The organism is Pseudofrankia coriaricola, assembly GCF_032027725.1.
Classification (GTDB): Bacteria; Actinomycetota; Actinomycetes; order Frankiales; family Frankiaceae; genus Pseudofrankia.
The window spans coordinates 115,343-170,682 of sequence record NZ_JASNFO010000018.1 but is presented as its reverse complement, the minus strand read 5'-3'; the positions used below and the strand labels follow the sequence as shown (position 1 = coordinate 170,682).

General features: G+C 70.1%; 55 protein-coding genes and 1 pseudogene (1 of these 56 cut by a window edge). 22 read left to right on the top strand and 34 right to left on the bottom strand.

The window, feature by feature from the left end; all coding sequences use genetic code 11:
* Positions 1–32: 32 nt before the first annotated feature.
* Positions 33–422, top strand: coding sequence for a winged helix-turn-helix transcriptional regulator (locus tag QOZ89_RS11090; protein WP_312623694.1), 390 nt, complete (start codon positions 33–35; stop codon positions 420–422).
* A gap of 610 nt (positions 423–1,032) precedes the next feature.
* Positions 1,033–2,295 carry an ABC transporter substrate-binding protein gene (locus QOZ89_RS11085; RefSeq protein WP_312623693.1) on the top strand — a complete coding sequence of 421 codons (1,263 nt, stop codon included), beginning with the start codon at positions 1,033–1,035 and terminating at the stop codon, positions 2,293–2,295.
* Positions 2,296–2,746: 451 nt separating this feature from the next.
* On the opposite strand, the gene QOZ89_RS11080 is transcribed toward QOZ89_RS11085, so the two are convergent.
* From QOZ89_RS11080 to QOZ89_RS11055, 6 genes are read right to left on the bottom strand one after another with little or no spacing between them, the layout of a single operon-like run.
* The gene (locus QOZ89_RS11080) at positions 2,747–3,907 is read right to left on the bottom strand and encodes an amidohydrolase family protein (RefSeq protein ID WP_312623691.1); all 1,161 of its coding nucleotides are present in this window, start codon (positions 3,905–3,907) and stop codon (positions 2,747–2,749) included.
* Positions 3,879–4,319: an HAD family hydrolase gene (locus tag QOZ89_RS11075; RefSeq protein WP_071048622.1), complete on the bottom strand. Its 441-nt coding sequence runs from the start codon at positions 4,317–4,319 to the stop codon at positions 3,879–3,881. The genes QOZ89_RS11080 and QOZ89_RS11075 overlap by 29 nt, the downstream gene beginning before the upstream one ends.
* Positions 4,320–4,327: 8 nt before the next feature.
* A complete protein-coding gene (locus QOZ89_RS11070) occupies positions 4,328–5,539 on the bottom strand; it encodes a thiolase C-terminal domain-containing protein (protein WP_312623690.1) in 1,212 nt (403 codons plus the stop codon).
* 5 nt (positions 5,540–5,544) lie between these two features.
* A complete protein-coding gene (locus QOZ89_RS11065) occupies positions 5,545–6,015 on the bottom strand; it encodes a Zn-ribbon domain-containing OB-fold protein (RefSeq protein WP_312623738.1) in 471 nt (156 codons plus the stop codon).
* Between the two features lie 5 nt (positions 6,016–6,020).
* A complete protein-coding gene (locus tag QOZ89_RS11060) occupies positions 6,021–7,688 on the bottom strand; it encodes a class I adenylate-forming enzyme family protein (protein WP_312623689.1) in 1,668 nt (555 codons plus the stop codon).
* Positions 7,685–7,834 carry a hypothetical protein gene (locus tag QOZ89_RS11055; RefSeq protein WP_312623688.1) on the bottom strand — a complete coding sequence of 50 codons (150 nt, stop codon included), beginning with the start codon at positions 7,832–7,834 and terminating at the stop codon, positions 7,685–7,687. The genes QOZ89_RS11060 and QOZ89_RS11055 overlap by 4 nt, the downstream gene beginning before the upstream one ends.
* 351 nt (positions 7,835–8,185) lie before the next feature.
* Between QOZ89_RS11055 and QOZ89_RS11050 the strand changes: the two genes are divergently transcribed.
* The gene (locus tag QOZ89_RS11050; RefSeq protein ID WP_312623687.1) at positions 8,186–8,407 is read left to right on the top strand and encodes a hypothetical protein; all 222 of its coding nucleotides are present in this window, start codon (positions 8,186–8,188) and stop codon (positions 8,405–8,407) included.
* 48 nt (positions 8,408–8,455) lie between these two features.
* Here the strand turns inward: QOZ89_RS11050 and QOZ89_RS11045 are convergent, their stop codons facing one another.
* Entirely contained in the window at positions 8,456–9,643 is a 1,188-nt protein-coding gene (locus QOZ89_RS11045; protein ID WP_071048627.1) for an amidohydrolase family protein, read from the bottom strand.
* A 272-nt stretch (positions 9,644–9,915) separates the two neighbouring features.
* On the opposite strand from QOZ89_RS11045, the gene QOZ89_RS11040 reads away from it, so the two are divergent.
* From QOZ89_RS11040 to QOZ89_RS11030, 3 genes are all read left to right on the top strand, one after another.
* Positions 9,916–10,308: a hypothetical protein gene (locus QOZ89_RS11040; protein ID WP_312623686.1), complete on the top strand. Its 393-nt coding sequence runs from the start codon at positions 9,916–9,918 to the stop codon at positions 10,306–10,308.
* A gap of 257 nt (positions 10,309–10,565) precedes the next feature.
* Positions 10,566–11,909: an ABC transporter substrate-binding protein gene (locus QOZ89_RS11035; RefSeq protein ID WP_071048643.1), complete on the top strand. Its 1,344-nt coding sequence runs from the start codon at positions 10,566–10,568 to the stop codon at positions 11,907–11,909.
* A gap of 46 nt (positions 11,910–11,955) precedes the next feature.
* Positions 11,956–12,351, top strand: coding sequence for an isochorismatase family protein (locus tag QOZ89_RS11030; protein WP_083418561.1), 396 nt, complete (start codon positions 11,956–11,958; stop codon positions 12,349–12,351).
* 87 nt (positions 12,352–12,438) lie between these two features.
* Here QOZ89_RS11030 and QOZ89_RS11025 read toward each other — a convergent pair whose 3' ends face one another.
* Both QOZ89_RS11025 and QOZ89_RS11020 read right to left on the bottom strand, forming a co-directional pair.
* Positions 12,439–13,104 (bottom strand): PP2C family protein-serine/threonine phosphatase, encoded by a 666-nt coding sequence (locus tag QOZ89_RS11025; RefSeq protein ID WP_397428718.1) that lies wholly within the window; start codon positions 13,102–13,104, stop codon positions 12,439–12,441.
* A 79-nt stretch (positions 13,105–13,183) separates the two neighbouring features.
* Positions 13,184–13,420, bottom strand: coding sequence for a hypothetical protein (locus QOZ89_RS11020; RefSeq protein ID WP_312623683.1), 237 nt, complete (start codon positions 13,418–13,420; stop codon positions 13,184–13,186).
* 512 nt (positions 13,421–13,932) lie between these two features.
* Here QOZ89_RS11020 and QOZ89_RS11015 point away from each other — a divergent pair.
* From QOZ89_RS11015 to QOZ89_RS11005, 3 genes are all read left to right on the top strand, one after another.
* Entirely contained in the window at positions 13,933–14,460 is a 528-nt protein-coding gene (locus QOZ89_RS11015; protein ID WP_241841691.1) for an alcohol dehydrogenase catalytic domain-containing protein, read from the top strand.
* Positions 14,461–14,559: 99 nt separating this feature from the next.
* The gene (locus tag QOZ89_RS11010; protein ID WP_312623682.1) at positions 14,560–15,048 is read left to right on the top strand and encodes a hypothetical protein; all 489 of its coding nucleotides are present in this window, start codon (positions 14,560–14,562) and stop codon (positions 15,046–15,048) included.
* Between the two features lie 197 nt (positions 15,049–15,245).
* Positions 15,246–15,767: a hypothetical protein gene (locus QOZ89_RS11005; RefSeq protein ID WP_071048633.1), complete on the top strand. Its 522-nt coding sequence runs from the start codon at positions 15,246–15,248 to the stop codon at positions 15,765–15,767.
* A 75-nt stretch (positions 15,768–15,842) separates the two neighbouring features.
* Here the strand turns inward: QOZ89_RS11005 and QOZ89_RS11000 are convergent, their stop codons facing one another.
* The 6 genes from QOZ89_RS11000 to QOZ89_RS10975 all read right to left on the bottom strand — a co-directional run bounded on the left by QOZ89_RS11000 (position 15,843) and on the right by QOZ89_RS10975 (position 23,393).
* The gene (locus QOZ89_RS11000; RefSeq protein WP_157910488.1) at positions 15,843–15,995 is read right to left on the bottom strand and encodes a hypothetical protein; all 153 of its coding nucleotides are present in this window, start codon (positions 15,993–15,995) and stop codon (positions 15,843–15,845) included.
* A 405-nt stretch (positions 15,996–16,400) separates the two neighbouring features.
* Positions 16,401–17,078 carry a response regulator gene (locus tag QOZ89_RS10995; RefSeq protein ID WP_312623681.1) on the bottom strand — a complete coding sequence of 226 codons (678 nt, stop codon included), beginning with the start codon at positions 17,076–17,078 and terminating at the stop codon, positions 16,401–16,403.
* On the bottom strand, positions 17,075–18,337 hold the full coding sequence (locus QOZ89_RS10990; RefSeq protein WP_312623680.1) for a sensor histidine kinase: 1,263 nt from the start codon (positions 18,335–18,337) through the stop codon (positions 17,075–17,077). Before QOZ89_RS10990 ends, QOZ89_RS10995 begins: the two co-directional genes overlap by 4 nt.
* A gap of 73 nt (positions 18,338–18,410) precedes the next feature.
* Positions 18,411–20,558 (bottom strand): MMPL family transporter, encoded by a 2,148-nt coding sequence (locus tag QOZ89_RS10985; RefSeq protein WP_312623679.1) that lies wholly within the window; start codon positions 20,556–20,558, stop codon positions 18,411–18,413.
* A 192-nt stretch (positions 20,559–20,750) separates the two neighbouring features.
* A complete protein-coding gene (locus QOZ89_RS10980; protein WP_312623678.1) occupies positions 20,751–22,187 on the bottom strand; it encodes a HupE/UreJ family protein in 1,437 nt (478 codons plus the stop codon).
* Between the two features lie 24 nt (positions 22,188–22,211).
* Entirely contained in the window at positions 22,212–23,393 is a 1,182-nt protein-coding gene (locus QOZ89_RS10975) for a DUF3500 domain-containing protein (RefSeq protein WP_241841689.1), read from the bottom strand.
* Positions 23,394–23,911: 518 nt separating this feature from the next.
* On the opposite strand from QOZ89_RS10975, the gene QOZ89_RS10970 reads away from it, so the two are divergent.
* On the top strand, positions 23,912–24,043 hold the full coding sequence (locus QOZ89_RS10970) for a hypothetical protein (RefSeq protein WP_274536521.1): 132 nt from the start codon (positions 23,912–23,914) through the stop codon (positions 24,041–24,043).
* A gap of 247 nt (positions 24,044–24,290) precedes the next feature.
* Here QOZ89_RS10970 and QOZ89_RS10965 read toward each other — a convergent pair whose 3' ends face one another.
* The 3 genes from QOZ89_RS10965 to QOZ89_RS10955 all read right to left on the bottom strand — a co-directional run bounded on the left by QOZ89_RS10965 (position 24,291) and on the right by QOZ89_RS10955 (position 26,913).
* Entirely contained in the window at positions 24,291–25,385 is a 1,095-nt protein-coding gene (locus QOZ89_RS10965) for an enoyl-CoA hydratase/isomerase family protein (protein WP_071048637.1), read from the bottom strand.
* A gap of 428 nt (positions 25,386–25,813) precedes the next feature.
* Positions 25,814–26,176 carry a VOC family protein gene (locus tag QOZ89_RS10960; protein ID WP_241841690.1) on the bottom strand — a complete coding sequence of 121 codons (363 nt, stop codon included), beginning with the start codon at positions 26,174–26,176 and terminating at the stop codon, positions 25,814–25,816.
* A 188-nt stretch (positions 26,177–26,364) separates the two neighbouring features.
* Positions 26,365–26,913: a pyridoxamine 5'-phosphate oxidase family protein gene (locus QOZ89_RS10955; RefSeq protein ID WP_071048638.1), complete on the bottom strand. Its 549-nt coding sequence runs from the start codon at positions 26,911–26,913 to the stop codon at positions 26,365–26,367.
* 88 nt (positions 26,914–27,001) lie between these two features.
* Between QOZ89_RS10955 and QOZ89_RS10950 the strand changes: the two genes are divergently transcribed.
* The gene (locus tag QOZ89_RS10950) at positions 27,002–27,475 is read left to right on the top strand and encodes a winged helix-turn-helix transcriptional regulator (RefSeq protein WP_071048639.1); all 474 of its coding nucleotides are present in this window, start codon (positions 27,002–27,004) and stop codon (positions 27,473–27,475) included.
* A 168-nt stretch (positions 27,476–27,643) separates the two neighbouring features.
* On the opposite strand, the gene QOZ89_RS10945 is transcribed toward QOZ89_RS10950, so the two are convergent.
* From QOZ89_RS10945 to QOZ89_RS10935, 3 genes are all read right to left on the bottom strand, one after another.
* Positions 27,644–28,471 (bottom strand): TIGR02452 family protein, encoded by an 828-nt coding sequence (locus tag QOZ89_RS10945; RefSeq protein ID WP_071048640.1) that lies wholly within the window; start codon positions 28,469–28,471, stop codon positions 27,644–27,646.
* Positions 28,472–28,854: 383 nt separating this feature from the next.
* Positions 28,855–29,805, bottom strand: coding sequence for an FkbM family methyltransferase (locus QOZ89_RS10940; protein ID WP_312623671.1), 951 nt, complete (start codon positions 29,803–29,805; stop codon positions 28,855–28,857).
* Between the two features lie 724 nt (positions 29,806–30,529).
* Complete coding sequence (locus QOZ89_RS10935; RefSeq protein ID WP_131804182.1) at positions 30,530–30,748, bottom strand: hypothetical protein; 219 nt, start codon at positions 30,746–30,748, stop codon at positions 30,530–30,532.
* A gap of 208 nt (positions 30,749–30,956) precedes the next feature.
* On the opposite strand from QOZ89_RS10935, the gene QOZ89_RS10930 reads away from it, so the two are divergent.
* On the top strand, positions 30,957–31,763 hold the full coding sequence (locus tag QOZ89_RS10930; RefSeq protein ID WP_131804181.1) for a polysaccharide pyruvyl transferase family protein: 807 nt from the start codon (positions 30,957–30,959) through the stop codon (positions 31,761–31,763).
* Positions 31,764–32,034: 271 nt separating this feature from the next.
* Positions 32,035–32,526 carry a hypothetical protein gene (locus tag QOZ89_RS10925; RefSeq protein WP_071053142.1) on the top strand — a complete coding sequence of 164 codons (492 nt, stop codon included), beginning with the start codon at positions 32,035–32,037 and terminating at the stop codon, positions 32,524–32,526.
* A 142-nt stretch (positions 32,527–32,668) separates the two neighbouring features.
* Here QOZ89_RS10925 and QOZ89_RS10920 read toward each other — a convergent pair whose 3' ends face one another.
* The gene (locus tag QOZ89_RS10920; RefSeq protein WP_071053141.1) at positions 32,669–33,685 is read right to left on the bottom strand and encodes a 1-acyl-sn-glycerol-3-phosphate acyltransferase; all 1,017 of its coding nucleotides are present in this window, start codon (positions 33,683–33,685) and stop codon (positions 32,669–32,671) included.
* A gap of 244 nt (positions 33,686–33,929) precedes the next feature.
* A pseudogene (locus QOZ89_RS10915) lies at positions 33,930–34,761 on the bottom strand (patatin-like phospholipase family protein); the annotation flags it as partial.
* 308 nt (positions 34,762–35,069) lie between these two features.
* Between QOZ89_RS10915 and QOZ89_RS10910 the strand changes: the two are divergent.
* Positions 35,070–35,675 (top strand): FMN-binding negative transcriptional regulator, encoded by a 606-nt coding sequence (locus QOZ89_RS10910; protein ID WP_071053140.1) that lies wholly within the window; start codon positions 35,070–35,072, stop codon positions 35,673–35,675.
* Between the two features lie 41 nt (positions 35,676–35,716).
* Entirely contained in the window at positions 35,717–36,019 is a 303-nt protein-coding gene (locus QOZ89_RS48245; RefSeq protein ID WP_071053139.1) for a hypothetical protein, read from the top strand.
* Positions 36,020–36,038: 19 nt separating this feature from the next.
* Here the strand turns inward: QOZ89_RS48245 and QOZ89_RS10900 are convergent, their stop codons facing one another.
* Complete coding sequence (locus QOZ89_RS10900) at positions 36,039–36,407, bottom strand: FKBP-type peptidyl-prolyl cis-trans isomerase (RefSeq protein WP_071053138.1); 369 nt, start codon at positions 36,405–36,407, stop codon at positions 36,039–36,041.
* A 115-nt stretch (positions 36,408–36,522) separates the two neighbouring features.
* The gene (locus QOZ89_RS10895; RefSeq protein ID WP_071053137.1) at positions 36,523–37,182 is read right to left on the bottom strand and encodes an HAD family hydrolase; all 660 of its coding nucleotides are present in this window, start codon (positions 37,180–37,182) and stop codon (positions 36,523–36,525) included.
* A gap of 464 nt (positions 37,183–37,646) precedes the next feature.
* On the opposite strand from QOZ89_RS10895, the gene QOZ89_RS10890 reads away from it, so the two are divergent.
* Positions 37,647–38,288, top strand: coding sequence for a MerR family transcriptional regulator (locus QOZ89_RS10890; RefSeq protein WP_071053136.1), 642 nt, complete (start codon positions 37,647–37,649; stop codon positions 38,286–38,288).
* 279 nt (positions 38,289–38,567) lie between these two features.
* On the opposite strand, the gene QOZ89_RS10885 is transcribed toward QOZ89_RS10890, so the two are convergent.
* A complete protein-coding gene (locus QOZ89_RS10885; RefSeq protein WP_071053135.1) occupies positions 38,568–39,413 on the bottom strand; it encodes a hypothetical protein in 846 nt (281 codons plus the stop codon).
* 356 nt (positions 39,414–39,769) lie between these two features.
* On the opposite strand from QOZ89_RS10885, the gene QOZ89_RS10880 reads away from it, so the two are divergent.
* The 4 genes from QOZ89_RS10880 (at position 39,770) to QOZ89_RS10865 (ending at position 44,561) form a co-directional block, all read left to right on the top strand.
* Positions 39,770–40,690 carry an enoyl-CoA hydratase family protein gene (locus tag QOZ89_RS10880; RefSeq protein WP_241842306.1) on the top strand — a complete coding sequence of 307 codons (921 nt, stop codon included), beginning with the start codon at positions 39,770–39,772 and terminating at the stop codon, positions 40,688–40,690.
* Between the two features lie 148 nt (positions 40,691–40,838).
* Entirely contained in the window at positions 40,839–42,002 is a 1,164-nt protein-coding gene (locus tag QOZ89_RS10875; RefSeq protein WP_071053134.1) for an acyl-CoA dehydrogenase family protein, read from the top strand.
* 108 nt (positions 42,003–42,110) lie between these two features.
* Positions 42,111–43,274: an acyl-CoA dehydrogenase family protein gene (locus QOZ89_RS10870; RefSeq protein WP_071053133.1), complete on the top strand. Its 1,164-nt coding sequence runs from the start codon at positions 42,111–42,113 to the stop codon at positions 43,272–43,274.
* A gap of 171 nt (positions 43,275–43,445) precedes the next feature.
* On the top strand, positions 43,446–44,561 hold the full coding sequence (locus QOZ89_RS10865; RefSeq protein ID WP_241842305.1) for an enoyl-CoA hydratase: 1,116 nt from the start codon (positions 43,446–43,448) through the stop codon (positions 44,559–44,561).
* Between the two features lie 32 nt (positions 44,562–44,593).
* Here QOZ89_RS10865 and QOZ89_RS10860 read toward each other — a convergent pair whose 3' ends face one another.
* Together QOZ89_RS10860 and QOZ89_RS10855 are read right to left on the bottom strand one after the other, a co-directional pair.
* Complete coding sequence (locus QOZ89_RS10860; protein WP_116271799.1) at positions 44,594–44,932, bottom strand: hypothetical protein; 339 nt, start codon at positions 44,930–44,932, stop codon at positions 44,594–44,596.
* An 8-nt stretch (positions 44,933–44,940) separates the two neighbouring features.
* Positions 44,941–45,813 carry a hypothetical protein gene (locus QOZ89_RS10855; RefSeq protein ID WP_071053132.1) on the bottom strand — a complete coding sequence of 291 codons (873 nt, stop codon included), beginning with the start codon at positions 45,811–45,813 and terminating at the stop codon, positions 44,941–44,943.
* A gap of 286 nt (positions 45,814–46,099) precedes the next feature.
* On the opposite strand from QOZ89_RS10855, the gene QOZ89_RS10850 reads away from it, so the two are divergent.
* Positions 46,100–47,536 (top strand): FAD-binding oxidoreductase, encoded by a 1,437-nt coding sequence (locus tag QOZ89_RS10850; protein ID WP_071053131.1) that lies wholly within the window; start codon positions 46,100–46,102, stop codon positions 47,534–47,536.
* A gap of 153 nt (positions 47,537–47,689) precedes the next feature.
* Here the strand turns inward: QOZ89_RS10850 and QOZ89_RS10845 are convergent, their stop codons facing one another.
* Positions 47,690–48,139, bottom strand: coding sequence for a hypothetical protein (locus tag QOZ89_RS10845; RefSeq protein WP_071053130.1), 450 nt, complete (start codon positions 48,137–48,139; stop codon positions 47,690–47,692).
* Positions 48,136–48,375: a hypothetical protein gene (locus QOZ89_RS10840; RefSeq protein ID WP_131804180.1), complete on the bottom strand. Its 240-nt coding sequence runs from the start codon at positions 48,373–48,375 to the stop codon at positions 48,136–48,138. The genes QOZ89_RS10845 and QOZ89_RS10840 overlap by 4 nt, the downstream gene beginning before the upstream one ends.
* A 115-nt stretch (positions 48,376–48,490) precedes the next feature.
* Between QOZ89_RS10840 and QOZ89_RS10835 the strand changes: the two genes are divergently transcribed.
* Positions 48,491–50,773, top strand: coding sequence for a helix-turn-helix transcriptional regulator (locus QOZ89_RS10835; protein ID WP_312623656.1), 2,283 nt, complete (start codon positions 48,491–48,493; stop codon positions 50,771–50,773).
* A gap of 33 nt (positions 50,774–50,806) precedes the next feature.
* Here QOZ89_RS10835 and QOZ89_RS10830 read toward each other — a convergent pair whose 3' ends face one another.
* From QOZ89_RS10830 to QOZ89_RS10815, 4 genes are all read right to left on the bottom strand, one after another.
* Positions 50,807–51,718, bottom strand: a complete 912-nt coding sequence (locus tag QOZ89_RS10830) for an ABC transporter permease (RefSeq protein WP_071053127.1) — start codon at positions 51,716–51,718, stop codon at positions 50,807–50,809.
* 94 nt (positions 51,719–51,812) lie between these two features.
* Positions 51,813–53,042 (bottom strand): ABC transporter permease, encoded by a 1,230-nt coding sequence (locus QOZ89_RS10825; protein ID WP_071053126.1) that lies wholly within the window; start codon positions 53,040–53,042, stop codon positions 51,813–51,815.
* On the bottom strand, positions 53,039–55,099 hold the full coding sequence (locus QOZ89_RS10820; RefSeq protein WP_071053125.1) for an ABC transporter ATP-binding protein: 2,061 nt from the start codon (positions 55,097–55,099) through the stop codon (positions 53,039–53,041). The genes QOZ89_RS10825 and QOZ89_RS10820 overlap by 4 nt, the downstream gene beginning before the upstream one ends.
* Before the next feature lie 140 nt (positions 55,100–55,239).
* Positions 55,240–55,340, bottom strand: the end of a protein-coding gene (locus tag QOZ89_RS10815; protein ID WP_071053124.1) for a BMP family ABC transporter substrate-binding protein. It continues 985 nt past the right edge of the window; 101 of the gene's 1,086 nt are visible here — the last part of the coding sequence; its start codon lies beyond the right edge, outside the window — the gene reads right to left on this strand; the stop codon is at positions 55,240–55,242.

Below are 55,340 nucleotides of genomic sequence, written 5' to 3'. Positions count from 1 at the left end.
GGGGATACCGGCTGTCTGGCTATCGTGAGGCCATGAGGGAGCCCCTGCGCGCCGACATGTTCGACGAGCTGTGCCCGTCCTCGCTCAACCCGGTCCGCTTCGGTGACAAGTGGGCGGCGCTCATCATCCGCTGCCTCGAAGACGGGCCGCGCCGGTTCTCCGAGCTGCGCGTGCCGCTGAGCCGTGTCACTCCCAAGGTGCTTGCCCAGTCGCTGCGATCCCTCGAACGGGATGGTCTGCTCACCCGCACCGTCCTGGATGCCAGGGCCACTCTCCACGTCGAGTACGAGCTGACCGCGCTGGGCCGCAGCATGTTGGAGCCGATGGCGGTCGCCTGCGCCTGGGTGGAGCTGCACTGGGACCAGCTCCTCGACGCCCGCGAGGCATACGACCGCGCCATCCGTTTCGACCGCGCCGGATGATGCGGCGGCAGCCATTGCCAAAGACGCGCGCCGCACAGGTCACCCGCTTCTTGCAAGCCCGCAGACCCTCCTAGCCTCGGGCTTTCATGCCGTGATCGTCTGGTGGGTGTGTCGGAAAGGCGCGCCGGCCGGCTCGCCCGCCACGCCCGCACCACCGTGATGCACCTGGCCGCCCACCACCCCTGGTGCCGCTCGCCCTCGAAGCGATCACCAGACTGCGCGCGCTGCCCGCCCCCGGATAGGCCGGGACCACGACCTCCCAGCCCACCGGCCAGGACAAACCCCGCCCCGGACGTGGACCGGGCGCTCACCCGCGCGACAGCGGGCCACCCCGCCACGGCCGCACCCGGCCCGGACGGCAGAACTCAACATCAACCAGGGTGGGACCTCAGCCCGCGATCACACCCGGCCACCCCGTGAAAGATCCGGGCCAATGCCGTAAGGACCTGATCGCAAGAAGATCTATGGCCAGGATCACCAGGCTTGGCTCGATGCGACACGCCGCTGGGGTCCCTCCGAACTTCGTCGCCAGCGGCGCGCTAACGTTGGGCCACCGAGAATGCCCGAGTTGTCGCTATTGGCATAGATCTTTGATGGGAGACGGCGCGTCATGATCCTTCGTCGCCTGCGCGCGCGGACCTCGACAGGGGCAATCGCGGCTGCGCTGGTCGCCCTCGCCGCCCTCGCCGCTTGTGACACGTCGTCAGACTCGGCCACCAATGGGGCAGGCGCCTGCTCGACGCAGGCGCCAGGCGTGACCGCCGCTTCCATCAAGATCGGCCTCATCTACCCCGACACCGGGGCCCCCGAGATCGCCTCCGCGTTCAAGGCGTCCCGCAGCGGCGTCGAGGCGCGCATCGACCTGCAGAACGCCCGTGGCGGCGTCAACGGCCGCGAGATCGACCTGGTGTGGGGCGACGACCAGTCCGACGCCGAGACCTTCTCCACGGTCGCGCACGACCTGGTCGACACCCAGCGGGCCTTCGGCCTGATCGCCACATCGATCGTCCTCGACAAGTCAGCCGGCTGGCTCGAGAAGGAGAACATCCCCGTCACCGGAACCGGGACGAGCGCCACCTGGAGCAACCACCCCAACCTTTTCCATGCCGGCAACCTGTTCAACACCGGCGGCACCTCCGTCTTCGGCGACTTCGTCAAGGCACAGGGCGGCAGCAAGGCGCTGGTCGTCGTCGACCCGAACGTCGCGGCATCCCGCAGCCTCGCGATGCAGTTCGTCCCCAGCCTGCAAAAACGCGGCATCCAGATCGTCGACGAGGTTACCTTCACCGAAGGGGTCACAGACCCGGCCCGGGTCGCCGCCGAGCTGAAAAATTCCGGCGCGGACACGCTCATCGGCGCCGCCCAGTCCACCCCCTTCATCGACATCTACGCGAAGGCCAAGGCCCTCGGAGCCAAGATCAATGTGGCGTTGAGCGCCACCGGTTTCAGCCCTGGTCTGCTCGCCCAGCGAGGCAGTGACATGGCCGGAATGTCGATCATGTCAAGTGTCGCCGCACAGGGCTCTCCGGTGATGGACGCCTACCAGAACACCATGACCACCTACGCGCCGGAGCTGCCGGACCCCACCGACGAGCTCGCCCTCGCCGGATACGTGGCCGCGGACGAGATGATCCAGGGACTCCAACTCGCCGGGCCCTGCCCCACCCGCCAGGCCTTCGTCGAGACTCTCCGCAGGGTGACCGACTTCACCGCCGGCGGCCTGATCGCCCCGATCAACCTGTCCCTGCCCACACAGCCGATCCTCTGCGAGAACTTCATCACCGTCGACCCGGCTGGACATAGTTTCGTACCCGCCCCACCACCCGCGACACTCAACCACGACGGCTACTGGTGCGGCGAAGCACTCCAATAACACCACGATGGACGATGAGGCGCCGACCCACGTCGGACAGGTCCCTCGCCGACAGTCGGCGCCTTCTCGGTCGTCCGCGGTCGATGCGCCGTGGCCATCAACCTGGACGAACTCGCCTCCGCATATCTCGGCGGCACGGCGCCATCCCGCCCAGCCTCTTCACCTACGACCCGACAAAGGGGGCATTCCTCGCCAGCTAGAGGATGTCTGAGAAGGGTCAGGGCGGCGCGCCGATGAGGCGGTGTAAAGTCACCGCCGACCTGTATGTATGCCGATTGGGCTCCCAAATTTTGTGCGCCGACCGGGAGCTCCGAGGGCGGCCGGACAGCCCAAGTCGAGCACTCTCGCTCGTCAATCGACATCTCCACCGTCGTGCCAGGATCCCACCATTCGAGCGCTGACCACTTAGCCGGTCATCCGCCGGTCACCTGGCCTTCCCGCTGCGACGGCGTCACCGCGCCGCGGCCTGGAGCGGGCCGGGCGACGACCCGTCATCCGGGGCGGGCGGCACGTGGGGGAACAGTTCCTGGAAGGCGCCCTGCGTGATTCTAAGACGGGTCGCGGGGTCGAGATCGCCGACAAGCTCGTGGAGCGTCTTCTGGGTGTGGCCGAACGTGCCTTCGATGTGCGGGTAGTCGCTGCCCCAGCACACGTTGCGCCAGCCCATGGCCGTCACCGCGGCGACGGCCGAGCGGTCGTGCTGGAAGGACGCGTAGACGTTCTCGTACAGGTACTCGCTGGGAGGCCGCCGCAGGCGGGGGCGGACGGTCGACGCGTGCTGCCGGTACGCCTCGTCGAGCCGGTCGGCGACGAACGGCCCCCAGGTGGCGCCACCCTCGGACACGATCGCCCGCAGGGACGGATGCCGGTCGAACACGCCGCCGGCGATCAGCTTGGACACCGCCCGCTGGCCGCCGTAGGTCGTCTCCATGTAGTTCAGCAGCGCGCCTCCGGGGCCGCGGTAGTAGGTGCCGTTGCGGGCGGACGCGTCATGCGGCTCGCTGCCGATGTGGAACGCGATCACGAGGCCCGTCTCCGTGAGGGCGGCCCACAGCGGCTCCCACGACTCGCGATGCCAGTCGTCCCCGTCGACGAGCGGCGTGACCGGCAGAGCGGCGGCGTGGTAGCCGAGCCCCGCGGCCCGCCGGACCTCGGCCACCGCGGAGTCGACGGTGAGGAAGGGGATCGTGGCCGCGCAGATGTAGCGGGGCGAGAAGCGCTGGTACTCGATGGCCCAGTCGTTGATCGCCCGGGCGCCGGCCGCGAGCAGCTCCGGGTCGCGGATCGACGAGGTCCACATCCCCAGCGACGGGTAGATGAGCTCGGCCCAGACGCCCTCGGCGTCCAGGTCGACCAGGCGCAGCTCCTTGTCGTTCGCGCCGGGCGCCCGCTCGGGGACGGTGAGGCCGTTCTCGTCGGTCAGCTTCGCGCCGGGCCGGGGCATGCGACGGCGGAACTCCTGCCCGTCGACGTGGATCGTCTCCCACTCGCCGTCGGGGTCCTTGACGCTGCGCGGCATCCGCTCCGCGAGCGGCGCGGGCAGGCTCCGGTCGAACAGATCGTCCGGCTCGACGAGGTGCGAGTCACCCGAGTTGGCCCAGATCTTTTCCACGGTCCATGCCTCCTAAGACAGCCCCAGTCGACGCCGGGCTGGAATCCTGCGAGCACGTCATTGGGTCGATGGCAGCGAGCCGGCGAGCGAGGTCGGAAACGGAGATGAACTCGAAGTCCGCTTGCGCGGCGAAGTGCTCGTCGACGCGGGTGTCGCCGATGTGCACGAACCGCTGGCAGCGCCAGGCCACGCGGACCGCCGTGAGCTCGTGCTTGCGGCTGACGAAGTCGGGGACGATCCCGGCGCGAGCCCACATCGCCGACTGCTCGCCGAGGGTGCGGTCGGAGCAGCTACCGATCACGTAGCCCCGCGCCTGCGCCCACCGCACGAAGGTCAGTCGGAGCGGCCCGGCGGGGTCGCCCGTTTCGAGGGTGCCGTCGATGTCGAAGCTGACGAGCGTACGAGCGTCCATCGCCGCGCTCAGTCCGTACGCAGCATGACCGACGCGGGGTCGTGGAAGAAGCTCGCGCCGGCACAGACCAGCGCCGTCCTGGCGTCGGGAACCTGCCGCTCCCCTTCGGTGCCGCGCAGCTGCCGCACCGCCTCGGTGTAGAAGTTGAAGCCTCCGGCACGTCCGTGCGAGAGCGCGCCGCCGTTGGTCGAGACGAGCGTGTGCCCGCCCAGCCGGTAGATGTTCGCCTCGGCGTCCCAGCCGGAGGCCAGCAGGTCGGCGGTCTCGCCTGGCTTGCAGAAACCGGCGGCCTCGATGCATCCCACGGTGTCGATCGTGTAGCCGTCGTAGGGGAAGAACAGGTCGAGGTCGTCAATGGTCAGGTCGCTGCGCTCCCGCAGGCCGGCCAGGGAGATCCACAGGGCGTTCTCTGTCCAGCCCAGGCTGTTGTCGTAGTACTCCCCGACCCGTGACCCGCCCAGCGACATGGCGTGGATGTACACCGGACTGTGGCGCAGGTCCCTGGCCCGTTCGGCCGTCGTGATGATCAGCGCTTCCCCGCAGTCGACGGGCACGTCCATGTCGAGCATCTGCATGGGCTCCCAGATCACCCGGGAGGCGTGGTAGTCCTCCATCGTGATCGGGGTGCGCATGGCCGCCCGCGGGTTCGTGGTGGCGTGGGTGCGGTTGTTCACCGCGATGCGGGCGAAGACGTCCTTCGTCGCCCCGTAGTCGTGCAGGTAGCGCGCCATCCAGGCGGCGTAGGGCTCGCCGGAGTGGATCCAGCGGCGGGCGGGGTCGCTCTGGCCGACGATCGTGTGGCCGCCCGCCGCGCGCAGCTGCGCCGACCGGAGGCGGAAGGGGTCGGCGGCGGCGGACCGCGACATTCCGATCCCGCGGGTGTGGGCCTGCACGACCAGGACCGTGTCGCAGAGCCCGGAGAACACCGCTTCGGCCGCGTAGACGAAGCACGATCCGAGCCACCCGTTCTTCTGCCAGGTGGTCTTCTCGATCCCGAGCGCGCCCTGCAGCGTCAGGAACCCGGATCCGCCCATGGCCAGCGGGTCCATGCCGGTGCCGCAGATGCCGTCGATCTCCTGCCGGTCGAGGCCGGCGTCCTCGACGGCGGCGGTGGCCGCCTCGAGGGCGAGCGACAGCTCGGTGCGCTTCAGGTCACGGCCATACGGCGTCGACCCGACGCCGACCACGGCCAGTTGGTCCTTCAACGGGTTGCGTGCCATGCCCGCTACCTCCCGCCCTCGATCGGGCCCGATGGCTGGAACGCGGGCCACGCGACGCCGTCGCGATCCACCCACGTCAACCGCACCGGCATATCGAGCCGGACCCGGTCGGGAGGGCAGTTCACGACGGGCGCCAGGTAGCGCAGCCCCGGCTGCTCGACAAGTTCCACCGCGGCGGTCGACACCGGCTCCCCCGGCGCCGCGTCCGGGTCCCGCTCCTGGTGGACCAGCGTGCACAGGAACACGAATCCGTCGCCGCTCACCTGGGTGGGCACGACGTCCCAGGACCAGCACTTCGGGCACAGCGGCCGGTGCGGGTACACCCAGTAGCCGCAGGCCGCGCACCGGTTGATCAGCAGCCGCCGCGCCAGCAGCCCGCGGTAGTGCTCGACGTTGTCGCGGTCGATCAGCACCGCGGGCAACGCGGCGAAGACCTCCGCATCGGTCGCGTGGGCCACCTCGGCCGCGTCGGCCATGCCGGTCACACCGCCACCTCGTCCCTGGCACGCCCGGCCAGGCCCACCCGATCGAGCTTGCCGTTGGCCAACCGCGGAAGCTCGTCCAGGAAGACGATGTCCCTGGGCATCTTGAACCGGGCCAGACGCGTCTCGAGCCACGAGCGCAGGTCGTCGGCGTCGAGATGACCGCCGGGCCGCACGACGACGTAGGCCCGCACCACCTCGCCCTTGCGCCGGTCGGGCACGCCGACCGCGCCGCAGTAGTCGACGGCCTCGTGGCTGACGACGACCTTCTCGACCTCCTCCACCGAGACGTTCTCGCCGCCGACCTTCAGCATCAGCTTCAGCCGTCCCGCGTAGGTGACGTAGCCATCGGCGTCCATGACGACGAGGTCCTCGCTGCGCAGCCAGCCGTCCGCGTCGAGGGCCCGAGCGGTCTCCTCGGGCTTGTTCCAGTAGCCCCGCATGACGTTGCCGCGCACCCACGCCTCGCCGACGGCCCCCGGTGGGACATCGAGGCCGGTCGCGGGGTCGACGACCCGGACCTCGTTGCCCGGCAGAGGGCGGCCCCCCGTCGTGCGCTGTTTGCCGGGCGGATCGTCAGGACCCGTCACCGACGCCGGGCCGTACGTCTCGGTCAGGCCAAAAGGAACAAAGGTGAACGTGACGTTGGGCATCACCCGGCGGGCCTCCTCGTTCGGCACAGCGGCGATCCGCAGCGACGACAGATCGCGCCCGTCCTCGATCGCCGCCCGCGCGACCTCCGCGGGCAGCACCCCGAACATCACGGTGGCCCGCTCGGACTCGATCAACTCCGCGCCGAGACGGGCATTGAACGCCTCGGTGAACACGAGCGTGCCGCCGTTCACCAGCATCGTCATGAGGCCCCAGATGCTGCCACCGCCGTGGAAGAACGGCATCATGCTGACGAACACGTCGCGGCCGTCGATCCCGACGCGGCGGGAGTGCAACGTCGCATTGGCGACGATGCCGCCCTGTTCGAGCATCGCCCCCTTCGGGAATCCCGTGCTGCCCGACGTGTACTTCACCATCGCCAGATCGCCGCCCAGGACCTGCCGCTCCATGCGATCGGCGAGCGCCCGGGCGTCCGCGGCCCTCGGGTCACTGTCGCGGCCGAGCGCCTCCAGTGCCGCGAGATCGAAGGCGCCGTCGTGGCGATCGTCAGCCCGGTTGAAGACCACCACGTTGCGCAGGTCCGGGATTCGGGCGCTGATCAGGTGCCCGGGCAGGTCCTCGGTCGCGAACTCCGGGCAGATCTCGGCGAGCATCGTGGGCATGCGCAGGGTCCGGAATCCATCGACCATGATCAGATGGCGCGCGCCGGACTGGGCGATGACGTAGGAGACCTCGGCCGGCTTCAGAAAGGTGTTGACGGGCACCGTCGCCGCGCCGAGCCGCATGCAGGCCAAGTGGGAGACGACCCACTCCGGCGTGTTGGTCATCCACAGCACGACGCGGTCGCCGCGGCGGACGCCGATGCTCGCCAGGCCCGCGGACAACGCCCGTGCCCGCTCGACCAGCGTGGCGTAGGTCAGCCGTTGGACGCTCCCACCGTCATCGGCGGCAACCAGCGCGGCGCGGTCCGGGACTCGCCGCCCAGACGCGACGACCGCCTGCCATATCGTCCGCGCCCGGAGCCCGGCTAAGACCGCCCTGGGCTCCTCGCTCATCGGGCCGCCTCCGCCCCCACCAACGCGGCCCCCACCAACGCGCGTGCCTCCCGCCGACGCTTCGCCGGCACCCGAAGAGCCCACGCGTCCGGCGGCACCGTGATGTGACGGTACGCATCGACGATCAGTTCCGGTACGAGCGTCATCCTTACCCTCCTGAGTCACCAGCGACGCAGCCGGCATCACCAGGGCCGCCGGGCGCACGGCCTTCACGGGACCCGCTGTGATCGCACGCCCTTTGGCCCATTAAGGCTCATCATCGGCAGCCGGGCCGTGGCTGTCTTTGCGCGTTCGGCCAAGTCCTTGCCCGTACCAGCCAATGTCCGGCACCAGGGCGGCGCCGACGCTAGGCTCGACCGCGTCGCCGAGTCGGTTCGAGCCGATTCCCCGAACGGTATCGCCGCACCAGCCGTCGATCGGAGCACCCAGGGCCGATCTTTGAATGGCGGCGGCGCGGGGCGTGTTCAATACATACGACTTTCGCGGAGGCTGCCAGGATGCGCATTGGTCTGATGATCGGCTCGGATAAGGACCGGCGGTACTCCGAGCGGGTGGCCGGGTTTATTGCCGATGCGCAGGCCGTAATTGACACCGTTTTCTCAGGGCCATCCGAGCTCGACTCGATGACGATCATCGTGTTTTCGGCCAGATCGCCGTCTGTAACAGCCGATGTCCGGCCGCGGCTGGCGGGAACGAACAGCGGGCTCGGAACTTCCTGATGATGCCGAGCAGGAGGGTCTGCGTGGACAGCGAGGCCGCCATCGCCGCTATCGGCCCGCCGTCGCTCGCCATGATGCCGGCGGCTGTTCGATCCGGTACAGCCGTTCGGCGTTCTCCCAGAGGATCTTCCGGCGCGGCCCGGCCTCGAGATGCCCGAGCCCGGACTCGATCGTCTCCTGGATGTTGCCGAACAGGCAGGTCGTGTGCGGGAAGTCGGTCTCGAACAGGACGTTGTCGATCGGCACCAGGTCGAGGAAGTTCCTCGGCGCCACCGACTCGAACCAGTAGGTGACATAGACACTCTGGCGGAACAGCTCCGACGGCAGCACGTCCCCCGGCCGGCGCTCCCGCCCCGGCCGGAACGCCCCCAACCAGCTGTAGTCGGTCGCCTCCAGCATGAACGGCAACCAACCGATCCCGCTCTCCACCGACACGAACTTCAGCTCCGGATAACGGGACAGCACACCCGACGTGACCAGATCCGAGCACTGCACCCCGTTCTTCATGAACAGACTCACCGCCGTGTACGCCTGCGCCCCCTCCACCCCGTGCAGGGCGTAGCGCTCCGGCGTGGACAGCTCCAACGTGTCCCCGGCACTCCCGATGTGGAAATGGATCGGCAGCTGCGCCGCCCGGGCGACCTCCCACAACGGATTCCAATGCGGCGAACCGAGCACAGGCAGCCCATAGCGCTGCGGCTCACCCGTGAACAGAATCCCCCGGGCCCCCGCCTGGACACACCGCTCGACCTCCCGCACCGTCGCCTCGATATCCCAGAACGGCGTCGCCACCACCGGCAGCAGCCGACGCGGATCCGCCGACGACCACTCCACCAGGAAATCGTTGTACGCCGCCACGCACAGCAGCTTCAGCTCGTCGTCCCTCAGCTTCAGGAAGTTCTCACTCCCGAACCCACCGACATTCGGGTAGAGCACCTGGGCCCAGATACCCGCGGAGTCCATGTACCGCAGGCGGGCATCCGCCTGGTACGCACCCGGATGGCAGTCCTCGTACGTCTGCGGGTACTCCGGCGGAAACGTCGGCCAACCCGCCGGCGCCGTCACCCCGACCGGCGCCAGCCGCTCACCATGGAGCACCCAGGTATCCGCCGTACCCTGCCGCACCACATGCGGCACCTCCTGCCGATACCTCGCCGGCACCCGAGCGGTCCAGACATCCGGCGGCTCTGTGATATGACTGTCCGCATCGATGATCAATTCCGGCATGAGCGTCATCCCTGCCTCCTGGGTCTACCGATGCCGCACTCTCGGTTCATCATCGACGCCCCGGCCGAGGCCGTCTTTGCGCGTTCGGTCAAGTCCTTGCCCACAGCGGCTAAACGTCCGACACGAGGACGTGTGTCCATTCACGGGTGTCTGACCCGTCAGGCCCGCGACCCGCGGAGACGTCGAGGTGACGCTTGCGGCGCCGCTGCTGGCCCGCGACGAAGTACCAGGTCATGCGGTTACTGGCACGTAACCCCTGAATGGATACGAGGACGTCGCCAGTGTCCAGTGCGTACGTTCATCCGCTCTTCCGGCAGAATGATCCTTTTCCATCCAGCCCGATCCGACCGACGAGGCGGATCCTGTACGCCAAGCGGTGGCCGATCGACCGGACATCCAGCGACACCAAGGCGGACACCTTCTTCGAAGCACTCGCCCACCTCGCCCTCGACTGGCTCGACCGCGAGACCCCCTTGCGGCTACCAACCACCAACGACCCGCCCGTGACCGTTGTGGGGCGGGTCTGGACATACGACTCGCCGGCTCGTCGGGCCAGGAGCGAGCCCGGCGGTGCAGCGCCCCGTCCGCTGGCCGCAACGGGCAAGCACTTGGCCGAATCCGCGAAGACGGCCACCGTTACGGCGCCGATGATGAGCCGACAGATCAGCTGGTGAACCGAGGGGGATCAGATGACGGCTGCGAGGGAGCTGCGCTTGCGGCGCGACATCGCGACCGCCGGGTCGCCGCAAGAGCGGTCCCAGCGGCCGGAACCCTGCGCCAGGCGTATCCGAGCAACGGACACGTCAGCGAAGTCACGATCCGAAAGTTTTTGACAGTCCGGACACTTGTCCAACCAGTCAGCCAACCGCCCCTCAGGAACGGTCCGGCCTTCTTTCGCATCCTCCAAACGTCCGACGACAAGGTGGAGAACATGTCGCACATCTGGAAACTGGCTGGTCGGCAGGCGCCCGCGCGATCGCCGCGGCCCGTCACATCCACGCAGGCGCCCACGCACCCGACCGGGTTACGGCTGGCCGGCGCCGCGGTTCTGGCCGCGAGCCTGGCCCTCGTCTCGGCCTGCGGTGGCGGCTCCGACAACAAGGGCGACGCCACCCCCGCGGCGAGCGGCTCCGCCAGCCAGGCGGACGTCCTCGGCCCGGTCGCCAAGGCAACCGGCGCGCCTGTCAAGATCGGCCTGATTACGGACGGGGCCGCCCCGACCGTGGACCTGCGGATCCAGAACAGGGTGGCCGAGGCCGCCGTCAAGTGGCTCAACGAGCACAAGTCCGGGATCGGCGGCCGGCCCATCCAGCTGACGATCTGCGAGACCCAGCTCGACCCGTCCAAGGCCACCGACTGCGGAAACAAGATGGTCGAGGACGGCGTCGCCGCAGCCCTCATCGGCACCTCCGGCGTCGTCGAGAGCGCCTGGAAGCCGCTGAACGACGCCAAGATCCCCGTCATGCTCTACGGCTCGAGCGACCCCGGGATACTCACCAGCCCGACGACCTTCGTCCTGGGCAACCCGACCTTCGCCGTCATCGACATGCCGATCCAGGTCGCCAAGGACGAAGGCAACAAGAAGGTCACCGCCATCGTCATCGACGTCCCGGCCGCCCTGCACTCCGCCCAGGAGATCGCCCCGCCGCTGTTCCAGAAGGCCGGCATCGGCTACGAACTCGTCCGGATCGCCCCAGGCACCGCCGACATGACACCCCAGATGCAGCAGATCGCCTCGAACGGCTCGGACGAGGTGTTCATCATCGGCAACGACTCCTTCTGCATCAGCGCCATGAACGGCCTCAAGGCCGTCGGCTTCACCGGCACCATCAGCGCCATCTCCCAGTGCATCACCGACGCCACCCGCAAGGCGGTCCCCGGTGACGTGCTGAAGGGGATGGTCGTCAGCGCCACCGCGCCGATCGGGGCGGACAGCCCGTCGATGCGCCTCTACCAGAAGGTCGTCGACACCTACGGCACGAACATCGACACCAGCAACCAGGACGGCCTGAACATGTTCATAGTCGCCGCCGGCTTCCAGACGGCGCTGCAGGGCATCTCGGGTGACATCACCCCGGCGACTATCACGTCGACCATCAAGGCAATGAAGGAGACCGAGCTGCCCGGCGGCGGCGGGCTCAAGTTCCGCTGCAACGGCAAGGCCATCCCGGCGACCCAGGCTGTCTGCACCCTCGGCGGCCTGGCGACGACCCTGAACGACAAGGGCGAGCCGGCCGAGTACGAGGTTCTCGGCAACACGTCGATCTCGAGCTGACCGCTGTTCCCGACCTGACGACACGACAGTCCTGAGCTGCACCGGCATGCCGGGCGGGGCGGCCTCGTCGTCCCGCCCAGCACGTCCCCGCCCCGAACGGCCCGTCACCCGCGACGGGCCGGACGAGCCGGTGCTGACCGAGCGCACCATCGGAGCCTTCGCCACCACGAACCTGCACGAGCTGCTGCAGGCCTCAGCCATCCGCCGAATCGTCGTGGCCGGCGTGGCGACCTCAGGGACGGTGCTGTCCACCACCAGGTGGGCATTCGATATCGGCTACGAGGTCACCGTCTGCGCCGACGCCTGCGGCGACCCTGACCCGCAGGCTCATACCGCGCTTCTCAACGAGTCGGTCTATCCGCAAAGCTGGCTCGGGCTCTGGCGCATCGCCCATGTACTGCACTCGGCCCAGATCCCCGAGCTGCAGCCAGCCGCGGGATGACCCGGACATTGCCTCGCCGCCACCAGTTCCCTGGGCTTCGGGTCCTATTCTCGGAATCCACCCGGGAGGCAACATCCCGCCAAGGGCTCAGGCACGATCGGACCTCGCGCCGGCCGATCCAGCTGGCTGGAATGTGCAGGCGCGGATGAGGGGACGGGCGACGACGAGCGCGGCCCGATCGTCCGCGTGGCAGCCCGCGGTGTGCTCATCGACGGCGCCGAAGATGCCGTCGAGCAGGTGGCGCGGGGTGCGGCTCCGGGAGCAGCGGATGACCTCCGTCGCCAGTCGGTCGAAGCCGAACTCCACGCCGGCCGCATCGCGGGCCTCGATCAGCCCGTCCGTGTACACCATCAGGGCGTCGCCGGGGTGGAGAATCATGGCCGCGGTGTCCCATGCGTCCTGGCCGGCGAACAGGTCCACCAGCATCGGACCGGTCGGTGGCAACGCCGTGAGGACGGCCCGGTCCAGCGGATCTGTCCACTCGAGGTGGAGCGCGGCGGGGTGGCCGGCATTGGCATACCGCAGGTATCCGTTTGTCGGGTCCAGGGTGGCGACGAGGCCGGTGGCGAACCGCTCTCCGGTGTCGCCGAGCTGCGCCACCGCCCGCCGCACCGCGATGCCTGGTTCCCACCCGTTCACCAGGCCCGCTCGCACCAGCCGCCGCGTCCGGGTGGCGTGATCAGCAGCGTCCGACCCGTGGCCGGACGCGTCGCCGACGCTCACGCCAATCCGCCCACCCGGCAGCCGGAACACCTCAATCCAGTCACCGCTCGCCCTGCCCAGGCCGGCGGCGGGGTGCCGCCGGCTGGCTACGGCAACCCCGGTTACCCGCCTACCGGCTGGCGCTGGCATATGCGAGGCGGTGGTGAGGCAGCGGCTGCGTGCCGTTTCGGTCGGTGTGCGCCAGCGAGGCAAGGAGAAGGCCCCAGCCAGTGTTCTGCACGGTCAGGCTGTCGCCGAAAGCGACGCCGGCGAGGCCGACCGCGGCACTGGGCGTGGTCAGCGGCCCCAGGCAGCGCTGGACGGTGACGAGCCGATGCCGATGGCACCAGCGAACAAGCAAAGGCACGACACCCCTCCGGCGTACGAGCATGCTCGGCCGCGAAGGGGCAGGGAAGGCCCCTGGCGACGCGGCGTGCCGGCGGTCCCGGCACGCCACCATGCTCACCGCTGCGTGCCTCCTGGTCGTCCCTCGAACGTAGGCACTTCCACCTACTACGGTCGCAGCAGGCCGGGGCTCACATCCGGCGGCTAACCCAGTTCGAAATCTACGCTGCTACACCCAGTCACGCTCCACTGCTGCCTTCACCGAGGCGTCCCCTTCAGATTGAGCGCCCCCCGCGACGTGGGACGGGGCGCTTGGCCTACCGCGAGCGCGGTACACGCGGGCGACGCGGGTGGGGTGCGTAGCTACCACGACGTTCGTAGTCGGTATTGCCTGCATGCGGACGACGTCGGAACAGCCCCGAGCGGGCAGGCTTGTGCCGCGGTCGAAAACAGATGCACAGAGCCGATGATCAACCCCCGATCGTCCGGTTGACGGCCGTTCACTTCCCCAGAAAGGGCCCCTCCGTGATCAAGATGAATTCCGTACAGACCGGCGCGCGACGCAAGGTCGACGTGGTGGACGTCGAACTTCCCGTTCCGGGCCCCACCGACGCGCTGATACGGATCCGCGCCTGCGGCATCTGCGGAACCGACACACATTTCCCGCATATCGGGGGCATGCCGATGGGTCCCGGCGGCCAGATGATGCCGATCCCACTCGGGCACGAACCGGCCGGCGAAGTCGTCGAAGTGGGCGCCGAAGTCACCGATCTGAGGGTGGGCGATCGCGTGGTTGTCAATCCGATGGCCGCTCCGTCCGGCACGATCGGCTGCGGCGGCGCACTCGGCGGCATGCGCGAGTACCTGCTCATCGAGGATGCCGTATTGGGCATGAGCATGAGCATGGCCAAGTTCCCCGACAGTCTGCCGTCCGACGTCGCCGCGCTGAATGAGCCCATGGCGGTCGCGCGCCGCCGCGTGAACCGCTCGCAGGCCGGGCCGACGACAAAGTCATGGTGTTCGGAGCCGGATCCATTGGCCTGGGAGCCGCAATCTGGCTGAACTGATCCGCGGATTGTCCGACGGACGACCTCGCTCCCGACTCTTCCCGCCATACCGGCCAAAGATTTGCCCACTTCCCGACTCGAAAGGACGAGCGACATGGATCATCGCAGGCAGGAAAGCGCGCGGAACGAACAGAACACCACCGACACCCGGTCGCCGGTGGGTTCCCTCCGCTGGCGGCTTGCTTGGCGGTCAGGTGGACTTGCCGTCACCGCGGCGGCCATCGCGGCGCTGGCTGCCTGCAACCCCGCCGACACGTCGGCGGGAAGCTCCTGGGCGAGCCCGTCACAATCGCCTGCCGCGGGGCAGGTGCCAGCGAGTCCGCAGGCCGGGACCAGGGACACCGACAGCGCCGCGACCTACGCCAGGCAGTTCCGCGACCAGTTCCCCGATCTGGCGCAGGGGAAAACCGATGCGCAAATCGTCAGCGACGGCGAGGCCGACTGCGCGGACATGGCCGCAAACCGGCAGGTCACCACGCCCACGATGGCACAGCGCTACGGCCTAAGTGACTCGCTCGCCGACAAGTTCACCCTCAACAACATCGGCCTGCTGGCCATGTTCACCATCTGCCCAGTCCGCTGACGCGTGCCCCTCACCGCGGCACTTGCCAGCGCCTCGCCCACCTGCGCCCGCCAACAACTAATCGATCATGATGTTCTCGTTCGGCCCGTCAGGGTCGGCCAAACCCCCGGCGCGCCCGCCGCGAGCCCCGGCGGCCGCGGCTGCGCCGGCGGCCGCTTCACCACCGTCTCCCGCACCCCCGTCGGAAGGGAACACACATGAATGCCTTCCGTTCGTTCCTCTCGTTCCTCTGGTCATGCGTGCTCTGGTCCGTATTCACGGTCAGCCTCGTCGGCACCGTGGCCGGCGCACGGCTCCTCCAGGTCAACGGCACGCAGAAGCAACTGGTCACCTATGGCTCGATCGTAGTCTCGCTGTGGGCGGGCTCCCGCCTGGCGAAAAGGGAGCCACTGAAATCGATTCTCGCGTCGAGAAAGGTGCAGTGGTTCCTGTTCTTGTTCAACGGCGCCGTCGCGGTGGCGGCCTACTATCTTGTCGGGGGCGCAAAGGGAATCGGGGCCGCCATCGGCATGGGTCTCGTCTCCCTCGGAGCGGGCGTTGGCCTCCTGAAGCGGCCGCATCATCAGCCGCGGCCAGCATCAGCTGTACACACCCACCCCGACGACCACGCCTACACCTACCAACCGCGTCTCACAGAACAGGCTGCCAATCCGCAAAACGGGCGCCCCGGGCGACACCGGGCCTACCAGCACCCCCAACCACGTGAATATCGCGGCTAGGACTCGGCCAACCAGCCAAGTCCCCGGACCGGCTGGCCGACCCCTACCGATCCGACCTATCCACACCATCCAGCGTCATGACGTCCCCGGCGCGCCCTCCGCGGCCGCCACGACGATCTTTAATTCGGACCGGATGTCGGTGAGCAGCACGACGAATGGATCGAGACCCACCGCTTCTTCGGCCTCGAGATTCTCGCCAAAATCGACATCACCAAGAACAGCCCACACGACACCCCGAGATCACAATGCTACTCGATGCGCTCACCTCAGAACATCACACCGAGAGAGCAAGTGGACTCACTCCCCGTACACCATCCCGGCGGACACGACCCGGCCGCAGCACGGATCTTCGTGTCGAGGCTGTCTCGGGTGCGAGCGCCGGGCTGGTCGCCCGATTGTCGATGTGGTCTCGTTCGGCCGACAGCATGTCGAGCGGCTCCGGTGTTACCTCCCGGTCTCGAAGCACGGCGGCAGCGCTTCAATCAATGTCCGGCACAGAGACACGACATTCTTCCCGCCCTGGTCACGGTGTCCCGGGAATTGGGCACGCCTGGCGCGTACCGGCCGACGAACAGCCGGGGCTCGAAGATGCGCGCCGGTGCGGGAATGCTGATCCGCGATCTGGTGGGCTGCTCACTCTGCTCTCTGCCCCGGAACCACGAGCCCAGTTTCATAGGCGATGATCACTAGTTGGGCCCGGTCGCGTGCGTGCAGTTTCATCATCGTTCGGTTGACGTGGGTCTTGGCGGTGGCCGGGCTGATCACAAGCTGTTCGGCGATGTCGTCGTTGGACAGACCGAGGGCGACGAGGGTGAGGATCTCTCGCTCACGGGGCGTGAGGCCCGGCAAGGCGGAAGGTTGCAGCGTCGAGGCGACGCTGGGTTGAGCGAGGACGCGGGAGATCAGCGCCCGGATCGCGGCTGGGGACAGCAGCGACTCGCCCGCGACCACGGTGCGGATGGCGTCGAGCAGGTCCGCGGGCCCTACGCCCTTGCCGAGGAAGGCGCTGGCTCCTGCGCGCAGAGCTTCGACGACGAGCTGTTCGGTCTCGAACGTCGTCAGGATAATGATCTTGACGTCGGCGAGCGTTTCATCGGCGGTGATCGCGCGCGTTGCCTCGACGCCGTCGACGTCCGGCATCCGGATGTCCATGAGGACGACGTCGGGGCGGTCCCGACGGGTCAGTGTGACTGCCTCGCGCCCGTTCGCGGCCTCGCCCACGACCTGCAGATCGGGTGCGGAGTCGATGAGCAGCCGGAAGGTGGCGCGCAGCAGCGCCTGGTCGTCTACGAGCAGGACATTGGTCGTCACCGTGGGCTCAGTGTGGACGTCGCGTCAGAGCGAGAAGCCCGGTCACCCGGTCGGCCAGAGGTCGGCGCCGCGTGGGTGACCAGCACGGGCAGCTTGGCGGTCACCTGATAGCCGCCGTCGGTGGTAAAGCCGGCGCTAACCGAGCCGCCCGCGGCGGCGGTGCGTTCGCGCATGCCAAGCAGGCCATGCCCAGTTCCTTCGTTGACGAGTTCTGAGGCATCGGGCGGTGGGGTGGTCGACGGTGGGGCGTTGTCAACGGTCAGGATGACGGCGGTGTCGGACCATTTGAGGTCAAGGTGCACCGCGCTGCCTGGTGCGTGTTTGATGGCGTTGGTGAGCGCTTCTTGCGCAATGCGGTAGAGGGCGAGGTCGGCTGGGCCGCTCAGCGGTTGCGGTGTACCGCGGCTTCGAGCGGTGAGCAGCATTCCGGCCTCGCGGAACCCGTTGAGGAGGGTGCCTAGCTGGTCGGCGCCGGGCGCGGGGGCGCGCGCGTCGTCGTTCTCACTGTCGCTGCGTTCCGCGCGAAGCACCCCGAGCGTGGCTCGGAGTTCGTCGAGAGCGGCGCGGCTGTTGACCGCGATGCCAGTGAGCGCTTGGTTGGCGGCATCGGGGTCGGTGCGCAGCAGGTATTGGGCAACCCCGGCTTGGGCGTTGACGACGGCGATGTGGTGGGCGAGGACGTCGTGCAGTTCGTGGGCGACGCGGATGCGCTCAGCGGTCACTTGCCGTCGGGCTTCGGTTTTCTTGCTGCGTTCGGCGGCTTCGGCACGCTGCTCGGCCGCCGCGATGCGTTCTCGTCGTTCCTGGACCAGTCGTCCGACCACGGTGGCGACGAGGGGCCAGTTGAAGTAGAGCAGGTTGGTGCTTGAGTGGGGAAAGCTGAACACGGCCACGGTGAACTGGATGCCCCCCGTGATCGCGGCCACGGACCACGCGACACGGGCCGAGTACCGCAGGCTGATCGTGTACAGGGCGAGGATGGTCGCCACGGGAACCGTCGCCGTGGCCGGATGGTCGTGTCCGGCGACCGCTATGTCCACAGTGTCGACCGTGACCACCACGGCGGCCACGAGCAGCGGCCACAAAGTGCGGACGGTCAGCGGTAGCCATGCCAGGACGACCAGGACCAGTGGCCAGCCGAACAGGAGCCGCCAGTGACCATCCGGAACGCTGGAGACGAGCATGATCGGCAACGTGGCGGTGGTGAGCAGTGCGTCAGGATGGCGACGGAGCCACCGCGCTGGGGCGTCCCTGGTCATCTATCCACCTTCGCTCCGTCTCGTCCTCCGGGCCGATGGTGGGGGACAGCCGATCGGCTGTCCCCCATTGACGTTACGCGTCCACCGGCTCCGGCTCCGGCACCGGCTGCGTCCCGATCTCCTGCTCCTGGCGCGTTTCGGCTCCTCCCTCCACCGACATATGCGGCAGGATGCGGTCCAGCCAGGCGGGAATCGCCCAGTTCCGCGCCCCGCACAGATGCATGAGCGCGGGGATGACGGTCATCCGCAGCAGGAAGGCGTCCACAAGTACCGCGATGGCCAGGCCGACACCGAATTCGGAGATCGTGCGCACGCCGGCGAACCCGAAGGCGGCGAAGACGCACGCCATGATGCTGGCGGCGGTCGCGACGACTTGTCCGGTCTCGCCGACTCCGACGGTGACGGCGCGCCGGTTGCGCTGGGTGTGGACCCATTCCTCGTGCATCCGGCTGACCAGGAAAACGTGGTAGTCCATGGACAGTCCGAACATCACGCCGACGATGAGGATGGCAACGACGTACTCCACCGGCGCTGGCCCGCCGATGCCGAACAGCGACGGTCCCCACCCCCATTGGAACAGCGCGACGGTTGCCCCGAGCGCGACGGCGATAGTGAGCAGGTTGCCGATCGCGCCGACGGCCGGGACGAGCAGGCTGCGAAATGCCAGGGTCAACAGGAGGAACCCGAGTCCGGCGATGATGACCAGGAACAGTGGAAGCTTGCCGGTGAGTGCGTTGGCGAAGTCGATGCTGCTCGCCGTGGTTCCACCGACGTGGACACGCAGGTCGGTCCCCATCTCGGTGTGGGTGATGACGTCTGACCGGAGCGTGTGGACCAGGTCGGTGGTGGCCTTGTCCTGCGCCGTGGTGGTGGGCACGACTTCAACCATGGCCAGCGTGTTCGCGGTGACCGCGACGGGAGACCCGACCGAGGCGACCCCCTTTACGTGGGGCAGTTCGCCGATGAGCCTGCTCCAGGCCTGCTGGGCCTGGCCGTTCGGGGTCTCGGCGACCAGCAGCAACTGGGCCTGGAAGCCGTCTCCGAACGCGCTGGCCATGGTGTCGTGGTAGCCGCGGGTGTTCGTACCGGTCGGGTCGCTGCTGGCATCCGCGGCACCAAGCCGCAGCGCCAGAGCCGGGGCCGCCAGGATGACGAGCACCGCGACCGCGGCCGTGCCGGTAGCGACCGGTCGCCGCTCGACAAGCCGGGCCCAACGCGCCCACCCGCCGCGGTCCGCCGGGGTCCGCCGGCCCGCACCGCCATCCTCGCCGCGGGCAGCAAATGCTGTGTTCGTCGCCCTCCGCTCGGACCGGCGTAGCACCCGCGGTCCGATCTTGGCCAGCAGCGCGGGCAGCAGCGTGACCGCGGCGGCGACGGTGAGCAGCACGGTCAGCGCGGCGGCGACGGCCATCCCCGACAGGAACCCGACGTTGAGGATGAGCATGCCCAGCAGCGCAATCATGACGGTGCCGCCGGCGAAGAGCACCGCCCGGCCCGAGGTGTTCATCGCCGTCGTGATGGCGTCGGTCAGGTCGACCCCGGCCCGCAGCGCCTTGCGCTGCCGGTTGACAATGAACAATGCGTAGTCGATACCGACGCCGAGCCCGATCAGGGCGCCCATGCTTGGGGCAACGGTCGGCAGCGTCATGACGTGCGAGAGCAGCATCACCGCCAGGCTGGACACGGCGACGCCGGCAACACCGGTGAGGATCGGCAGCAGGGCCGCCCACACCGAGCGGAAGACCAGCAGCAGGACAAGCAGCGCGGCGAGGACGCCGACGATCTCGCTGATCTCCGACGGCCTGGGGTTGGTGAAGGCGGTTCCCCCGACCTGGACCTTCAGCGCGCCAGTGTCTGCGTGCTTCGCGATGTCCTTGGCCTGGTCCGCATGGGACGTCGACGTGAACACGACGGTCGCGTAGGCGGTGTGGTCGTCCGCGCTGACCTGCGCGGCACCGTCCGAGGTGAACGGGCTGATCACCGACGTGACGCCGCCGAGCGTCGACACCTTCTGCAGCATCGGCGCGATCGTCGAGCGCGTCGCCGCCGACACAGCGGACCCGGTTTCTGTATGCCAGACGATAGTGCCCGTCTTCGCCGACGCGGCGTCGCTGCCGCCCTTCGCCAACAGGCTGTACGCGGTGCTGGAATCGCTGGCCGGCAGCCGGCTCGAGTCAGTGAAGTTCGACCCAACGACGCCGAGGATGGCCCCGAGCGCCACCAGCGATGCAACCCAGGCACCGATAACCAAGTTCCGACGGCGTGCGCACCACCGCGCCAACACGACCATCACGACGCCCCCTTTCAGCTTCCCGGCGGATCGACGCCATCGACTCTCCCGGCAACGCGCCCTGCACGCGTCGTCCCAACGCGGCGACCTCGGCGTACCGCGATCGCGGTATGCCTGCCGGGGTTACAGCCGATACGGCCACGTTGCGTGGTGGTCTGCGCAGCTGTCCTCGATCAGCTCCGATCCAGCGATCAAGGCCACGGCCGCGACGAGACCCGAGGCCTGAGGGTCGCCACCGCCGCCCACGTCGACTTCCCGCGCGCCCTCCAGGCGATCCGGGTCCCGGCCAGGTATCCCGGCCCGTCGAGCCAGGGCACAGAGGACCGCGATGACGGCGAGGCCGGTAACTAGCGTGGCGGGATGTTCGACGAGGAGCTCGCCGACCGGTTCGAGCGGGTTGCCGGACATCAGGCCGGTCCGTTCCGCGAACCAGGCTGTCGCGAGCACTGCCCCGAGCGACGCGACCGCGATCCGGAGTGCCGGGTAGACGACAGAGCGGCTGATCACGATGAGTGACGGCATCACCAGTGCTACGACGACCAGCTGGGTGATCTCGATGCCGAGGTTGAACCCGAGCAGTGTCGTGAGCAGACTCCCCCGGCTGAGGTCGAGCTCGCCCAGGAGCGCGGCGAAGGCCAACCCGTGCAGCAGGCCGAACGTGCCGGCGATCAGTACCTCGCCGCGGCGTACCAGGGGCCGGATGGCGTGGACGGCCGAGACCAGGACGGACAGGGCGATACCGCTCTCGACGAGCCGGGTGGGCAGGTGTACCCAGCCCATCGCGCCGAGCGCCAAGGTGATGGAGTGACCGACGGCGAACGCCGTGACGACGTGCAGCACACGCCAGCCCGCGCGCCGGAGATCCTGGCGGCGCGCCCACCGACGCCCGGTGGCGGCCAGAGGGGCGGGCAGCAGCAGCATGACCAGGAACAGCAGGTGGTCGCTGCCCCCGCTGATGTGGTCGACACCGAGGTGGATCGCGGACACGAATCCCTGGCTTTTGGATGCCGGGCCTGTGGTCGTCGATGATGACAGGGCCGCCACAGGCACCGACTGGGTCTGCCACGACAACATCGCCAACGTGGTGTACGAGCCCGTGCTCCCGTAACGGGCCGAGACGAACACCCGGTGCGAGACGAGCTTGTCCATGACGGCGTCGTAGTGGAGATCGAAGTCCCCTACCCTGCCCGAGCTCGGTGTCAGAGTGGCGTCGAGGACGAGGTTGTCAGCACCGTCGATCGACTCGACCCGGCCGCCGACGACGCGGGTCGTCCACCTCTGACCGGTCGTGTCCGTCGCCGACATGTCGTCCCGCACGTAGGCGCGCAGCTCGGTCACCGTCGCGTCGTCAAGCACGTCGGTCGCGGTGAGCTCCTCGTCCATCGCGATGCTGAGCTGGTCCAGGGGCAGGTCGACGGTCGCGGTGACGCTGCGCTCGCCGATGTCCAGTCGCACCGCGGAGGTGCTGAGCGGGTGCGCCGAGGCCCGCGGCGCGAGCGCAAGGACGACGATCCCGGTGCCGGCGAGGAGCCCCAGGGCTCGTCGGATGCCGGTCAGCATGGTGCTCCGTTCCTTGGCGGCCGGTCACGCGCTGGGGTTGGAGCTGCCGTAGTCGTCGTTCTTGTCGCGGTAGACACCGTGGTAGTGGACGTTCGGGGTGCTCTGGCTGCGGGTGTTGACGAGCTCGATCCACACGCGGGGTCCGTCGATGCGCAGGTAGGTGCTCTCGCCGTCGACGGTGTCGCTGTTGGCGAACGCGATGTAGGTCTGGTCGAGCTGGGACTTGTAGGTCTCCATCAGCGAGGCGGCGACGCCAGGGGCGGCATCGTCGACCCAGGCGCCGATCGCGTCGAGGACGAGCTGCTGCTGGTCCGTGGACAGGCCGCTGACGGCCACGCCCTGGGTCTCGGGGAACTTCCCGCTGTCCACGCCCGGGCCCATCAGGATGTCGTCGATGGTGCCGGACAGCTCGGCCTGGGATTCCTGGTCGTCGCTGAGGGAGTCGAAGACGTCGAACAGGGTTCCGGCCTTCTCCTTCATGGGCTCCACGTCGGTGCTGCCGATCGTGAAGGACTTCGGCTCGGTACCGGTGAAGTCGGGTGTGATGCTGGCCGTGGTGCCCTTGTAGGTGTAGTTGCGGGCCAGGTGGTGGCCGCCGAACTGGACCATGAACGAGTCACTGGCCGAGGGCGTGCCGTAGATCGCGATGTAGTAGTCGGTGTCGGAGCCGAAGCTGTCGGTGCCGGAGGCGCTGTTCTCCTTGAGCCAGTCGTCGGCCTCCTGGATCGTCTGCACCTGGGCGTAGCCCTCCGCGCTCAGCATGGTCTTCACGAGGGCCATCGCGGCGGCCTTGGCACCGTCGTCGAGGTCGGAGAGCGCGACGCCCTTGCGAGGCACCTGCTGGGCCGGGAAGTTGGACCAGGTCTGGCGGGACTCGTTGTCGGTGAAGTCGTAGCTGACCTTCGCGGCGGTGTCCGAGTCCAAGGTGGCGAGGAACGCGGTGGCGGCGGTCACGACGTCGGTGGTGTTCGCGCCAGACGCATTCTCGCCGTCGGTGTCGAGGTCGACGGCGGTGAAGGTCTGCAGACCACCGCCAGGCGCGCCGCCGCCCGGTCCACCGCCGGGGAATCCGCTCGGCGAGCCCGAAGGGTCAGCGGTCGAGGACGAGGAGGCGTTGGTGCCGGAGTCGCTGCCACAGGCAGCGACCGTGGAGAACAGCGCTGCGGCCGCGATCGGCGCGACGATGCTGCGGCGAAGCCTTGTCATGGATCTACCCGTTCCGTGTCGAGGCAGGTCCGATGCCCACCAGGCTGGTTACCAGCACCCGGATACTGCGGGTCTTACCTATGAGCCCCCTGTGCGTCGCCTGTGGGTTTGATGCGTGATGTGGCGGGCTCGCCGAGCCGGGCGGTCAGAAACGAACTGTCGCGTGAATTGGGCGGAAGGCGGCGTCGCCGGATTCCGCTCGAACCGCCGCTGGACAGCATTGGACACCCATATAGCTACAAATTTCGATCCAGCACTACGGTAGAAATGATCTTCTTGTAATCCTGTTCGTGACTGATGGTGCGCCTTGCCATGGTTCGTGGTTTTCGGTCGGGTGGACGGGGCGTGGAGCACGCATCGCGGGTGGGGTCGAGGAAGCTTGACCTGGCTGTTTGGGACGAGGGGGCTCGAGGAGTTGTTCTCGCTGCCGGTCGCAGGGGCGGGCCTACCTGCTGGGACTGCTCTCGAGTGTCGAGCGGAAGTACGGCCCGTTCCTTGCGCCAGGGAGCAAGGCGAGAATGCGAATGCGAATGCGCAACTGGACGTTCGCGTCGAGGTTCCTGCTGCGGGCGATGCTCAAGGCAACGGACAAGTTCGCCACCGACATCGACCTCAAGGACTACCCATCGCTCAATGGCCCGCCCACGTGACGCCCCGCGCGGCACCTTGTCTGGTCGAACACCTGCCAAGGCGTGACATCAGCCCTGTCTTTCCTACCCTCACGCCCTCGCGCCGCGCCGGGCTCGCGCTGCAGCTGAGCTGCAGCGCGCCATCGTCAGACGACTTCCCTTCGCACGTCCCTCCGCATCCGTCCGCCGTGGAAGACAGCTCCTTCAGGCGTCCGGCGGCAAGAAAGCGGGATACCCACCCGGTCCCCACCCGCGGATAGTGGCGCGGTCATCGGGCGACCGTCCGGCCTGCCCGGACGAGACGTCGGTCGAGGTCGAGGTCACCGCCCGAGGGGGCGGCGAAGAACTCCGCGACGAGGGCGTCGTCGACGTCGGCCAGTGCGCTCGGCGACCACCGCGGGAAGCGGTCCTTGTCGATGATCTGCGCCCGGATCCCCTCGGCCAGGTCGTGATGGCGCAGGCAGGCGACCGAGACCCGGAACTCCTGGACGAGCGCTGTGTCCAGGTCTGCGAGCCCCACCGCCCGGCGCAGTGCGGCGAGGGTGACCGTCAGCGCCGTCGGCGACTTCGCCGCGATCTCGTCCGCCGCCACGGCGGCCGACGGGTCGCCGTGCGCGCGCAGCCGCTGGAGGATCTCCTCAACGGTGCCCGCCGCGTAGCAGGAGTCGATCCAGCCGCGCGCGGCGGCGAGGCGTCCCTCGCCCGCGGGGACGGCCAGCAAGGCGACGGCGTCCGCCGGGGCTGTCCCGGCGACCAGGCGGTCGACCAGCTCCGGCAGCTGCTCGGTGGGGACCAGTTGGTCGGCGAGGCCGGCGGTGATCGCGTCCGCGGCGGAAAGGGTGCCGGCGGTGAGTGCGGCGTGGGTTCCCGTCTGGCCAGGCATCCGGGAAAGCAGCCAGGTGCCGCCCACGTCGGGTACGAAGCCGATGCCGGTCTCCGGCATGGCGATCCTGGAGCGCTCGGTGACGACGCGGACCGAGCCGTGGGCGGAGATCCCGACGCCGCCGCCCATTACCAGGCCGTCCATCAGCGCGACGTAGGGCTTCGGATAGCGGGCGATGAACGAGTTCAGCCGGTACTCGTCGGCCCAGAAGTCGACGGATCCGGTCCCGCCGGACCGGGCATCGTGGTAGAACGCCCGAACATCGCCACCGGCGCACAGCCCGCGCTCGCCGGCGCCGTCGACGACGACGCAGGTGATCGAGTCGTCGGCGGCCCAGTCGTCAAGCGCCTCCGTCATCGCCAGCACCATGGTGTGGGTCAGCGCGTTAATCGCCTTCGGCCGGTTGAGGGTAAGCCAGCCGACAGGGCCCTCGACCCGGCGGATCACCTCGTCGGCACCCCCGGACGCGGCGGCGGTCATCGAGCCTCCGCCGGCAGGGCACAGGACACGACCACCGGCCTGATCTCGTCGGTGCCTCTGGGGAACTGGTGCACCCGCAGGTCTCGCACGATCGACTCCAAACCGAACTCCGGGAGGTACCCATAGCGCGCGACGCTCAAGTGACAGGATCTCCACCGGGCACCCTCGTCTCAGCGTCGGAGTGACCAACCTCGCTCGCTCGCTGACTGGGCGTTCCGGTCAGATCAGCGCCCTCGGCTGCGATCCTTGGCGCCTGTCCACGTTGTCACGGCATGGGCAGTGGTCGGCGACCGCGATCGCGCCGGGATCATCAGCAGACCCAGGGTCAGCGGAAGGTCGTCCGGGCCGGCGCGGGCACGGCGATCCGCGGCCTGAACGAGGTGAAGCGAAGGTTCAAGGGGCGCAAGAACGCTGGTCAGACCGTCGGTCTACTCCGTTCCAGCGACGCCGATCAGATGGCCCTCGGGATCGGTGAACTGTCCGACCACCAGCCTCCCCGGCGTCCCCTCGGGACCCATCCGACGCGTCCCACCAAGGCTCTCAGCCTTCTGTAGGGCGGCCTCGACATTGGCAACCCCCACATAGAACAGGACGCGTCCCTCGTAGTTCTCACCGCCGCCGACGCCACCGTTGATCCCGCCGCTACCGCCCCCGTCCACGAACCCGTAGTTCCCCGGCTGGGAGACCGCATCGGTGGCCGCGTCGTCGATGGTGAACTCCCATCCGAACAACTCGCCGTAGTAGCGGCGGAGCTTCGCCGGATCCCGCCCGATGATCTCGAAGTGCACCACAGGTTGTCCCACCACAAGGCCCTCCCGGTCGATCGGCACTACTGGATGGACCGCGACGGACGATGAAACTCATCGGGTGCCCTCGCCCGTGAGGCACTGGCGATCTGGAACGTGCTCCTGACTACGGCGACACGGTGGTGATCTACCAGTCGCGTGCTGGCGGGCGAACGTTGGCGGGGCGGCGCTGGCTACGCCTCCGGATCGACGCCGCCCTGCGCGCTGGGCTTGCGGCCGGCGAAGTCAAGAAGGCCGACCCAGGTGGGCCGCAGCGCGATGCGGGCCTGGACCGTGCCCGGCGCCTCCACCTGAGCGAGCATGCCGGCGGCGGCCTCCGGTCCGAGGTAGCGGCGAGCGGCCGCGGCGTATTCCGGCGCCAGGCCGGACACCTCGATGATCTCCACCGGCCCGCGCAGGCTGAGCGACTCGGGCGGGAAGCCATCGGTGTCGATGGTTACGGCGGCCTCGGGCCGGCGCCGCAGCGCCGCCAGCCGGTTGGCGGGATGCCGAATGCCGATACGGGGTCCGGCGACGTAGGTGGCCATCACCAGTTCGTGACCGGTCCAGTGGAACCAGGTCGGCACCACCCGGGGCGTCCCGTCCACGGCGACGTAGGCGAATCGCGCCGGGATCGTCGAGGCCAGCAGGCGTCGGGCGGTCGCGGTGTCGAGCAGGGCCGGGTCGCCCTGCCGGAGCAGAGTCGCCGGTACTGGGGCGGTGTCTGTGGTGGCCGGGCTCATCGGCGGCGTCCCTTCGGTCGGTTCCCTTAGGGGACGGACGATACCAACTTAAGTTCCCTTAGGGAACCTGCCCGGGTACCCTGGCGACGTGCAACGCACCCAGTTCGGTGACATGGTCTGCTCGATCGCGCGGACGCTAGATCTGATCGGCGAGCCCTGGTCGCCGCTGATCCTGCGCGACGTGATGGTCGGGATCCGCCGCTTCGACCAGATCCAGGCCGACCTCGGCATCTCCCGCAAAGTCCTCACCGAGCGCCTGAAATGGCTCGTCGAACGGGGCGTGCTCGCCCGCCGCGAATACTCGGCCCGCCCCCCGCGCTACGAGTACGTCCTCACCGATCAGGGCGTCGACCTGTGCGACGTCCTCATCGCCATGGCCCGATTCGGCGACCGCTGGCTGGCCGGGCCAGCCGGCCCACCCGTCCTCTACCGCCACCGGCCCTGCGGCCACATCGCCCCCGCCGACCTACGCTGCGGGCACTGCGACCAACCCATGCACGCCGACACCATCGACGTCCTACCCGGACCCGGCATGGCCACCGGAGCCGACGTACCCGCCTGACGCGGATCCGATCCGCCAGCACAACTCGGGCTGGATGGCCGTCCAAGGACTTGAAGCTCGTGCTTTCGCCTATCGACGGGTGCTCTGACCCGCTGAGCCTGCGCCGTGGCCGGAAGGTCTGCTCCGAGTTGTGGGCAGCGCGCGAGGCCGATTCTCGGCTGGACGGGACTACGCGAACGTCTCGGCGAAGGCGCGGCGGGTGGGTGAGGACGGGTCGCGGTCGAGGACGGCGAAGACCACGTGGGCGAAACGGTCGGCGAACTCGCTGCCGGGGGCCAGGTGTTCGCGGAAGGCCGCCGCGACCACGGCCGGGTCGTTGCGGAACACGCCGCAGCCCCAGGCACCGAGAACAAGGCGGCGGTAGCCGTGACGCACGGCGACGGCCAGCACCTGCCGGCTGCGCGCCCGCAGCGCCAGCGGAATCAGGTGCGCCTCGTCCGGCTCATTGGCGACGATCACTCCCGCGTTCGGGGCGGCGGCCGTCAGGAAACCGACCAGGACCGGCTCGGCCAGCAGCTGGAGGCTGTCGTCGCGGAACACCGGCACGGCCGGCGCGTGAATCACGCGGTCGCTGTAAAGGGCGGTCCGTCGAGCACGGTGCGCCTCGTAGAACTCCGGGACGGCTGTCAGGCAGGCGTGCAGCGCGGAGCACCGGCACAGGTCCTCCTCCTGTGCCTTCGCGCCGCCCAGGAAACCACCGCCAGGCCGGCGGGCCGACGCGAAGTTCAGGACCGCGACCGGCTCCGGCACCTGCCCCCACAGCCGCCGCGCCGCGGCCAGGCTGCTCTCGCCGGTCACCTCGATCGCGACCGGGCCGGCCGGCGCCGCCGCGGGCACGTCGACCCCGAGTGGCTCCGACCCGTACATCGTGGTTTCCGCGACGGCCCGGCGCACCAGCTCGCCGACCTCCACACGCCGGCCGTCCGGCGCCAGATACCAGCCGGCCCTGACGATGCCAACGGTCTCGGTGGCGGCCGCGCGCAGCCGAGAACTCATCAGCGGCTGATCCCTTCATCCCAGGCGGCAGGAGCACCATTCATACAGAGCCGGGCGGTCGCGCGCACCCAATTTTTCGCCCCGTTCGAGCCATCGGCGCATCCTACCTAACCATCGTCACGGCGGAACTCCGCGCGGCGGCCATCTGCACCGAGGCCAGTGTGCTGACTGGCGGATGGCATCTCGAACGGATCCTCGCCGGCTGTGAGGTGCCCCGCCGAGATGCTGGACTATTTGGCGCCCGCCGAACCGCGGCTCGGGCGCGGTTGCCGGCGGTTGTCCAGTCGACGGCCGACCTGGTGCGCGACGCACTGGAGCGGACCCAGCGATGAAGGCGGTCGACACCAGCGAATGTCGTGGAGGCTGGTCATCGTATGTGGGGTTTAAGGGATCACGGTCGTGAGTAGCTTGGGACGCCGGGTGGCGAAATAGTTGGCGACGTAGGGATGGAGGGGGCCATTGGTGAGTCGCCGGCTTTCGCTGCCGGGGTCGACGGGCCCGACGAGTTCTCCGGTCTTCTCGTCGTGCTGGTAGATGTGGTAAGCGTGCCCGGCGAGTTCGGTGAACACGTCGAGGGGGGTGTCGCCGTTGCCGGCAAGGGGGTCCTCGGAGATTTCGAAGGCGAGGATTCCGATGCGGCTGTCGGCGAGGAGCTGGCGCGCGCCGGCGAAGACGGCGCGCTCGAATCCTTCAACGTCGACCTTGCAGAACGCGATGGTGTCGACCCGCTTATGCTGGCAGTAGCTGTCGAGGGTGACGGCTGGAACGTCGACAGCCTGGCCGGGTTTGCGTTCGGTGCCGTCGAAGTCGTACATGGAGTGAGTGCCGAGGGATGCCCAGCCGGAGTCCTTCGGGTTCGTATGGGTGTACATGGTGGCGACGCCGTCGGTGTCGGAGACGGCGACGTTGGCAACGGTGATGCGGGTGTGGCAGTGGTTGAGGGCGATGGTTTCGTGGAGCCGGCCGGCGGTGCTGGGGACGGCTTCGAATGCGTGGACGAGGCCGGTGGGCCCGACGAGGTGGGCGGCGTGGATGGAGTAGACACCGATGTTGGCACCGACGTCGAGGACGGTGTCGCCGGGTTTGGTGGTTTGTGCCATGAGGCCGAAGGCGGCGCGGTCGCTGGGGCGGTGGAGCTGGTGGCGGGCGGTGCGTCGCATGTAGGGAGGGATGAGGATTTTGATACCGAATTCGTCTTCGATGACGATGGGTGCGCTGATTGCGGCGATGGCGGCAAGGCGTGCCTGGTAGGCGACGTCTTTGGCGGTGACGATGCGGCCGCGGAGCTTGGGGTGTTGGCGGATGACGGCGCGGGCGCGGTCGGTCAGCAACATGGGGGTTCCTTGGGGGGATAGTTTCGGTGGCGCGGGCAGGCTTCGATTCTGAGAGTGTCGGCCGTGACGAGATCTCCGAGTTTGGCACTTGGCTTTCCGCTTAGCCGGCGAGGGCGGTGGCGGCGTCTGAGAATGCCTGGCGTGTGGAGGTCTCGCTGTAGCCGGTTACGGCGAGTCTGGCGTGTATGCCGACGTTGAAGCTGCGTTTTCCGTAGCGTTCGATTGGTGGCGGCATCAAGGATGTGTGGCGGTTTGGCGGTGTCCAGGTTGGGCATCGCCTCACCGCTCCTTTCGTGGTGGCTTGGGTGCCCACCGGCCGGCTGGCCTGGGGCGGCCTCCCCAGGGTCGCGTTCGCGCCGTGGCTCCGGAATTGCCCCGGTGGAGCGTGGCCTTGTGCGCGGGCGGCCTGGTGGCCACGAACCGATAGACGTATCAGAGGGTAGCGTAACGGGCACGTCGAGTGATCGAGGCTGGTGCTGGTTGGGACGTGTCGACCGGCGGACCGGGTTGCCGGTTTGAGCAGGTCCGCCAGCCTTGAGCACCCGACACCTGTCCGAGCCGTCACCGTCGGCTCAGGCAGGAGGCGAGGATGGCTCGGGCGGCCTGCTCGTCGGATGGCAGCGGCGTGTCGGTGGCGACGGTGGTGAGGTGGCGGGGTCCGTTCGCGAAGGATCGACTGGAAGGGCTGGTGGACGAGCCCGACGGCGCCGCGACGGCGGCAGGCCTAGTTGGCGGCGCGGCGGAGGTAGGCGAGGACGGCGGAGACGCGCCGGTCGGAGTCGGGGTGGAACGACGGCTTGATCCACGTCATGCGGCACGATGACCGGGACCTGCGGGTGCTGCTGGCGTCGGTGAGCGCCGCACGGTCGGCACGGAAGATCACGTGATAGGCGAGGACGGTGCGTATACCTCGGGTGAGACTGGCCCGAGGGCACCGGCGCATTTATGCTCGTCAAGCCGCTCAAGCTTCTGGACCGATTGTCTGGCTGGTGGGGACGGAGCTTTCCCACGCGGCCACTTACCACTCTGTGTGACGGTCGCCGGCTGTAGTCGACACGCCCGGACGTGCGCCTCCTACGACACAAAGCACTCGGAGCCCGCTGTCACCGCCTGTGCTGGACTCTCAACGGCGACCGGGACACAATGACGGCGTGGCGACGAATCCTATTCGTATGTACTGGTGGAGTCCCGGCTACCCCCACAAGAAGAACTTCGGTGACGAGATCAGCCCATTACTGATCACGGAGATCTTCGACCGGCCGTGCCAGCCCTCGGCCCCGGACAGGTGCGAGATTGTGGCTGCCGGGTCGATCGTCGAACTGGTGCTGGGCATGAAGCGGGCCAACCGGCCCATCCTGTGGGGCACCGGTTTCATGCGCGAGGAGGACAACCACATCACCGGCAATGACTTCGAGGTCGTCGCCGTCCGCGGCTCGCGATCGCGGGAGCGTGTCAAGGACAACCGTGACGCGGTCACCCTCGGAGATCCTGGCTTGCTCGCCGATGCGCTGCTGACCTCCAGCCCCGTCAGGAAACACCGCCTCGGGGTGCTTCCGCACTTTCTCGACGCGGAGATCGCCGAACTCGACTGGCTCCGCGCGCAGGACGGGGTGCACATCATCGACGCAACCTGGGAACCGCGCAGGGTGGTCGCGGAGATCGCGGCCTGCGAAACGCTGATCTCCTCCAGCCTCCACGGCCTGATCGTCGCCGACTCGGTGGGCGTGCCCAACGGGCACATCAGGTTGAGCGACAACAAGTTCATCGGCGGCATGTACAAGTTCCGGGACTACTACTCGGTTTTCGCCGACCCGGCTCGGCATTTCACGCTGTCGGCCGGAGAGGTGCTCGGGCTGGGCGTGGCCGGTACGGCGGCGCACGTGCGGCAGCGCTACCGGGTACCGGCCGACCTCCCCGCCCTCAAGGAGAGTCTCATCAAGTCGTTCCCCCTGGCCTGACACGGTCGGTCCTGCCAGGTCGGGTACCGAGCTCACTCCTCACGCAACTGGCGCGCGGCGCCTAAGCCCGCGCGGGTGGTCGCGCAGGTTGGGTGTGCAGGGCCGCGTTCGCAAAGGCCGCCGCGCCTCGTCCGGGCCGCCGTGTAGCCTTCTGGCGTCCTCCATGCCGACAGCCTCATCTGACGCATCCGACTGGTTTCCAGGAGAGCTCCTCACCGTGATACCAAAAGAGTGGATCGTCAGGGCTGCTGTCTTTGCGTCGGGTGCGGCCGTGGCCGCGGGCTTTTTCCTCGTCTGGGACCGGGAGCGCGACGGCGAGCTTCAGGTCGACGAGATGCACGCCAGCTTCGCGTTCGACATCGACGACGAGAAGCAGGTGACCGTCTTCGCGGACAACGTCTTCATCGGCCGGGTCATCGGGCGAGTTGGCAGCAGGACGGAGGACGGGCTCGAGGTCCAGTTCAAGGTCAAGGTCCTGGAGAACATCAAGGGAGCCCTTCCCGCCGAGGTGACCGTCAACCAGCAGGGTGGCTACGACCCGGCGGAGAAGCGGCTGGTCGTGTTCGCGGGCGACCTGCCGCTGTCGTCGGGCCGTACCTACATCTTCTCGACCAGGTACAGCAAGGACCTCGGTTTCCACACTCTGGTCCCCCGGAGCGGAGACATCAACGTCACAGAGCTACCCGACTCCGCGCTCAAGAAGGAGATCAGCCGGCGGCGCGGTGTAGTCGAGTCCGTAGCCGGGCTGAAAGCGCCGAAGTAAGCGCCACACCGGCTTCTCCGCATAAGGGCGGCGGCTCCTCCTGGTCCGGCAGAAATCCGGCGAGAAGAAGACATGCACTTCTCAGCGGAACCGGATGGCCCGGAATGGGGCCGCGGCCCGCCGTCCCGTCCGGACGGGCGTGTCAGGCCTGAGCCGGTCGTGGGCTGATCGGGCTGTGTGCGTCGATCCAGGCGTCCACTACCGCCCAGTGCATGGTCAGCCAGTCCGCGCGCTCCCCGCCCGCCGCGGGCAGCTCGTCGGCCGGGAACCACCACCAGCGCACCTCCATCGGAACCGCCAGCGGCAGGGCCCGCCAGATCTGGCTCAGGGTGGTCAGCCGGTCCAGGCCCGTGTGGGCGACCACGACCGTCCCGGCGACGGTGCCCGCGTCGAGCGCGGCGAGCACCCCGGCGGGCCGCGGCGGGAGCACGTGGGTGAGGTCCTCGGCCACCCGCGCCCGGCTGTTCTGCCCCCGGCGGCGCAGGCCGACGATGACGCGGCGGCGGCGCCTGGCGGTGAAGTTCGCGCCCTCCGGGAAGATGACCAGGGCGTCCCGGCCGGTCAGCCGGGACGCGAGCGTGTTGACCCCTGCGACCGCCGTCGGGTCGGCGCCGTCGGCCCGCAGGAAACAGGCCCCGAGCCGGCCCAGCAGGATGTCGATCCCCGGGTCGAGCTGGAGGCTGGCCAGCAGGACGACCCGCGGGATGCGCCCATAGCGGTTGAGCACCAGGTGGACGAGCGCGAACGAGTCCCCGGCGCCGGCATGCCGGCTGGCCACCAGCACGGGGCGCCCGGCACACTCGAACGTCCCCGCGGGCGGCTCCCGCACGGTCAGCCGGAACCGCGTCAGCCGCCCGGCCGCCGCCACGAGTAGCCCCAGCATCCAGCGCAGCAGCGCCAGATGGGTCCGCTCCCACCGCGATCGCAGCAGCGGCCGGACCAGCCACAGCCCGAACCCGGCGACGATCACGACGGCCTCGGCGGCGAGGTAGGTCGCGCCGAGCGCGGTGACCCGGCTCAGCCGCAGCCGCCGATTGATCGGCGCACCGGCCAGCCCGAGCACCGTCACCACGGCGCAGAGAGCCGCCGCCGCGACCGCGACCGGGACGAACAGCGGGTCGATGAGAAGGCGACGGACGGCGCGGGGCGGCACCCTCACCTGGTGCCACCCGAACCGCCGGACCCGTTCGAACCGGCGGACCTGTTCGAACCGGCGGATCGGGCAGGCTCGGAAATGCCGGACGCCTCGGTAGTGCCCGCGGCCTCGGCGATGCCGGCGGCATTGTCGGCTCCGCCGGCACTGTTGGCTCCGCCGGCGCTGTTGGCTCCGCCGGCCTCGCTGGCCCCGGCAGGCGGGCCGGTCGGGCCGTATGGGTGGCCGGTCGGGACGCCGGTTCCGGCCCGTTCGAGGTACTCGGTGGTCGCGCGGCGGGCCTGCTCGATCCGGCGGCGCACGCCGGATGCGGACCGGTAGCGCAGTCCGAGCAGCGGCGCCCCGCTGTCGTCGCCTACCGGCAGGACGTGCACCGTCACCCCCTCGGGCAGGCTCGCCATCGCGTCGGCGAAGCCGCGGCGCCGGGCGATCTCGAAGGCGACCAGCCCCGCCTCCCACGGCCAGCGGCCGGGGCGCAGCGGCCGCTCGATCCGGCCGACGTGCAGCACGTAGACCGTCCGCGCGCCGAGGGCCACCGCCCTGCCGACCGGGGTGCTGTCGATGAGGCCGCCGTCCACGTAGTGCTCGTCGTCGATCTTCACCGGCGGGAGCAGCGCGGGCACGGCGCAGGACGCGAGCACCGCGTCGACCAGCGGCCCCTGGTCGAACCAGCGCGCCGCCGCGCGCTCGATGCTGGCGGCCACGCACTGGAACCGCACCGGCAGCTCCTCGAACGTCGCCGCCAGATGCGCGCGCAGCATCCGCCGCAGCGGGACGCTTGAGTGCAGGTAGCCGTGTTGGACGACCGTCGCCAGTTGTTTCGCCGGGCCGCCCGCGAACACGTCGGATCTGCCAAGGTCTGACCACAACTCGGTCAGCAGCCCGATGGCCTCGGCCGTCGGGTTGGCGGCGACCGCGGCGCCGTTGATGGCCCCGACCGACGTCCCGACGACCAGATCCGGCCGGCAACCGGCCTCCAGCAGGGCGTCGAGCATGCCGACCTCGGCGGCGCCGAGCACCCCGCCGCCGCCGAGCACGAACGCGGTCGGGCCCGCCGGGGAGGCGGACGAAATCATCGTCATCGGACGCTGCTACCCATACGCGCGCAGCGCGAATCCGACCCCGCCCGCAAGGCCCCACAGCACCGTTCCGCGCCACCCGCACTCCGCCGGGGCGCCGCGAGGGCGCCGGAGGGCCGGCCGCCTGCCGCCTGCCTGCCAGCCAGCTTGCCTGCACGGATCGCCGTGGACGCCCGATCGTCAGGCGAGGCCGACGCCGGCGAGACCGGCGGTGCCAGGAGAGTGATGAGGTCAGGGAGACCGGTGGAGTCCGGAAGGCTCGCGTTGTCAGGGAGACCGGGTCGGCTGGCGGCGCGCCGTAGGGTGGCGATGTGTACGTGCCCGTGGTCAATCATGTCGATGACGAAGCGTTGATCCGCGAATTCGTCGCGGAGCGCGGGTCGGGAACGCTCATCACCGTGGGGCCGGACGGGATCGCGGACGCGACGCTGCTGCCGGTCCTGTGGGAGGCCGACCGGGTCGTCGCGCACCTCGCCCGGGCGAACGACCACTGGCGGCGCATGGTGGACGGCGCCGCGGGGCTGCTCGTCGTCCAGGGTCCGGAGGCGTACGTGTCGCCGTCGTGGTACTCGGCGAAAGCCGAGCACGGCCGCGTCGTGCCAACGTGGAACTACTCCGCCGTCCACCTGCGCGGTCCGGTCACCGTGCACGACGACCCGGAATGGCTGCGCGAGGTCGTCACCGGGCTCACGGACCGGCATGAGGCCGGCCGGGAGCATCCCTGGGCGGTCACCGACGCGCCGGAGCGGTATGTCGAGGGAATGCTGCGCGCCATCGTCGGCGTCTCACTGCACGTCGAGTCCGTCGAGGCGAAGGCCAAGTGGAGCCAGAACCGGTCCGAGGCGGACCGCGCGGGTGTGCTCGCGGGGCTATCGGACCCGGCCGCGAGGGCGCGGATGGTGTCCGGATCCCTGTGACGCCCGGCGGGGCCCGGACCACGCAGAGAAGGATCGACCGTATGCGTTTCACCAGGCTTGGCTCGACCGGACTGGAAGTGTCCGTCATCGCGCTGGGATGCATGAGCTACGGCGAGCCCGGACGGGGCGCCCAGCCCTGGTCGCTGCCCGAGGAGGAGAGCCGCCGGTCGGCTGGTTCTCCGGTGCCCGGCTCCCCAGGCCTGTCAGCCCGCGGGGCCGCGGTGTCCGTCTCGTGCGCCATGGCGGACGACACGGACACCGCGGCCGAGCATGCGAGAGGGGACTCCCAGGTCCCATATCGCGCGAACGGACGCCCGCGGCGCGGCGACGGCTCGGACGGATAGCTGGTTCGGGCAGGTGAGGTCAGCTGACGCCGAGCAGGTCGACGACGAAGATCAGGGTTTCGTTGGGCTTGATGAGGCCGCCGGCGCCACGGGTGCCATAGCCGAGGTGCGGCGGAATGACGAGCTGACGCCGGCCACCGACCTTCATGCCCTGCACACCCTGGTCCCAGCCGGCGATGACCTGCCCGGCGCCGAGGCGGAACCGGAACGGCTCGCCGCGGTTGTACGAGGCGTCGAACTCCTCGCCCGAGCTGTGGGCGACGCCGACGTAGTGAACCGACACGTTCCGACCGGCGACCGCCGGCGCGCCGTCACCCTCGACGACATCCTTGACGACCAGGTCGGCCGGCGGGGTCGGATCCACGAAGTCGATTTCGGGCTTCTCCATTGCCCCACCCTACGGGCGCGGCACCGCGCCGACCGCGAGCGGCGGCCGGGGATTGGGGGTCGCGGCCAGCGGCGGGCGACCGGATCGGCGGTCGCGACCGCCGGTGGGACGGCGGTCAGAACAGGAGGTCGTGGAGGGTGCTGACTCTTGGGACGTCGGCTGTCGGGTGGGCGCCGTGGCGGTCGACAAGGACCGCGCTGATACCGGCCCCGACGGCGCCGAATATATCCTTTTCCAGCGAGTCGCCGACCATCAGGGTTTCATCGGCCGTCGCGCCGAGGATGTCGAGAGCGCTCCTGAAGGCGCGTGGGTCAGGTTTTCCCGCGGGCAACACGGACGACGTGATGAGGAGATCGATCTCATCGATCAGGCCGAGGCGGGTGAGCTTGAGCCGCTGCTGTTCCTCGATCCCGTTCGTGAAGATGGCCACGGTCAGGCCGGCCGCGCGGGCGCGACGCAGAGCGGGAACGGCGTCGTCGAAGGCCGCCCAGCCGGCTTCGTAGCGGACGAGGTATCCGGCGAAGATGGTGTCGGCCTCGTCGTCCGCCACCTCGAGCGACAGAAATTCTCGCACCCGGGCCCGTCGCTGTTCGGTAAAGGTGATCTCCCGGCGCTGGTAGCGGGCGTAATGGGTCTCGGAGATGCTCGCCCATCGCTCACCGACCAGCTCATCGGTGACACCATGGCCCGCGGCCCATTCGACGACAGCCGCGGTCGCCGCCGACCGCTGGTCGACGAGCGTGTCGTCAAGATCAAAAAATACCCCCCGAGGCACGACCAGGATTCTGTCACGGTCAGCCCTGGAATGACGGGTTTCCCACCGGACGCGATGACGCGGCGGCCGATTGCCGAGGTGATGTCGATGGAACGCGGCCTAGTTGCCTCCGTGGTCGTCTTCACCGCGCGATCGGGGGCCGCTTTCCAGCGGAGTGGGTCCGGTGTTGGAAAACATCGGGAGCTCCCCGTTCAGCGCGGAAAGGCGCATCCTGGCGCGGGCTAGAGCGCCTCGTCCGGCTTGTCCCGATCCCGGTGGGCTGGGTGGACAGTGCCGGCCCGGCTGCGCGGGCCCCCGCTGGGGGGGGGTATTCCGGCGCGCCGGAATACCGCCGTCCAGCGCCAGGGCCAGCACGGCTGGCGCTGACACCGCCGGCACCGCCGGCACCGCCGGCACCGGCGGCACCGGCGGCACCGGCGGCCGAACCGGCCTGGCCGGTCACCGCGCGGGCGTAAGTTCATCCCATGACGGGCGGGCCTGCGCTCCCACCCTCCGGCGAGCCGCTCACCGACGCCGCCACCTGGACGTCCGCGGAGAAGCCCGGCGCCGCTGGCCAGGGGCGGCAGTTGGCGGGGACGGGGCGGCCACGCCTCACGACCGAACGCCAGATCGCGTACTGGCGCAGGTCTGGGCTGCTGCGGCCCGGGACCACGGAGATGGCGCAGGCCCGCACGATCGCGGCGCTACGGCGGGCTGGTGTCAGCATTGCTCGGATCCGCGCCGCGTCCGACCGGCTACAGGCCAGCTGGGCCGCCTTCCACGATCACGACCCGCCCTTCGAGCCCTTCGCCAGCGGCTCGCCGTTGCCGGGCCCGCCGGAGTCCGCGGCGGCCGGCCTTCCCCGCTTCGCCGTGCTGGCCGGCGAGCTCTTCATCCGCCACCCTGACGGAACCTGGGAGGGCGACAGCCAGCCCGGCCAGCTCATCATCGACGGCGTCCTCCCGCTCCCCGGCTCCGCGCCAGCCGCGGCGACGCCGGCCGAGCCGCGATCGAGCGAGGCGGCCCACGGGCGGCACGCACCCGGCCCCGATCGTGAGGCGATCCTTCGCTTCGTCGCGCGCGAGAACGCCCACGCGACACCGCGGCGAGAAACGCCGTCCTCCTGACGACGCGCGCACCGCTCACCGCTCACCGCTCACCGCTCACGATCGCGATCGCGATCGCGATCGCGATCGCGAAGTGGCCATCGGGGCGCTGGACGCGCACGGAAGGCCCAGGATCGAGCTCGCCGGCTAGCGCCTCCGCCAACGCTCGCCGCCAGCACGCGACTGGCAGATCACCACCGTGTCGCCGCAGGCGTGGATCGGGCCAGATCGCGACCGCGACAACACGGCCTCGGCGATCATGGCTGGTCGTGAAAGGGGCAGACCTTCGCTGCCGCGCCGCTATCGCGACACGCGACGGCGGGTGAGCAGGGCGGACGCGGGAATGCCGACCAGCCCGGCGCCGGCCAGCAGCACCGCGAGGACGTCGAGGGCGACGATCGCGGCGCTGTCGGAGGAGGAGAGAAGGCTGCCGTGGCTGACAACCAGCTCGCCGTTCCCCCCGGTGGCGGCGCTCGTCCCCGTGCCGGGCGTCGACGCCGCGACGGCCTGGTTGGCGGCGGTCGGCGAGACGTCCACCGGCGAGGCGTGAGCGGACGCACCGTCCGCGGTGGACGTTGACGCGGCGGGATCGGCCTGGCCCTCGCCGTCGAGGTTCGCCTCCAGGGGAGCCGCCGGGCCGCCGTCGGGGCCGGCGGAGGCGGGGTCGGAATCCGCCGGAGTGCCCGGCGCCGGGCCGGCCGGCGCGGGGGCACGCCCAGAGCTACCCGTACCTGTGCCCGCGCCTGTGCCGCCGCCCGACGCGGTGCCCGAGCCCGACGCGGCATCCGAGCCTGACGCGGTCCCTGGCGCGGGCAGCAGGTCACCCACGATGCCCTCGGCCACGCGGCCGAGCGTGTCCAGGTCGAACGTCGGCGGCTGATCGGCCGAGCTGTCGATGTCGATCTGCATGTCCACGGGCCGGTCGAACAAGGAACTGTCCGCGCCGTCAGCCCGGGCAGGCAGCGCCGTGAGGACCGCGAGCGGCCCGGCCACCAGCGCGCTGACCATGAGCCCGCGGACGGCCCGGGTGGCGCCCTGACCGGTGCGGCCGGAGGCCCGCGGGTGGCCGCGCCGCCTCGGCACGCCGCCGGTCGATGAATTCTGACGGCCGATGCGGCCACTGTCGGCGCCGTGGTGCATGGCCATGGCCCGGATCCCTCCCGTTGGTGACGGACCAATTGTGCGGACGATTTAGTCCGATCACCACGCTTCGCGCCGTCAGTCCGGCGACAGAGCGTGTCGGCCGACGCGCAGTCCAATTCCGGACATCGGTTTTAAGTAATCACTCAGACACAATCCGCGCCTATCTCTCCCGCAGATGGCGTCCATCTCTCCCGCAGATCCGGTCGCGGCCCGTGGGGCGCGACCGGTGGTTTGCCAACCAAGCGCTTGTTAGAGTCCTGGCGGTGCGGAGCCCCCGGGGTTCCGGGCGTGTCGCGGACGGCAGTAGCCCGGTCGCGCCCATGATCGACGGGCACGGCGAGCGGGGTCCTGGAGGTGGAATGATCACGACGGTGGTGGACGGCGCGGGGATCGCCGAGATCGTCGTCGACTACCCGCCGGTGAACGCGCTGCCGGTGGCCGGGTGGTATGCGCTCGCGGACGCCCTCCGTGCCGCTGGCGCCAACCCGGCGGTGCGGGTGGTGGTGCTGCGGGCCGAGGGCCGAGGGTTCAACGCGGGCGTCGACATCAAGGAGATCCAGCGCGACCCGGGCCATGGCGCGCTCATAGGCGCGAACCGCGGCTGCTTCGCCGCGTTCGCCGCGGTCTACGAATGCGCGGTGCCGGTGGTCGCCGCCGTGCACGGTTTCTGCCTCGGCGGCGGGATCGGGCTGGTGGGCAACGCGGACGTAATCGTCGCGAGCGAGGACGCGACCTTCGGCCTACCCGAGGTCGATCGGGGCGCGCTCGGGGCCGCGACCCACCTTTCCCGGCTCGTCCCGCAGCTCAAGGCCCGGGCGATGATGTACACCTCTGCCACCGCGACGGCGGCCGAGTTGCACGCCTTCGGCTCCGTCCACACCGTCGTCCCCCGTGCGCGGCTGCGCGAGGCCGCGCACGGGCTCGCCGCCGAGATCGCCGCGAAGGACCCGCGGGTGATCCGGATGGCGAAGGAGGCGTTCAACGGCATCGACCCCTGGGACGTCAAGCGCAGCTACCGCTACGAGCAGGGCTTCACCTTCGAGCTCAACCTCGCCGGCATCGCCAACGAGGTCCGCGCCGACTTCGGCTCCCCTCTCGGCCCAGCGAACGGCACGTCCTCGACGGGCACGTCCCCGAAGGGGGCGGCCTCGGCGGGAGCGGCCTCGGCGGGCACAGCGACTGAGCCGGCCGAGGGTTCCACGGCGAAGGCCGACGGCTCCGCGGCGAAGGCTGGCGCCGACGCGGCCGGTGCCGGCAAGGACGACGAAGGCGGGGCCTGATGCTCCCGACCCGACCCGTCCAGAGTTTCATGATCTGGTGGAATTTTCGGAGCCAGGGGTCCGACGATCCCACCGGATCATGGCCGGGAGCCACGCACAGCGGAGCGGATCCGAGCCGGGCCGCCCTGATCCGCGGAGGTGACGCCCGATGGACCTGACCTGGTCGGATGAGGACGAGGCATTCCGGGCCGAGGCGCGGGCCTGGCTGAGCGCAAACGTGCCGGCGGCGCCGCTGCCGTCCGGTGACACCCGCGAGGGCTTCACCGCCCACCTGGAATGGGAGACGAAGCTCTTCGACGCCCGCTGGGCGGTCGTCTCCTGGCCGAAGCGCTACGGCGGCCGCGAGGCGAGCCTGTGGCAATGGCTGGTCTTCGAGGAGGAATACGCCCGCGCGGGCGCGCCGCAGCGGGTCACCCAGAACGGGATCTTCCTGCTCGCCCCGACCGTCTTCGAGTTCGGCACGCCCGAGCAGCAGGAGCGCATCCTGCCCAGGATGGCGGCCGGGCTGGACACCTGGGCACAGGGCTGGTCGGAGCCAGGCGCGGGCAGCGACCTCGCCGGGCTGCGCTCGGCCGGCGTCCGTGACGACGAGCGAGGCGGCTGGCGGCTGTCCGGTCAGAAGACGTGGACGACCCGCGGCGCGTTCTGTACCCACCTGTTCGGCCTGTTCCGCACCACCGCGACATCTGGGCCAGGCGCGGACCCGGCAGCGGGCCGGCACCGCGGGCTCACCTATTTCCTGGTGCCACTCGACGCGCCGGGAGTGACGGTCCGCGGCTTCGACCGGCTCGACGGCGACGAGGGCTTCGCCGAGGTGTTCCTCGACGACGTGTTCGTCCCGGACGAGAACGTGCTCGGTGGCGTCGGCAAGGGCTGGCAGGTCGCGATGGCGACCACCGGCTCCGAGCGCGGCCTGACCCTGCGCCCGCCCGGGCGGTTCCTGGCCACGGCGAACCGGCTGGTCGAGCTCGCCCGCTCCGTCCCCGGCGGCGCCTCCCCCGCGCTGCGCGACCGGGTCGTGCAGGCCCACATCGACGCGCGGGCATACCAGCTGTTCACGCTCCACCAGGTGAGCGGCATGCTGCGCGGCCGCCAGCCGGGGCCCGCCTCCAGCATGAACAAGCTCTTCTGGTCGGAGATGGACGTCCGCATCCATGAGACCGCCCTGGACCTGCTCGGCGAAGGCGGCGAGGTGGACGGTGCGTGGAGCAGGGGTTTCCTGTTCTCCCTGTCCGGCCCGATCTACGCCGGGACGAACGAGATCCAGCGCAACGTCGTCGCGGAACGACTCCTCGGCCTGCCCCGCGCCTGACACGACCAGACCGAGGAAGGCGCGACCAGACCGAAGAAGCACAGCCAGATTGAAGAAGCGCGGCCAGACCGATGAAAGAAGTGCGGCCAGGCGGAGAAGGGGGGCGGGATGGACTTCGAGCTCGACCAGGAGGCGGTCGCGCTGCTCGCGGCGGCGGGCGCGGTTCTCGACGCCGAGGCGACGCCCGACCTGATCCGCGCCGCCTGGCCCGACGGTGGCCAGCGCCTCCGCCCGGCAGGGCTGGAGCAGGTTCGCAAGGTGTGGGTGACGCTCGCCGACCAGGGTGTGGTCGGCGCGCTGGTTGGCGAGGACGACGGCGGGCTGGGGCTGGACCTCGGCCACACCGTCCCGCTGCTGGAGCGCATCGGCTACGTCGGCCTGCCGGTGCCCGCCGTCGAGACGATCGTCTACGCGGCGCCGCTGCTGGCCGCCGCCGGCCATCCCGCCTTACCCGACATGCTGGCCGGCCGGGCACTCGTCGCGGTCGGCACCACCACGGCGGCCGGCAAGACGCTGGTTCCGCACGGCCAGCAGGCCGACCTGGTCATCCTTCCCGAAGATCGCGCTAGCCCGCCCGAGGGCGGCTTACGGGTGTTCGCCGCCGGAGAGCTGGCCTGGGAACCGGTGACGACGGTCGACGGCGCCCGGGCGCTGGCCCGGCTCGCGGGTCCGCCGACCGACGACGCCGGCACCGTGCTGGTGCGCGGCCCCGAGGCCGCCCGGGCCGCCGCCGACGCGGCATGGTGGCGGGCGGCGCTCGGAACGTCGGCGGTACTGGTGGGGCTGGCGGCCCGGATGCTGTCGATCACGATCGCCTACGTGAAGCAGCGCCAGCAGTTCGGCGTCCCGGTCGGCAGCTTCCAGGCGATCAAGCACGCGCTCGCGTCGGCGCACATCGCGGTCGAGTTCGCCCGCCCGGCGGTGCTCGCCGCCGGCTGGGAACAGGCCCGCTTCCCCGCCGATGGACTCGCCGCCGGGCCGCCGCGGGCGACACAAGACGCACAGGAGGCACAGGACGCGACCAGCGTCGCGAAGGTGCTGGCCGCGGACGCCGCCCGGCTGGCGGCCCGGGCGTCGATCCAGTGCCACGGCGCGATCGCCTACACCACCGAGTACGACCTGCACCTGTTCGCCAAGCGCGCCTGGGCACTCATCCCCGCCTATGGCGACCCGACCTGGCACCGCGCCCACCTTGCCCGCGGCCTCGGCCTGCGGGACGCGACCGCGGGCGCCACAGCAGCCGCGGCGCCGCAACAGCGCGCGGCGATGTAGGACCTGTCCCATTTCCCCGATGGCGGGCGACGCGGTGAACCACACTCGTCACCTGAAGGCCAAAGGAGGCGCGATCATGTTCTTCCTTCGCGCCTCCGGCGGCCCCGTCCCCAGAAGCACTAGGTGGCGCGGCCCCGAGCATGACGGGCCGCGCGAGCGAAGGAGATCGCGATGACCGAGCGGACCTTCCGGCCGGCGGCGCCGGATCTTCCCCCTGTGGCCACGGTCAACGACACGACGGCGCTGGCGCGGGCCGCCGACGCGACCCGGGTCGCGGGCATTGGCCCGCAGACCCAGCCGGCCCGCGCCGAGCACGCCACGGCTCCGGCTCCGGCTCCGGCCCCCGGCCCCACCGCGTCCGAGTCCGAGTCCGGGCCCGGTGACGGGGCAGGGAGCGAGCCTGAACCGGAGCCCGCCGTCGTCACGGTCACCGAGATGCCGGTGGTGCTCTACGAGGTGGCCGGGGCGATCGCGCGCGTCACGATGAACCGGCCGGAGTTCCGCAACGCGCAGAACTCGAAGATGACCTACGCACTGGACGACGCCTTCTACCGGGCGGCGGGCGACCCGGCCGTCAAGGTGATCATCCTGGCGGGCGCGGGCAGGCATTTCAGCGCCGGTCATGACATCGGGACGCCGGGGCGCGACGTCGACCGGTCGTTCGACCGGCGCGCGGGCCTGTGGTGGGACCACGTCGGGGAGCTCGGCGCGGAGAGCCGGTTCGCCCGGGAGCAGGAGGTCTATCTGGGGATGTGCCGGCGGTGGCGGGAGCTGCCGAAGCCGACGATCGCCCAGGTCCACGGCGCCTGCATCGCCGGCGGACTGATGCTCGCCTGGGTCTGCGACCTGATCGTCGCCTCGGACGACGCGTTCTTCGCGGACCCGGTGGTGCGGATGGGCATTCCCGGCGTCGAGTACTTCGCTCACCCGTGGGTGATGGGGCCGCGGGCCGCCAAGGAGTTCCTGTTCCTCGGCGAGCGGGTCGACGCCCAGCGGGCGCTTCAGCTGGGCATGGTCAACCGGGTGGTGCCGCGCGCCGAGCTGGCCGCCGAGGTGACGTCGATCGCCGAGCGGATCGCCACCATGCCGCGCCTTGGCCTCGCCCTCACCAAGAAGGCGGTGAACCAGTCCGAGGACCTGATGGGCCTGCAGACCGGTATGGACTCCGTCTTCGGCCTGCACCACCTGGCCCACGCCCACAACGCGGAGGTCGGCAGCGACTCCCTCGCCGGCCAGGACGCCCGCTCCATGCGCGACGCCCGCCGCGCCAGCGAATCCAGCACCTGACTTTCCCCACCCATCCGCAGGGACGCGCCGGATCAGTCGACCTGGACTACGTCCTCGGCAGTCGCCGCCGTGAACGCCCGGTCGAACCACAGATCAAGCTGCACAGGGTCGGTACATGCCAGGATCCGTTCGCGGACCTCGATGGGAACGGCTACGCCGCGCAGCTCCAACAGCCTCAGCAACGAATGCTTCGCGCCCTCGAGGACGCCCCTAACCCAACCCTCGATATATCGGTGGGCCCAACGCTCCGCCCAGCTCTCAGACCACCCCTCACCCCGGCGGCGAGCCTCAGCCCAGCCACAAGCCTCAGCCTGGGCGTAGCGCTCCTGGTAGTCGTCGGTCAACTGCCTCAGATCGATGACCACGGTCATGAAGGCGGTCAGTCGGCCCGTAGGACGTCGGAGGCAGTCGTCGCAGTGACCGCGCGGTGGAACCACAGGTCGAGCTGGTCACTATCAGTACACGCGTTGATCTGCTCACGGATCTCCGCAGGAACCGCGACACCGCGCTCCTCGAGCAACGTCAGCACCGACCGAGCCACGCCTCGAGCCTCGGCTCGGGCGTCGAGCTCGTTGTAGAGGCGGGTTCGGTACCTCCGACCGGGGGCGGTGGTCATGAGGAAGGTCTCCCATCGCTTCTGGGCAGCCTCAGAGAGGCGGCCCTTGATCTCATCATCGTAGAAAAGCCAGGTGGCGGGGTCCAGTTGGGCGAGCGCCGCCAGCATGGCGGGGAACATCTCGTCAACGTTCTTGGCGTCGACGTCGAGGTTGCACAGGTCCGCGAACAGCGCCCGCGCGGGGTGCGCCGCGGCAGCCTCCTCTCTCACCACACGCGGCAGGTCGGCAGGAGTGAAGAACCGCGGCACCGGCCGCACGCCACTGCTCGCCTGAGCAGCGATCTTGTCCCCGTACCAGGCGGCGGTGGCCCGGTCGGGCACGAGGACCAGCAGCGGTGCCGGGACCTTGAACCTCGCCTCCAACTGGCCGACGTAGATCTTCCAAGTGGCCAGTTTGGCGACGTCCCGACCGCGTTGGATCTCGTAGACGAGGGCGTGCACGACCTTGTTGCTCTTGTCGCGGCACACCACCATCGCGTCGCCCTGGTAGGTACTCGGGCGAACGTTCGGGTCGACGAGCTCCGCGTGGTCGAAGGCGGGCGCGACGTCTCCAAGCACTTCGGTCTGCACCCAGGCAGGCAGAGACGGGTCGAGACGGACCAGGTCCAGTGGCGTCTCGTGCTCGTTTGTGGGCATACCGTGACAATACCTGTCGGGTCAGACAGTCCCCCTGTCGGGTCCGACAGCCCCTCTCCGAGCGCATCGCCCGCATGCACCGCCTCGGTCCGACTCTCGCCAGAAGGCCGTGAACCAGACCGCGCCACACCCTCTGCCCGGCGCAGCGCAGCGCAGCGCAGCGACGCATGGTTGTCCTGCCGGCACACTTTGCAACGACCCGGTTGTAGCGCGACCCTGGAGGGCGAGTTGCGCAGACCGGTGCCGACCGGTGGACACCGGCGAGCACGAGGGGGAGGAGCGCTCCATGCCAGCACAGGTGCTCACGCTGGGAGGCGAGCGGCAGACACTCTCGGACGAGACGGTCGGGGAGATCCGCGCAATCTTCCGGGGAACGGTTCTGACGTCGGACGACGTCGGGTACGACGAGGCGCGGGTCATCCAGAACGCCATGCTCGACCGCAGACCAGGTCTCATCGTCCGGTGCACCGGGACCGCCGACGTCGTCGACGCCGTCAAGCTTGCCACGGAGCGAAACCTCCTCGTTGCCGTCCGAGGCGGCGGCCACAGTATCGCTGGAACCTGCACGGCCGACGACGGTTTGATGATCGACCTGTCGGCGATGCGGGGTGTCTGGGTGGACCCGGAACAGCGGCGTGTGCGGGTTGCGGGCGGTGCGACCTGGGGCGACGTCGACCGCGAGACGCAGTTGCATGGGCTCGCGGTACCTGGCGGGGTCGTGTCGACCACGGGTGTGGCTGGACTTACGCTCGGTGGCGGAATCGGCTGGCTGCACCGCAAGTACGGGCTGGCCTGCGATGCGCTGCGCGCGGCCGAAGTCGTGACAGCCCGTGGCGACATTGTGCGATGCAGCGCGTCCGAGCACGAGGACCTGTTCTGGGCGCTGCGCGGCGGCGGGGGGAACTTCGGCGTGGTGGTGTCCTTCGAGTTCGAGGCCTATCCGCTCGGTCCGGTCGTCTGGAACGGCATGGTCGTCTACCCGATCGACGCCGCCGCCGAGGTACTCCCGCGCTGGCGGGACTGGACGTCCACCGTCCCCGACGAGGTCACCAGCCGCGCCTTGTTCTGGTCGTTGCCGGCGGTGCCGGAATTCCCGCCCGCCGTCCACAACCGCGATGTATTCATCACGGCCGCCTTGTACGCGGGCGACCCGAACGAGGGCCGACGGGCGTGCCGGGAGCTTGCCGATTTCGGCAGGCCGCTCGCCGACATGAGCACGGCCCTGTCGTACCGGACGGCGCAGTCGGCCCTCGACCCCCTCTTTCCGAAGGGCGGGTTGCAGAGCTACTGGAAGTCCGTCTACCTGGACCAGTTCGACGAGGACGCGACCGCGTTCGTGATCCGCCTCGGTCAGGACCGCCCGCACCCGAAGACCTTGGTGCACACACCTCTCATGGGCGGCGCCATGTCGCGGGTCGGGGCGACGGAAACCGCGTTCGGTGATCGCAGTGCCCGGTACATACTGAGCCTTGACGGAAACTGGCTGGACCCAGCCGACAACGATGCGAACATCCGCTGGGTGCGTGACGCCTACGAGGAGGCAGTCACGCTGCAGGCCGCGTCGGGCACCTACCTCAACTTCGGCGGCGACGCCGATCTCAACGACGCTGACCGGGCACGAGCCTGGGGACGCAACGTCGAACGCCTTCGGCAGGTCAAGCGCGGCTATGACCCGGAAAACCGCTTCCGACTCAACCCCAACATCCCTCCCGCCGAGAGCTGAGCCGACGCCTTGGGATGATGGCGGCCCGGTCATACGACATCCGCGGCCGCGCCAGCCGTGGGAGAACGGCTGATCAAGGTGGGCGGGGACACGGTCCCGAGCGGAGCGGGCTGCGCCGCGGACTCGCCGACTGGGACGGGGCACCGGCGCGGGCTAGCGCCACCGGTCGGCACGCCGGGCCAGGTAGTTCGAGTAAACGTATCGCCACGGAATGACGGCCAGGATGATGACGACCCAGAGGACCTCGTTGGTCAACTCGCGGGTGCCCGGGTCCATCCGATGGTTCAGCCAGAGCGGCAGCGCGACGACGGCGAGCCAGATTATTTTCCAGGTCACCTCGAACAGCAGGATCGGCAGCATCCGTATCGGATACCGCAGTCCGAGCAAAGCGAGGACCGACATCGCCACCAGCATGCAGATGACCACACTGGTCATCAGTGGCCAAGGCTTGTCGTGGTGGAACAGCAGTGGCCATTTGTACACCACCAGGCCGCCGCCGAGAATCAGGTACCCGAGCCGCAGCACGTACAGGCGCCACAGGGGCAGCTCAGCACGCGGTTGAGAGCTGAGATCCGGCGACGCGTCGGTCGTCGCAGTAGTCATCGAATGTCTCCGTCGAATCGTGGTGACGCGGTGGCTGCCGGCGCCGACTGCAGGGTGATGACCTCGTGGCCGCGCAGCGCCTCGAGGAGCGGCTGAAAGCTGCCCGCGACGAGGCAGCGCACGATCGGACCGTCCCGCTCGACGCCGCTGACGCCCGATGCCCGCTCGATCCGCGCCACCGGTGGTGTACCGACAAAGCTGACCTCGACCCGCTGGACCGGAAGCTGCGCTGGCATGTCCGCCACGGTAGGCAGGGCGCCGGGCGCGGCCATCCGTGGCAGTACCGAGCCAGCACTGAATCCGGCTCCATAAGATCAATTCAGTGGCGGCCAGCCATAGTACGTTCGGGGCGTGGCCAAGCCCACCCGGCGATCCGGCAACCTGCCTGCCGAGACGGCGAGTTTCGTCGGCCGCCGAAACGAGCTGGCCGAGGCGAGGAGGAAGCTGACCTCCGCGCGTCTGGTCAGCCTGGTCGGCCCGGGCGGGGTGGGTAAGACGCGGCTGGCGGTCCGTATCGCCACCGACCTCGGGCGCACATTTGCCGGGGGCGCCTGGCTGGTGGAACTCGCCGAGGTGTGGGACCCGGCGCTGGTCAGCAATGCGGTGATGGCCGCACTCGACCTGCGTGACCAGGCCGCGAACGAGCCGGTGGCCCTGCTGCGGTCCTACCTGCGGGAAAAGGAACTGCTGCTGGTGCTCGACAACTGCGAACACCTGCTCGACGCGACCGCGCGGCTGATCGACGACGTACTGCGAGCCGCGCCCGGGGTACGCGTGGTCGCGACCAGCCGGGAACCGCTGTCCGTGGCGGGCGAGCATGTGCTGCCGGTGCCGCCGCTGGATCTGCCGTCGCTTCACGCCGAGTCGCTCGCCCAGACGAGCCAGAACGACGCCGTCCGGCTGTTCGTCGAGCGGGCCGCGGCGGCGGGTAGCTTCCAGCTGACCGAGGCAAACCGGGCCGCTGTGGTCGATGTGTGTCGACGGCTGGACGGGCTGCCGCTCGCCATCGAGCTGGCCGCGGTGCGGACCCGGGCGCTGAGCCCGGACCAGATCCGGGATCGGCTCAGCGACCGGTTCCGTCTGCTCACCGGCGGCGACCGGGCCGCGCTCCCGCGCCACCAGACGCTGCGTACCGCGATCGAGTGGAGCTACGACCTGCTGGCGCCGGCCGAGCGCACGATGCTGATGCGGCTGTGTGTGTTCGCCGGTCGATTCACGCTCGACGACGTCGAAGCCGTCTGCTGCTCCGACGATTTGCCGGCGGCCCATGCGCTGGACCTGCTGTCATCATTGATCGACAAGTCGTTGCTGGGCAGGGAGGATGCCGCCGAGGCCGCCTGCTACCGGTTACACGAAACGATGCGGGAGTATGCGCGGCTCAGGCTGCGCGAGTCCAGCGACGCGGACACCGTGGAGCTGCGCTGCGCCGACTACTATCTGTCCCGGTGTCAGCAGTCCGCCGCGACCGGCCGGTACCGGCTGCTGTCGTCGCTGGCGTGGCTGGACCTGGAGATCGACAACATCCGGGCCGTCCTGCGAACGTGCATCGGCCGCGACGACTTCCCGCGCGCGGTCGGCATGGCGACGGCTCTCATCTGGTACTGGATCACCCGCGCGACCACCGAGGGTGTTCGCTGGCTCGACGAGCTGTTGGCAGGGCCGATGCCGGTCGCCAATCCCTGGACATACTTCACGCGCGGCTTCCTGGGCGTCCTGCAGAATGATCCGGACGCGGCGACGCGCGCGCTCGATCGTGGTGTGATGGTGGCCCGCGCGGGCGGACTGGCGGACGCGCTGGCGCAGACCCTCGCCATGGCATCGATCGCGGCAACCATGAGCGGCGACCGGGCGTCCGCGCAACGACGTCTCGACGAAGCCCGGACCATCGCCGGCGGGCTGGGCGATCTGGGCGCCACGCTCATGACCTACCAGGCCCAGGCACTCAACGGCCTCGTCGATGGCGACCTCGGCGCGGTCACGACGGCGGCCGCCGAAGGCGCCCGGCTCAGCCGCGAGGCGGGCGACCTCTACAGCCTCGGCATGATGCTGATGAACCAGGGCTACGCCGCGCTGCGATCGGGCGCCCTACGGGATGCCGACGACTGGCTCACCGAAGGCCTGCGGATCGCCCACCAGATCGACGACCGGGTGGCACAGTGCTACCTCGTCGGCAGCCTCGGATGCTGCGCGGCGGCCAACCGCGAGCCGCGGCTGGCCGCGGAACTCCTCGGCGCGATGGAGAACCTACGCGCCGAGATCGGGGCCACTGTCCACCACCCGGGCCTGGCGCCGGCGCTGACCCAGGCCGCCCGGTCGGCCACCGCGGCGCTCGGCGCGGCCGCGTTCGACTCGGCCTATCAAGCCGGCCGGCAGATGAGCCGGGATGGCGCTGTACGGCTCGCGCTGCGCGAAACCGCCGCGGCACCGGTCGTCGAACCGAACTCAGGCATCCTCAGCCACCGCGAAACCGATGTCGCGCGGCTGGTGACCGAAGGCCTGAGCAACAAGGAGATCGGCGCCCGGCTGTTCATCTCCGAGCGCACGGTGGAAAGTCATGTCCGCAACATCCTGACCAAGCTCGGCTTCACCTCGCGGACCCAGGTCGCCGGCTGGATGACGGCGCAGAACCGGTGACCAAAACCGCCGGAACGCGGATCCGGCGGCGGCTTAGACGATGCCGCGGGTGAAGGGCTTGCCGAGGGCGGCGGGCTGGCGGGTGCGGCGGACGACGAGGACCATCGCGGCCAGCGCCAGCAGATAGGGCGCGGCGATCAGCAGCTGGCTGTTCAGCTTCACGCCGACGGCCGGCAGGGCCAGGCGCATCGCGTCGGCGAGGCCGAACAGGGCGACGCCGAGGATCGTGCCGCGCAGCCGCCAGGCGCCGAAGATGACCGCGGCGATCACCAGGTAGCCGCGGCCAGCCGTCATGTTGTCGTTGAACGAGCCGACCGCGCCGACGGCCAGGTGCGCCCCGCCGAGCCCGGAGAACAGGCCGCACCACAGCAGCGCCTGCCGGCGCCGGATGTTGACCCGGATGCCGGTGACGTCGGCGCCCTGCGGGTTCTCGCCGACGGCGCGTAGCTCCAGGCCCCACCTGGTCCGCTCGACCAGGTACCAGGTCAGCGGGATGAGCCCGAGCAGCAGGTAGACCGGCCAGCGCTGGACGAACAGCGGCTCGCCGATCAGCGGGATGTCCCGCAGGACCGGGATGCTGACCTGGGCGACCTGGTGGCCGGTGAGGTCCATGCTCTCGTTGAAGAAGCTGGTCGCGCCGAGCGCGAGCACGTTGAGGGTGAGCCCGACGACGAAGGTGTTCACAGCGAGCCGGTGTGACGCGTTGCCGTGGACCGCGCCGATGACGAGGCCGGCGATCGCGCCGGCCAGCAGCCCGAGCGTCGCCGAGCCGGTCGCCGACGCGGTCGCCACCGCGGTGAACGCGCCGGTGATCATCATTCCTTCGATGGAGATGTTCATCGTCCCGGCCCGCTCGGCCAGGTACTCGCCGCAGGCCGCGAACCCCAGCGGCGCGGCCAGCCGGATCGCGCTCGACAGGATCGTCGCGCCGTCGTCCAGGATCATCGCCGCTGCCCCTCTCTCCCGTCGCTTCGTTCGCCGCGGCACGCTCTGCGCGCGCAGCATGCGCCGCAAGCACCGCGCCCGCCGCGCCCGCCGGTCACGCGCCGGCCCCGGACGGAGCGGCCTGGGCGGAGGTGGCGGCGGCGGCCTGGCGGCGGCGGTCGGTGGCCGACCGCCACAGGGCCAGCAGCGCCGGCGGCAGTACGAAGGCGAACACGAGCAGCGCCTGGGTGATGTCGATCAGGTAGGCCGGCACGCCGGTGGAGGCGAGCACGCCGCCGCCGGAGCGCAGCGCGCCGAACACCAGCGCGGTGACGACCGCGGCGATCGGGTTGTCCCTGGCGACCAGCGCGACCAGCAGGCCGTCCCAGCCGTAGTTGTCCGACATCCCCGGCTGCAGCCGGTAGACCTCGCCGGTGAGCACCACCCCGCCGGCCAGGCCGGAGAACGCGCCGGACAGCACGAGCGCCAGCCCGCCGAAGGTGGCCTCGCGTACGCCCGCATGCCGAGCGGCGAGAGGGTTGTGGCCGAGCATCCGCAGCTTGAAGCCCCAGCGGCTGCGGGCGAGCAGCACCGCCACGACGATCGCGAGGCCGACCGCGAGGAAGGCGCCGAGGCTGATGGTCAGGCCCGGGTAGTCCCCGAGGGTGGGCAGCCGGAACGACGGGGCGAGCGCGTTGGACTGCGGCGCGACGACCTGCCCGCCAACGCGGGTCTCCTGCAGCAGCCAGGGCTTGCTGACGACGAAGCTGACCAGCTGCTCCGCGATGAAGATCATGAGCAGGGTGCTGACGACGACGTCGACACCGCGCCGGTAGCGCATCACCGCGGGGATCGCGGCCCACAGCGCACCGCCAAGCGCCGAACAGACGAGCGTCAGGGTCAGCACCAGCGCCGGCGGCCCCTGGGTGCGCAGGCCGATGTACGCGCCGACCGAGGCGCCGATCAGCATCTGCCCCTCCTGGCCGATGTTGAACACGCCGGCGCGGCTGCTGATGCAGGAACCGATGGCGACGAGCAGCAGCGGCGTGGCCTCGAGCAGGGTCTGGCTGAACGCGCCCGGCGTGCCGACGCTGCCGTCGAGCATCGAGGAGAACACCTCGCCGGGAGTCCCACCGACGATCGCGACCAGGCCGGCGGTGATGCCGAGCGCGGCGGCGACGGTGAGGACGGTGACGACCGCGACGGCGAGCGGTGAGCTGCCGGAGCGGGTCGGCGCGAGCAGCGCCCTGGCCGCGCGGTCGACGGAGCCCAGCGGGCCGCCGGAGCGGGCGGCGCTGGCGGAGGCGGCCGGGTCCTTGGGGCGGGACGGGGTCTGGACGCTCATCGCCTGCTTCCCGTCGCGCCGGCCTGGATGGTGGATGCCCGCCCGCCGGCCGGGGCCAGCGCGGTCGCCGCGCCTTCCCCGTCGCCGGTGCCGGTGCCGGTGCGGACGGTGGCGTCGACCGAGCCGGTGCCGGTCGAGGCGGGACCCGCCGAGGCGGGGCCGGCGGCGCCGCCGACGAGCAGGCCGAGCCGTTCGGCGTCGGCCTCGTCGGGGGCGAGCTCACCGACCACCCGGCCGGCCGAGATCACCACGATCCGGTGCGACAAGGCCATGACCTCCTCGAGTTCGGTCGACACGAGCAGGACCGCGACCCCGCGGGCGGCGGCGGCCCGCAGCTCGGCGTACATGCCCTCGATCGCGCCGACATCCAGGCCCCGGGTCGGCTGGGCGGCGACCAGCACCGCCGGCCTGCCCGCGAGCTCGCGGGCAAGCACCACCCGCTGCTGGTTGCCGCCGGACAGGGTGCGCAGCGGCGCGTCGAGCGACGAGCAGGAGATCGCGAACCGTTCCGCGAGCTCGGCGGCATGCCGCAGCTGACGGCGCCGGCTGATCAGCAGTTTGCCGCTGACGGGCCCCAGGTCGGTCATCACCAGGTTGTCGGCGACGCTCATGTCCAGCACGACGCCGGAGCGGTGCCGGTCCTCGGGGATCACGCCGACACCGGCGGCGTGCAGCGCGCCGGGCCTGCGCAGGTCAACGGCCTCGCCACCGACGCGCACCTCACCGCGGTCCGGCACGATCAGGCCCGCGAGCACGTCGCCGAGCGCGGACTGCCCGTTGCCCTCGACGCCGTACAGCCCGACGATCTCCCCGGCCCGCAGGCCGAGAGCGAAGCCCTCCAGCAGCGGCGCCCCGCGCAGCGCGCTCACGGTGACGCCGTCCAGTTCGAGCACTGCCGCACTGTCCCGAGCCGCGCGCGCGGCGTCGCGCGTCGCATCGACGGCAGCGGCCTGGGCCGTGGCCGTCTCGGTGACGACGTCGGTGGCCGTCACCTCGCCCGCCGCCGTGGCCCCGCTGGCGGCAGGGTCCTCGCCGCCGACGACCTCGGCACCGGTCTCGCCGTTCTCGCCCGTGCCCAGGATGACCGGGGCCAGGCCGAGCGCGGCGGCCTCCTCGCCGAGCGAGACCTCCCGGCCGACCATCTCGCGGGCCAGGGTGGCCGCGTCCGTGCCGGCGGTCGCCCGGCGGGCGACGACTCTGCCGCGGCGCAGCACGGTGACGCGATCGGTGGCGCCGAGGATCTCGGCCAGCTTGTGGCTGATCAGCACGACGGCCTTCGCCGGCGGGTCGCCGTCGCTGTCGCCGGTGCCGTCACCGGCGACAGCACCGTCCCGCGCCGCGCCGTCGCCGGTGACGGCGCGGCGCAGGACGGCGAACAGGTCCCGGGACTCGGCCAGCGAGAGCACCGACGTCGGCTCGTCGAGCACGATCACGTCCGGGTCCCGGCGCAGGCACTTGATGATCTCGACCCGCTGGCGCTGCCCGGCGGACAGCGAGTCGACCCGGGCGAGCGGGTCGACGGTGATGCCGTAGCGCTCGCCGACGCGGACGACGTCAGCGCAGGCCTCGTCGCGGCGCAGCCGGCCGCGGCGCCCGTGCGGGCCAGCCAGCCAGCCCCCGCGCGTCTCCTGCCCCGCGGCGAGGGCCGGGCCGCCGCCGCGGCCGTCGCCGAGGACGACGTTCTCCCAGACGGTGAGCGCGCCGACCAGGCTGAAGTGCTGGTGGACCATGGCGACGCCGATCCCGGCGGCGACGTGCGGGTCAGCCACGTCGACCGGGACGCCGTCGCGCAGGATCACGCCGCTGTCCGGGCGGACCAGCCCGGACAGCACCTTCATCAGGGTGGACTTGCCGGCGCCGTTCTCGCCGAGCAGCCCGTGGATCTCGCCGCGCCGGACGGCCAGGTCGACGCCGTCGCAGGCGACCACCTGGCCGTACCGCTTCGTGATACCCCGCAGCTCGATAGCCGGGGCAGTCGCGGCCGGCGGAGCTCCTCCCGGACCCGGGGCTCCTCCCCGATCGGCGGCCTCCCAGATCGGCTCGATCGGCTTCGCCAATCGGGCAGGGACCCTGGATCCGGCAGGAACCCTGTCTCCGGTCCGGGAGGTCGGGCTGGGCCGCGCGGACCGCGGGGGCTGCGGGGGCTGTGTCATCGTCGGTTTCCGCTCCGTTCCCAGCGAGCGCTGCTCGGCGGTCCTCAGCTGGCGAGCTTGGCGACCTCGTCGGCCGGGACGATCTCACCCGAGCCGACCTTGGCGATGAAGTCGGCGACGGCCTTGTTCTGCGCGTCCGTGCCCT

What these genes read in the sequence shown, in the direction of transcription:
- QOZ89_RS11045 (WP_071048627.1), bottom strand. Translation starts at nt 9,643, where the DNA reads ATGACGCTCATGCCGGAATTGATCATCGATGCGGACAGTCATATCACA.
- QOZ89_RS10855 (WP_071053132.1), bottom strand. Translation starts at nt 45,813, where the DNA reads ATGCCCACAAACGAGCACGAGACGCCACTGGACCTGGTCCGTCTCGAC.
- QOZ89_RS10975 (WP_241841689.1), bottom strand. Translation starts at nt 23,393, where the DNA reads ATGACAAGGCTTCGCCGCAGCATCGTCGCGCCGATCGCGGCCGCAGCG.
- QOZ89_RS11010 (WP_312623682.1), top strand. Translation starts at nt 14,560, where the DNA reads ATGGATCATCGCAGGCAGGAAAGCGCGCGGAACGAACAGAACACCACC.
- QOZ89_RS10900 (WP_071053138.1), bottom strand. Translation starts at nt 36,407, where the DNA reads ATGGAGAAGCCCGAAATCGACTTCGTGGATCCGACCCCGCCGGCCGAC.
- QOZ89_RS10935 (WP_131804182.1), bottom strand. Translation starts at nt 30,748, where the DNA reads ATGCGCCGGTGCCCTCGGGCCAGTCTCACCCGAGGTATACGCACCGTC.
- QOZ89_RS10830 (WP_071053127.1), bottom strand. Translation starts at nt 51,718, where the DNA reads ATGATCCTGGACGACGGCGCGACGATCCTGTCGAGCGCGATCCGGCTG.
- QOZ89_RS10875 (WP_071053134.1), top strand. Translation starts at nt 40,839, where the DNA reads ATGGACCTGACCTGGTCGGATGAGGACGAGGCATTCCGGGCCGAGGCG.
- QOZ89_RS10990 (WP_312623680.1), bottom strand. Translation starts at nt 18,337, where the DNA reads ATGACCAGGGACGCCCCAGCGCGGTGGCTCCGTCGCCATCCTGACGCA.
- QOZ89_RS10840 (WP_131804180.1), bottom strand. Translation starts at nt 48,375, where the DNA reads ATGCCAGCGCAGCTTCCGGTCCAGCGGGTCGAGGTCAGCTTTGTCGGT.
- QOZ89_RS10845 (WP_071053130.1), bottom strand. Translation starts at nt 48,139, where the DNA reads ATGACTACTGCGACGACCGACGCGTCGCCGGATCTCAGCTCTCAACCG.
- QOZ89_RS10980 (WP_312623678.1), bottom strand. Translation starts at nt 22,187, where the DNA reads ATGCTGACCGGCATCCGACGAGCCCTGGGGCTCCTCGCCGGCACCGGG.
- QOZ89_RS11070 (WP_312623690.1), bottom strand. Translation starts at nt 5,539, where the DNA reads ATGGCACGCAACCCGTTGAAGGACCAACTGGCCGTGGTCGGCGTCGGG.
- QOZ89_RS11055 (WP_312623688.1), bottom strand. Translation starts at nt 7,834, where the DNA reads ATGACGCTCGTACCGGAACTGATCGTCGATGCGTACCGTCACATCACG.
- QOZ89_RS10940 (WP_312623671.1), bottom strand. Translation starts at nt 29,805, where the DNA reads ATGTTGCTGACCGACCGCGCCCGCGCCGTCATCCGCCAACACCCCAAG.
- QOZ89_RS10890 (WP_071053136.1), top strand. Translation starts at nt 37,647, where the DNA reads ATGACGGGCGGGCCTGCGCTCCCACCCTCCGGCGAGCCGCTCACCGAC.
- QOZ89_RS11050 (WP_312623687.1), top strand. Translation starts at nt 8,186, where the DNA reads ATGCGCATTGGTCTGATGATCGGCTCGGATAAGGACCGGCGGTACTCC.
- QOZ89_RS10850 (WP_071053131.1), top strand. Translation starts at nt 46,100, where the DNA reads ATGCCAGCACAGGTGCTCACGCTGGGAGGCGAGCGGCAGACACTCTCG.
- QOZ89_RS10955 (WP_071048638.1), bottom strand. Translation starts at nt 26,913, where the DNA reads ATGAGCCCGGCCACCACAGACACCGCCCCAGTACCGGCGACTCTGCTC.
- QOZ89_RS11090 (WP_312623694.1), top strand. Translation starts at nt 33, where the DNA reads ATGAGGGAGCCCCTGCGCGCCGACATGTTCGACGAGCTGTGCCCGTCC.
- QOZ89_RS11030 (WP_083418561.1), top strand. Translation starts at nt 11,956, where the DNA reads ATGCCGGGCGGGGCGGCCTCGTCGTCCCGCCCAGCACGTCCCCGCCCC.
- QOZ89_RS10870 (WP_071053133.1), top strand. Translation starts at nt 42,111, where the DNA reads ATGGACTTCGAGCTCGACCAGGAGGCGGTCGCGCTGCTCGCGGCGGCG.
- QOZ89_RS11005 (WP_071048633.1), top strand. Translation starts at nt 15,246, where the DNA reads ATGAATGCCTTCCGTTCGTTCCTCTCGTTCCTCTGGTCATGCGTGCTC.
- QOZ89_RS48245 (WP_071053139.1), top strand. Translation starts at nt 35,717, where the DNA reads ATGCGTTTCACCAGGCTTGGCTCGACCGGACTGGAAGTGTCCGTCATC.
- QOZ89_RS10945 (WP_071048640.1), bottom strand. Translation starts at nt 28,471, where the DNA reads ATGAGTTCTCGGCTGCGCGCGGCCGCCACCGAGACCGTTGGCATCGTC.
- QOZ89_RS10865 (WP_241842305.1), top strand. Translation starts at nt 43,446, where the DNA reads ATGACCGAGCGGACCTTCCGGCCGGCGGCGCCGGATCTTCCCCCTGTG.
- QOZ89_RS10880 (WP_241842306.1), top strand. Translation starts at nt 39,770, where the DNA reads ATGATCACGACGGTGGTGGACGGCGCGGGGATCGCCGAGATCGTCGTC.
- QOZ89_RS11015 (WP_241841691.1), top strand. Translation starts at nt 13,933, where the DNA reads ATGAATTCCGTACAGACCGGCGCGCGACGCAAGGTCGACGTGGTGGAC.
- QOZ89_RS11060 (WP_312623689.1), bottom strand. Translation starts at nt 7,688, where the DNA reads ATGAGCGAGGAGCCCAGGGCGGTCTTAGCCGGGCTCCGGGCGCGGACG.
- QOZ89_RS10965 (WP_071048637.1), bottom strand. Translation starts at nt 25,385, where the DNA reads ATGACCGCCGCCGCGTCCGGGGGTGCCGACGAGGTGATCCGCCGGGTC.
- QOZ89_RS10825 (WP_071053126.1), bottom strand. Translation starts at nt 53,042, where the DNA reads ATGAGCGTCCAGACCCCGTCCCGCCCCAAGGACCCGGCCGCCTCCGCC.
- QOZ89_RS10970 (WP_274536521.1), top strand. Translation starts at nt 23,912, where the DNA reads ATGCGAATGCGAATGCGCAACTGGACGTTCGCGTCGAGGTTCCTGCTG.
- QOZ89_RS11065 (WP_312623738.1), bottom strand. Translation starts at nt 6,015, where the DNA reads ATGGCCGACGCGGCCGAGGTGGCCCACGCGACCGATGCGGAGGTCTTC.
- QOZ89_RS10885 (WP_071053135.1), bottom strand. Translation starts at nt 39,413, where the DNA reads ATGGCCATGCACCACGGCGCCGACAGTGGCCGCATCGGCCGTCAGAAT.
- QOZ89_RS11035 (WP_071048643.1), top strand. Translation starts at nt 10,566, where the DNA reads ATGTCGCACATCTGGAAACTGGCTGGTCGGCAGGCGCCCGCGCGATCG.
- QOZ89_RS11075 (WP_071048622.1), bottom strand. Translation starts at nt 4,319, where the DNA reads ATGGACGCTCGTACGCTCGTCAGCTTCGACATCGACGGCACCCTCGAA.
- QOZ89_RS10860 (WP_116271799.1), bottom strand. Translation starts at nt 44,932, where the DNA reads ATGACCGTGGTCATCGATCTGAGGCAGTTGACCGACGACTACCAGGAG.
- QOZ89_RS11085 (WP_312623693.1), top strand. Translation starts at nt 1,033, where the DNA reads ATGATCCTTCGTCGCCTGCGCGCGCGGACCTCGACAGGGGCAATCGCG.